The sequence below is a fragment of the Chryseobacterium sp. KLBC 52 genome (assembly GCF_003347605.1).
Taxonomy (GTDB): Bacteria; Bacteroidota; Bacteroidia; order Flavobacteriales; family Weeksellaceae; genus Chryseobacterium.
This window is the reverse complement of the sequence record NZ_QDFZ01000008.1, coordinates 1-57,671: the sequence shown is the minus strand read 5'-3', so window position 1 is coordinate 57,671 and position 57,671 is coordinate 1. Positions and strand designations below refer to the sequence as shown.

Here is a 57,671-nt window from a genome sequence, read left to right as displayed (position 1 = left end):
AATATTGAATAAAGAAGCATGATAAGGCTGTGTACATTGTTCTCCTCCAACCCATACTCTCGGAAGTTCTTCTGATGGCGATTTGGCATAAATGGAATGCTTGATTCCTTCATATTTTCTGTGATTCACTTCCAGCTGTGTACCAAAAGCTACGGTATCACTTAAATTTTTTGCACGTCTGTATACTGCAGAACGCTGGTTTCTTGGAAATGGTTTCCCGTCTGTTTCCCTTTCAATAAAGTATTGCTGCATTTCGGGTGAAATACTCTCGAAAAAATACCTGAAGTATCCCAATACGGGAAAGTTCCTCAAAATGGCATGTTTCGATTGGTAAGCATTGTAAACACCCAATGCATAAATTGCGGATAACAGCGTAGGTATCCAGTAATGCGCTCTGATCAGTATTGCTATAATCCACGTAGCAATTACTAATACAATTCCCCAAGATAAAAACTTATCTCTCATGAATGTAGTATTTAAAGTTTAAAAATAAATTTAGTAGAATTTTAGCAAAGAGCCTACGCTTTTGCTAAAAAATTTTGGTAAGAAGATTGCACAGAAACCGTGCCATCTGACAGGATTTTTTCTAAATTCAGAAATTCGATTTGATTTACGGATGCAGGATCAAAGTTTTTCTGGACTCTCACATAGTTTTCTGTGAAGCCAAACATTTTCCCGTCTTTATTTTCGTGCTCCCAAAGAACAGGAAGCGTTTTACCTAATTGTGTCTGATAAAATGCCATTTTCTTCTTTTCAGAAAGAATTCTCAGCATTTTATTACGTTTTTTTCTTTCTGCTACAGGAACTACTCCGTCCATAGCTGCAGCTTCCGTATTTTCTCTTTCAGAATAGGTAAATACGTGAAGGTAAGTGATAGGAAGTTCATTCAGGAAATTATAGGTTTCCATAAATCTTTCTTCTGTTTCTCCCGGGAATCCTACAATAACATCTACTCCGATAGCCGCATCAGGCATTACCTCGCGGATTTTGTTCACTCTGTCATTATAGAGCTTGGTCAGGTAACGACGTTTCATCTTTTTCAAGAGATCATCGCTTCCGGATTGTAACGGGATATGAAAATGCGGAACAAAGCTTTTGCTTTTAGAAACCAGCTCAATACTTTCATCTTTCAAAAGATTGGGTTCAATCGAAGAGATACGGATTCTTTCTATTCCTTCTACTTGATCCAGTTCTGAAATAAGATCAAGGAAGGTATGTTCGTGTCTTTTATTTCCAAATTCTCCTTTACCATAATCACCGATATTCACCCCTGTAAGAACAATTTCCTTGATGTCTTTTGCGGCAATTTCAGTAGCATTTCTGAGAACGTTTTCGATGGTATCGGAACGTGAAATTCCTCTGGCTAACGGAATGGTACAGTAAGTACATTTGTAGTCACAGCCATCCTGTACTTTCAGGAAAGCTCTGGTTCTGTCTCCTATAGAATAACTTCCGATAAAGAAATCGGTTTCTTCAATTTCACAGGAATGAACAACACCTTCATTTTCAGATTTTTCCAAATCGTCAAGGTAGCTCAGAATATTGAATTTTTCTTTTGCTCCTAAAACCAGGTCAACTCCTTCAATCTGTGAAATTTCTTCAGGTTTTAACTGTGCGTAGCATCCAACAATTACAACCAGTCCCTCAGGATTGGCTTTCATGGCTCTTTTCACGTGGAGTTTACATTCACGGTCAGCATTTTCTGTCACAGAACATGTATTGATAACATACACATTGGCTTTTTCATCAAAACTTACCTTATCATAACCTGCATCTGTTAATTGACGGGCAATAGTAGATGTTTCTGCAAAGTTTAATTTGCAGCCAAGTGTATGAAACGCGGCAGTTCTGTGAAAAGTAGACATTTGGTACTCCTGAATTTTATGGGTGCAAAGATAGTAATTTTAATAAGAATCCAAGATTGATTCAATCTATTGTTTATATTCATCTCTTACTTCGGGACTGTTTTGAAAGCAGACGGGCGATGAATTGGCTTCCGGATCCTGATTTGAAAATTTGGTTTTCATTTCTGTATTAAACTGTTGAGATCGGTTTCTGGCAATTGAAAGCGTATTCCAATTTTCATTCTTTATCATTTTAGCGATATAAACAATTTGCCCGATGTGGTAAGGATAATGAGCCAATTGACGAAGAACTGCATCAATAACCGCATGTGCTTCTCCTCTGATATACGTTGTGGAGTAGAGATTTTCCTCGTTTATTTTATCAAGAGCATCAAAGAAACATTTCCAACCTCGTTCCCAAAAATCAAGTACCTGCTCTTTAGTGGTAAAAGTATTGACAAATTCTCCATCTCGGTTACGCCAGGATTTCTCACCATCTTCGGTAAGGAAATTGGTCCATCGTGAAAGCATATTTCCTGCAAGATGTTTCACAATAATGGCAATAGAATTACTTTCTTCATTGTACTGCCAGAACATCTGTTCATCTGTTAACTGTTCAAAGGTTTTATCACCAAGAGATTTATAGTATTCAAAACGTTTTACAAGCAAGTCTTTCATTCTTTCTATTTTGATATCTAATTTAAAAACTTTTAAAAATAAAAACCATTTCGATTGAAATGGTTTTTTCTATTTATTTTATTTGTTTTTCACCAATACCCAACCGGTGAATTTAATGGCAGTGTTCTTTTTATCATTTTCATTCCATGTGATAGAATACCAGTATGTTCCTGTAGGCACTCTTCTTCCTCCCTGGGTACCATCCCATTTATAGCCATTGGATCTGTCTGCCTGGAATATTTTGTTTCCATAACGATCAAAGACATTCATGATCAGATTTTGTTTATTGGCCAGGGCTGAGTAATCAATCACATCATTGATTCCATCTGCATTAGGAGTTATCACGTTGATCAAATTAGGGACAACAATTCCGATTTCTATCGGATCACAGTCATAAGCATCTTTTACATAGACCTTATGATCTCCCCTTGAAAGATTATTGAAAACATTGGAATCCTGCCAGATGATATTATCTATTGAATATCTATAAGCCGGAGTTCCTCCTATTACAGATACTGTGATGGTATTATTCGAGATATCAATACCTGAAACAACCGGCTGTTCCGAAGGAAGTACTTTTACAGTTTGTGTGGTAACACATTCTCCCGTTTTAAGTTTTACCCAATATACTCCTATTCCTGCTTTGATCGTTTGTGTAGTAGCTCCTGTGCTCCACTCATAACTTTTAAATCCGGGCCCTGCATCCAGCGTGGTCTGGTCTTCTGCACAAATAGTCACATCTTTAAGTTTATCAGAATAGACAGGCGGAATAACGACTAAAGTAACCTTCGCCACATTATAACATCCCTGAGCATTAGAAACTCTTATATATACAAATCCATTAGGGGCAATATAATTATTGGCATTCAGAATTTCATTGGTCTGATTAAGGGCATCCGTTAGTGAAGGATAGTATTTTTTTGTAGGATTGGTTTGTCCGGTTACTGAAGCATTGACAAGATTGAAAGAAGCTATGGATGGGCTGGCTTCAATGAAGCATGATCTCAAAGTTGTTTCATTCACGACTACAACAGGATAAAATTTCAGCGTAATCTGTGCTACTGCAGTACAACCAAATTCTGAGATCACCTTTACATAGATAATTCCTTCTGCGGACACAAATGCCATTGGGGTCGTAATCTCATTGGTTCCGGCATTGAGATCTGCCATTGTAGGATAGTATTTTTTAGTAACATTTGGGGTTCCGATAACGTCCGCTGTGGTTAAATCAAATAAAGCAGTCCCTGCATTATTGTTGTTGCATTCGGTCAAAATTGCATTTTTGGCTGTAATAGAACCATTTTTAAATTTAAATGTTCCAACCTGTTTACATTTATTAAGCGGATTAGATGCATTGGCCGGATCGGTATAATTGATGCTGTAATAATAGACAGTTGTTGTATTGACTGTAATAGGAGCTGTAATAGGATTATTCCCTGTTAAGGCATCATTCTGACTCAGATGATAACTTACCCCAAAATTTTGATTTCCGTTGAGAATTCCGGAGGATAAGGTAGAAAAATCAAACAAAGCTGTAGCAGAGCATATTACAACCTCTCTTGGGTCTGCAGGATTTGCCGCCGGGATGCCCGGAGGAATAAATGGCTGAGTCTGAATATTTGGATCGGTAAATGGTGAAGCCAGTGTGGCAGTTCCTCCCCACGTTAAAGAAAACGGTGCTGTAGTAGAACTGGTGCTGCTCACCCAGTTATCGATAAACAAATAATAAGTCTGTCCCGGCAAAACATCAAGATATCTGCAATAAGGAGTTAAAGAACCTCCTGCAGCACTTAAAAGCGTACTTGTCATATTTAATCCTGTAGCGGGACCTGGGCCAATAACGGTTGCCGCGTTACAACGTATAGGTGATCCCAAACTTCCACAGTTTACATTGGGACCAAAAATTGCCCAGTCGTAATCAGCATCCGGATTATTAGGAACCAGATCGAAGGTAAGCGTTCCTCCTGTAGCGATGGTAATTTTATACCAGATCGAATTGTGCTCTCCGGTAAAGTCTATGCAGCTTCCTGAGTTGACCAGCTCTTTTATATTACCATATCCTGTAGGACTATACGTGATATTTGAATTTCCACAAACAGAAAGTGCAGTGGCACAATCAGCCTGAGCATAGAAAGTATGAGAGAGACATATAAGTATGAAAAGTAGAAGTTTTCTCATAGATTATTGTTTTTATGGTTACATCAGTTATACATCGTATTGATAATCAACACACATCAAATATAACTTAATTTTAATTAAAAACAATAAAATCCAAATAATTTTAAACTATTATAAATTAAAACTTGAAATAATTTAAAATTATACACCTTATATCATATTAAACAACAGAATACTCAAACATTACATTTATTTTATACTGGTAATATTTCCACAGAGATTTTCCAGATGAAATATTTTATGGAAAGGGCTTTTTACTTCTTTCAGATGTTCCTTATCCTGAATGAAGGTATATCTTGAGGCAATAGAATTCATATCGGAAACAATCACCAGCCAGCATTCATCTACTGAGGTGTCATAATAAGGGAATTTTTCGTTCTTCTTTTCAATAAGTTCCAGAATCTTTTCGGAGCACAGTTCATCAAACAGATTCATGCTGTACTCATGGGTGATAAATACATTTCTGCGATGGAAAGATTTCCTGAGGCTTTTTACGCAGCCTACAGGCTTATTTTTTTTAATGCTTTTATAAATACTGATAATGTTTTCCTGCTGTACTTCCAGGTTATCAAATTTGGTTGCCGGATGGAATTCTAAAAAATAAACACCACGATATTTCGTAGTGTCTTCCTGTTCTAATATTATTTCTGCCTGACGGAACATTTTATTCAAAGTGCTTTCCACTTTTTTCATTTCCAGATGATTGATCACTTCGGTCAGTTCTATTCCGATTTTTTTGTCGTTTAATTTGGCGATAAAGTCCGGACTCTCGCAGGTAAGGTTTTCAAATTTCACCTCGGGGAAATGATGCATAAAAGAGTTGAGAAGAAGAATCTCGGATTTCTTTCTGTACTTTTCACGGTCATGCAGCGGAGATTCATCTATGGTACGGTGATACTTTTCCATTGGCTTTTTTTTCAAATGCCGATTAAGGTAGTATAAGCTAAGATTCTTGATCAGATCTTCTTCAGAAAACGTCTTTTTCATGTGTGATTTTTTTATTTAATTAAAGAACACATGCAGCCAATGGCTTTCATCATTAAAAGTTTTTGATAATCAAAAATTTACACTCTTAAAGGTAAGTAAAAAAACAATTCAATACGTAGTTTTTTTATTAATTTATCGATTAATTAATGTAAAGTTTATTTTCATAATTAATACCTTTGTCTTTTTAAACACAAACCCACATTTATGGATTTTAGGAATTTCAAAATACCCTACACGATCAATCCTCAATATTCAAAAAAAGCCGTTTATTTCTCAATGGAATTTGCTCTTGAGCAGGTACTGAAAATATATTCAGGAGGACTTGGCTTTCTGGCAGGATCTCACATGAGAAGTGCTTATAATCTTAAGCAGGATCTTATTGGAATCGGTATCCTATGGAAATTTGGTTATTATGACCAGGCAAGAAACCACGATCAGACTTTACAACCTGTATGGACGAGAAAGATGTACAGTTTTCTTGAAGACACCGGAATAAAATTCCAAATTGAAATCCATAGTGCTCCGGTTTGGGTAAAAGTTTGGTACCTTGATCCTGAAATTTTCAATACGGCACCCATGTTTTTCCTTTCTACAGATGTTCCGGAAAATGATCATGTTTCCAAAACAATCTGTCACAAGCTGTATGATGCGAATGAATCTACAAAACTTGCTCAATATATTTTATTGGGGAAAGGAGGAGCCAAGCTACTGGATGAAATGAACATTGAGAGGGAGGTTTACCATCTTAATGAAGCCCATGGACTTCCTGCAGCCTTTTATCTTCTGAGAAAATATAACGGAGATCTTGATAAAGTTAAAGAAAAACTGGTTTTCACCACTCACACTCCTGAAGAAGCTGGTAATGAAAAGCACAGCTTCAGATTATGTTATGACATGTCCTATTTTTCGGGATACAGCATGGAAGAAGTGAAAAATATTGAAGGATCTGATGATGACCGTTTCAATCACTCTCTTTGTGCATTAAGAATGGCAAGAATGGCCAATGGAGTTTCCCAGCTTCATGGAGTAGTTTCCAGAGCAATGTGGAATAAATATCCAGGAATCTGTGAAATCACTTCTATTACCAATGCTCAGGAATTCAAATATTGGTCTGATAAACCTTTATACAATGCAAAAGATGAAAATGATGCTACTGTTTTCGATTTCCGAAAAAAATATCTGAAGAAAAAACTTTTCAGTATTGTTGCAGATCAGACAGGAAATTTATTTAATCCTAATATATTTACCATGGTCTGGGCCAGAAGATTTGCAGGTTACAAGAGAGCGGAACTTCTTTTACATGACAGGGAAAGATTCTACAGACTTCTGAACCATCCAAAATATCCGGTACAGATTATCTGGGCAGGAAAACCTTACCCAATGGACTACTCTGCTATTTCTACGTTCAACACGCTGGTAGAAGAAAGTAAAAACCATAAAAATATGGCTGTTCTTACGGGGTATGAACTTTCTTTAAGTAAGTCTTTAAAACAGGGTTCTGATGTATGGCTTAATAATCCAAGAGTTCCAAGGGAAGCTTCCGGAACTTCCGGTATGACGGCTGCCATGAACGGCTCTGTTAATTTATCAACAGATGACGGCTGGATTCCGGAATTTGCCAAACATGGAGAAAACTCTTTCGTTGTGCCTAAAGCAGATTATCAGAATATGAGCATTTATGAACAGGATAATTATGATTTAAATACATTGTATGAAATCCTTGAAAACGAAATTCTTCCCACCTATTATGACCGCCCTGATGAATGGAGAAAAATTCAGTATAATGCAATGAATGATGTGAAAGATCATTTCAACAGCGACAGGATGGCGGATGAATACTACAGAATCCTCTATAATAATCAAAAATAGAATTAATGAGCAATGTCTTGAACACACCTGAATCCGGTATGTTCAAGACTTGTATCAGGACTGCTTTTCATACGCCGTGCCACCCTGTATCCACTGCAGTAGCTATCATTGCATAAAAAGCTTCCTCCACGAAGGCTTCGTTTTACACTATAAGGTTCCTGAGGGTCATAAGACTCGTCAGCGCCCTGAGGATTTAAAACCAGTCTGCCTTCCAGTTTTTTATAGTAATCATAATTGTATAAATCGCTGCACCATTCCCAAACGTTTCCAGCCATATCATACAGACCATATCCATTGGCTTTAAATGATTGTACAGGGGCAAGTGTAAGATATCCGTCTTTCTTTTCATTAAGGTAGGGAAACTTTCCTTCCCAGCTGTTTGCTTTAGGAATCCCTTTATTGATGGGTTCATTGCCCCAAGGATAGATATTATTTTTTAATCCACCCCTTGCTGCAAATTCCCATTCTGCTTCTGTGGGCAAACGTTTACCGGACCATTTACAATATGCCTGCGCATCATCCCAGCTTATATTCACTACAGGATAGTTATCTTTTCCTTCAATACTGCTGGCCGGCCCTTGCGGATGTTTCCAGTTGGCCCCTTTTACCCATTTCCACCATTGGCTGAAATCATTCAGATTCACAGGCTTGCTTGTGGGTTTAAATACTAATGAAGCAGCTACCAACAGACTATCCGGAGGTTTCGGAGTACCCTTGGGCAGATTTTTTTTTAATTCGTTCCAATCTGGTTTACGTTCTGCCGTTGTGATATAGCCTGTAGCATTTACAAATTTACGGAACTGTGCGTTCGTCACTTCTGTTACATCCATATAAAACGGAGAAACCTTTACTCTATGTTTAGGGTATTCGTCTGGGTCGGCCTGACTGTTATCACCTCCCATATCAAATTCTCCTCCAGGGATTAATACCATTCCTTCCAGAGAAATTTTTCCATTAAAACTGACATGAGAGGAATCCGGGGTATTCAATCGCTGCGGTACATTCATGCAAGTGTGTCCCGGCTTATTTCCTGCAGGTTCTACGGTTTTATTTTTATTACAGGAAAAAGCCGTGCTTAATACACCTAAATAAATCATCACCTTTATAAAAGAAAACATCATCTTTATCTGAATATTTACAGTTTTTATGATTTCGGTTTACTGTATCTCCATCCTTTTTTCAACTGTAGTGAAAGCTGATTGACTATTTTTTTAGAAGGAACTTCTTCCGCAATATTTATATTTTCATCAGGATCATTTTTATGATCATAAAGTTCTCTGGCGAGATAAGCTCCGGGCTTTTCTGTCTCTTTATTCCATTCAAACCATTCCACGTAACGGTATCTGTCTGTCCTGATGGCATACCCCATTCTTTCTACATTTTGCGCTTCTTTGGATTTCACCCCATATCTTCCCAATAAAAACTGGCTGTAGGCTGCTGTCTTCCAGGTATGGGCAGGATCAGTAAGCAGAGGTTTCATACTGGTTCCCTGAAGATAATCTGGAATCTTTATTCCGCTCATATCACATAAAGTAGGATAAATATCTACGAACTCTGTCAGGGCATTGCTTGATTTTCCTTTTGCCTTCACTCCTGCTCCACTGATAATAAGCGGCACTCTGGTATCAATCTCATAGTTACTCTGCTTACACCAGCTGTTATGTTCACCCAGTTTCCAGCCATGGTCTCCCCACAATACAATAATGGTATTTTCACTCAGTCCTAATTCATCCAGGGCTTTTAACAGCCTGCCTATCTGAGCATCTGTATAAGAGACAGATGCATAGTATGCATGGAGAATTTCTCTTTGTTTTTCAACATCATAAGGTTTTTCCGATGGCAGAGGCAGGTCTGACCTGTCCGTATAGCCTCTTAGTTCAGCATCACCATGTACAGCAAATTCAGGAGCATTTTCAGGCATGAATTGATTTTTCGCAAGAGGTATATCATTTCTGTTATACAGATCCCAGTATTTTTTAGGAGCGTTAAATGGTAAATGCGGACGATAATAACCTACTGAAAAAAAGAAAGGCTGATCTTTTCCTTTTAATTCTTTCAGCTTTTGAATAGCCATGGTGGTTTGCGCTCCATCATAATAAGCATCATCATCTACATCTGCCATTTCCACAGAGTTGGCCTTTGTATAGATAAATCCATAAACATCCGGCTTGCCTTTTCCCATTTTCTGCAGGGCAAGCTCCTTTTGTTTCTGAATCGTCTTATTTTTCTCCAGCTGATATACGGCGTCCGGATCAAATGGATATCCGTTTACATGAAGTTCTTCATTCCAGGATTTATCATCAGGTAAAGTGTTATGAAAGGTTTTTCCAATTCCTACTGTATAATAGCCGTTATTTTTAAAGATCTGCGGAAGGGCTACTATATCCGGCAGATTTTTCCTGAAATCTGTCTGAAGATCCCATACACGAACAGAATCAGGTCTCAAACCAGTAAGAAGGCTGGCTCTTGAAGGATTACACACAGCCTGCTGACAATATGCCCTTTTAAAGACAACTCCTCTGGCCGCAAGTTTATCCATATTGGGGGTTTTTATAACTGTATTTCCATAAGAGCCCATTTCAGGTCTTAAATCATCAATCGGGATAAATAAAATATTGGGCCTGGTCTGCTTTATCCCGGATCTTATATTTTTTTTAGGTTTAGGATTTTCTTTATGAAAATTTTCACCTCTTACCGCTATGCAATTACAAATCGATATAATGAGTACTATTTTTAAAAAATTGAAATTCTTCATCAGATATAGATTTTCTTTTTATTGATAAGATTTAGCTGTGAACAGCTTATTTTTCACTTCTTTCCATCCTTTTTTACGCTGCTCAGAAAGCTTTTCAAGAATGTCTTTATTTTCAGGATACACGGCAATATTGAAATTTTCTTTCGGATCCGAAGTGGTATTATAAAGTTCCTGTGCCACAAGTTCTCCAGGCTTTTGGTTTGTCTTATCCCAATAGTACCATTCTATCAGGTGATAATTTTTAGTCACCATTGAATATCCCATATAATTTTTCTTATTAAGATCTATTCCTTCTCCGGCAGGACGTAAGAACTGACTGAATACTGCTCCTTTCCATTCTACACTATTTTCATTCAGAAGTTTTTTAAAGCTTACGCCTTGCAGATAAGCAGGCGTTTCTATTCCTGCGAGATCACAGAGGGTAGGATAAAGATCTACCATCTCTACCAGTTCATTGCTTTTACTTCCCGGATTTTTCATTCCAGGTGCATATACAATAAGAGGAACACGGGTATCATTTAAATAATTAGTCTGCTTTCCCCAGGCGTTATGCTCCCCCAGTTTCCAGCCATGGTCGCCCCATAATACAATAATGGTATTGTCCATTAGTTTTTGTTTTTCAAGCTCATCTACAAGTCTTCCGATACAGGCATCAACATAACTTACAGAAGCATAATACCCATGTTTGAGCATTCTGGCCTCCTTTTCAGGCATCCGGAAGTAGGCAGGATGTTTTACATATTCCAGGTCATAGCAAGCAGTCATCTCTCTTTGGTTATACATGGCCATACTTGGTGCATTGAACGGAATAAAATTGTTATCCGCCATCGGTATTTGCATAGGATCATAAAGATCCCAGTACTTTTTAGGAGCTACAAAGGGTAAATGCGGTCTGAAATACCCCAATGCCAGGAAGAAAGGTTTCTTTTTATTTTTAATACGGTTGATGGTCTGAATGGCAAGGGATGTCTGTGCTCCATCATATAGTGAATCATCAGGGCAGTTTGCCACTTCTACAGAACGTCCGTATGCCCAGCCGTTACCATATCTTTTAGGATCTTTGGCTAATCTTTCCAATCTTTTGGCAGCAAGCTCAGCTTTAAATTCACCACTGAAATAAAAAGATTCAGGATCTCTGTCTATCATATTCTTAACGGCATATCCTTCAGGACGGAGATCCGGTTCACGAAAAGAGATAGAATCAGGCATATGATTATGAAAAATCTTTCCGATGGATACTGTATGATAATTGAATTTTTCAAATTGCTGGGGAATTGTTACAATATCAGGATGTATTTTACGAAATTCTTCTCCCAACACCCACACTTTGGTGGAATCCGGTCTTAAACCTGTTAAGGCACTTGCTCTGGAAGGAGCACAAACAGCCACCTGGCAATAGGCATTTGTGAATGTAGTTCCTCTTCCGGCAAGCTTATCAATATTAGGGGTCTTAATAAATGGATTACCATACACTCCCAGTTCCGGTCTCAGGTCATCAACGACAATAAAAATTACATTGGGTTTGGATTTTTTTTGCGATTGTCCTGTAATGATAGTAAATGGTAAAATCAACAGAAGAATGACTATTGATTTTAAAGTACAATTTCCGAACATATCAATTAGTTTTTAATAATCAGCCTTGCGGGAACCGACATCCTATCATGGTAGAAAAGAAAAGGTTCCCCAAGGCTGTTTGTAGATCAATTAATACCGGATAAAGACCAACTTTACCCACCCATAAAACATTAGGGATTCTTTCTCATCATTTGTGTTTTATATTTGAAATAAGATTATAATGAATTATGAATGATGTGAAATTGCAACAAAAACGAATAAACTCATATAAAGTGAACTACATCATACATACATCAGTTACGCAACACGCATATTTACAACATGTTAAAATACATAACACTATCACAATACAGGAAAAATTGCATGTAATAAGAAACAAATCGCCCAGTTTTTTGAGCACTTTGGTCCCTTTTTTTCCTTTTTATTACCCGGAATAGATAGAATACAAAATATTATATAAAAAAATCCAGAAAGAAAACTTTCTGGATTTATAAGTTATTTACCTTTTTTTTTCGATGGTACTTTCATACCTTTTTCACGTGCTTCAGAAATACCGATGGCTACGGCCTGTTTTCTGCTTGTCACTTTCTTTCCGGAAGAAGACTTCAATTTTCCTTCCTTGAATTCGTGCATTACTTTTCCTACTTTGTCCTGAGCTTTTTCTGAATATTTTGTTTTGCTCATGATCAGATTTTTTAAGATTTTGGCAGGGATACCCCTAATTCATAGACACAGGCATGTTTCAAATATTTTGAACGCTCTCTCGATGTTACCGATTCAAAATGATCATTTTTGATCACAATAATCGGGTCTTCTGCATTTTCAATCTCAAAATTGGCTAAATATCTCTCATCTGGTGGAGATTGTTGCAGTTTTGCTTTTATTTTCTGCAGCTCATCTGCATATTTTCTAAATCCCGGATCTGAGGAATGGATAAATTTATACTCATCGCCTGCATACACATAGTAATGAATTTTTTTCTCTATCAACCCCGCCTCATCAGTAATTTCGGGATTATCATTCCCGTCTCTAAATACTACTTCTACCAATGTTCCTCCTTTTTTATGAGCACATTCTTCAGCGTCATTAAAACTGGAAAAACCTGTATAGACAATCTGGTCTTTTAATACATAACGGTTCAGTTTCTGGTTGTATGCATTCGTTTCCATAATTATTATTTGATTTGATTATAAGTATTGATATTCAATTTTTTTGCCAAAAAGCTTATTTGAAAAGCTTTTTTATACATTTAATAAAATTATTATCTTTGAAATCCATTAGTACTAGAAATGAAAAAATTACTCTTAACTCTTACTGTTGCGGCGGTATTCCAAAATTTGTCAGCACAGCAAATCACTTTAGATAAAATATATTCAGGATATTACCGCGGAAAAGGCATTGCGGGAATCTCTTCCATGAAAAACGGAGAGAACTATCTTGTGATTGAATCCTCAGGAATTGCAAAATATTCTTATAAAACTTCTCAGAAGGAAGGAAATGTTGTAGACGGAAAATTCGAAAGCTATATTTTTTCTGATGACGAATCTAAAATTCTTTTACAGACAGGAAGCCAGCCTATTTACAGACATTCTTTTCTAGGCAAATTTGATGTAAAAGATTTGAAATCCGGGAAAGTAATAAGTCTGAATGAAGGAAAACCTGTTCAGGAACCTACATTTTCACCAGATGCTACCAAAGTGGCTTTTATTTCCGACAATAATCTTTTCTATCAGGACCTTAGCTCAGGAAAAATCATACAGATTACTACCGATGGTAAAAAGAATTCTATCCTGAATGGTTTGGCAGACTGGGTATATGAGGAAGAATTCGGGCATGCAAGACAATACGAATGGACAAAAAATTCTGATGCCATCGTATTTGTGAAGTCTGACGAAAGCCAGGTTCCGGAGATCTACATTCCTATTTACGGGAAAAACCTTTATCCGGCTGAAATGCGCTATAAATATCCTAAAGCAGGCGAAAAAAACTCAGTTGTTTCAGCACAGCTATACCGTCTTGACAATGGAAAAACAACGCAGCTGAACTTAGGTTCTTTCAAAAACTACTATATTCCGAATGTATTCCAGACCGCAAAAGCAGATGAAATTGTTTTAATTACTTCTGAAAGGATTCAGAATGCATCAGATATCTTAAAAGTAAATACCAAAACAGGTGCAGTTCAGAAATTATTTACTGAAACAGATGAAAAATGGGTAGATACCGATGGCCCTACTCTTGAATTCCTTGAGGATGATTCATTCCTTTGGGCTTCTGAGAGAGATGGAAACCGCCATCTTTATTGGTATGACAAAGATGGAAAACTAAAAAAACAAATTACTAAAGGAAACTGGGAGGTAACCGATTATTATGGGTTTAATCCAAAGTCCAAAGAAATTTATGTTCAGACTACTGAAAAAGGAAGCATCAATAAGGTAATTTCCAAAGTAAATATTGAAAACGGAAAAACCCAGCTGATCTCCAATGCAGAAGGAAATAACTCTGCAAACTTCAGCAAAAACTATAATTATTTCATCGAAACGTCTTCTACAGCAGCAAAACCTTATACATACGTTTTAAAAGACGGTAACGGGAAAGCAGTAAAAGAGCTTCAGAACAACAATGATCAGTTACAGAAACTAAAGGCTGATAATTTTGTTGAAAAGGAATTCATCACGATTCCAAACGCTGTAGGCGATCAGATGAATGCCTGGATCATGAAGCCTAAAAACTTTGATCCGAACAAGAAATATCCTTTATTTATGTTCCAGTATTCCGGGCCTGGATCTCAGCAGGTAGCCAACTCATGGGATAACGGAAACGCCATGTGGTTCAATCACCTTGTACAAAAAGGATATATTGTCGCTTGTGTAGACGGACGTGGAACAGGTTACAAAGGAGCAAAATACAAAAAGGTTACCTATATGAATTTAGGAAAATATGAGATCGAAGATCAGATCACTGCAGCTAAGTGGTTCGGAAACCAATCTTATATTGACAAAAGCAGAATCGGAATGTTCGGATGGAGCTTCGGGGGTTATATGACCAGTTTAGCAATGACTAAAGGAGCTGATGTTTTCAAAGTGGGAATTGCTGTAGCACCGGTAACCAACTGGAGATATTATGACTCTGTGTACACAGAAAGATTTATGAGAACACCTCAGGAAAATCCTGATGGATATGATAAAAATTCTCCTACGGAATACGCTAACTTATTAAAAGGCAAATTCTTATTAATCCACGGAACGGCTGATGACAACGTTCACTTCCAGAATTCTATGGAGTTTTCAGAAGCTTTGATTCAAAACAAAAAACAGTTTGATTTCATGGCTTATCCTGATAAAAACCACGGAATCTATGGTGGACAGACAAGACCTCAGTTATACCAGAAAATGACGGATTTCATCCTGAATAATCTATAATATTCAATTTATAACTCATAAAAAATCCCTTTCAGAAATTCTGAAAGGGATTTTCATTACTTAGGGTATTTCACCGCTTTATCCAGTTCTATAGGATTATTAAAGGCTTTTAACTTTTTTCTTTCGTTGGCTTCTGCAGGTTTCAGCTGTTCTTTAGACAAGACTGTTCCGTCCTCCAACAACAATTTCTGCCCTTCGCGCATAGTTAAATTTCCATTAAATGCATATTTAAAAGGATTGGAATAGAGGTCCAACCTTAGTTTATTTAAATCTTTTTGGGTAACGGGAATTGCTCTGGATATAGAGGCATTCAATGAATTACGTTGATAAGCATCCGGAATCTTTTCACTCTTAATCACATTAAAATAATAATTCTTTTCTGTATCATACAATTCCATAATCAATCCCGGTAATCCGTTAAACTTATAAGGCCCGTAAGGCATCGGAATATCTTTAGTAAACCATGCGATCCAGTTCCTCCCTCCGAACTGTGTAGTAGCTTTTTGAAGCTGGAAATTACTGGAACCCTTTATACTGTCTGTAATATTCCATTGTTGTTTTGCTTCCTCAGATATTTTATAAAAATTTACATCTCCGATATATTCATAGTTTTGGTATATATTATCATCCTTCTTTTTTATTAAAAAAGAAGTCAGCCTGTTGCCTTTAAATGCATATTGCCCGGTAGCAATAAATAATGAATCACTAATATAATTCAGTCTGTTATAATAAGCAATATCATCTTTTGTGATATCCAGATAATAATTTTCCCTGGTGATATCTTTTGAGGTTGAATCTTTCTTGTATTTCACCTCATAGATGAACCTGTTGTTCTGAGCAAACATCATGCATGTTCCCAGCAATATAAATAATAAGTTTTTCATAATAATTTAATTTTCAGATAATAATTCCGGGATAAAGAACTCCAGATCTGCTCTTTCATACTGAACCGGATATTCAGACAAATTATTTTTGAAAAACTGATAGTTTCTTCTGAATTTCATTTTTTTTATTGAGCGCACATTCATTTTTTCAATAGATCAATCTCAATGATATTATTATCTTTTTTTAATCTTTCTTTTGTTAATCGATCAACGTCCCGTACTATTTCAGCACCTTTCCGGAAATTACCTAAATTATCTTTTTGATCTATGATCTTTCCTTGCATATAAAGTTGCCTGGTTTCTGCAGCAGGATCATTTCTATATTTTTGAAAGAGTTCTCTAAATTTATTCTCATTTAATATAATGTCTTTAGTTTTTGAATTTAGCTCAGGATATTTAATATCATCAGAAATGTTTTTAATTTCTACTAAATTATAAATATGACTTTTAGTACCATCCTCAATTTTTACAATTAAACCAGGAAGTCCATGAAATTTATACGGTCCATCTGGAATTGGGATATCTAAAGTAAACCAGGCGATCCATTTTCTTCCAACAAAATCTAAAGAAGCTTTTTGGGTATCATAACCAAAAAATTTTTGTCTCTCAGGAAGGATATTCCAATTCATTTTTCTATCATCTTTTACTCTAATTTTATCTAATCCGTAGTCACTTGTTAAAAAGAATATATCATTTTTCTTCTTTTCTATTTTGTACAGTATATCTGCATTAGGTATATAAAACTTACCCTTTTCAGCTTCAGCTACAGATATTGAATCTTCATTATACTTATGCTGACTGTAGAATAAGGATCTGCTATCAGAGATATCTAAAAACATAAATTCTTTTACAATATGAGTCCTATTCGTTGAGTCAGGAATAAAGAAGTATTCATAAATAAATCTTTTATTCTGACTAAAAATCAATTGTGAGTACAACAGGAATAGGATAATGATAATTTTCATAACAGTACATTTAAATAAAGAATACATCCTATAAGGTGCCGGATGTATTCTTTCCTATTTATATTAAAATTAAACAGCAACTAAATGTGATCCCTCAGAACAAGAAACAGATCCAGATTGCTCTACAGAAACAGTCACCGTTGCACTAAATACTTGTGGGTTTCTGTCTGAGCAACATTTATAGCTACATCCTGTATCTCCACTTGGTTGGAAAGGCCCACCTCCTATTAAACCTTTCAAATTTTCTCTCGAAATCTTTTTCAATTTTTTCATAATAAATGTTTTTTTTAATAACGTGTCATTATTGACATTTTGAAACTAGAAAACAAATATCACTTTATAGAGAAATCTTATTGTATATTTCGTGTACAATCCCTTATTACACTATTTATATTCTGTGTACAAGTTAAATCCAACAATATAAATCACTCTTTACACTTAAAATTTTATATTTATTTCATTAATCATTTAGGTAAGTATTATTTATTTTATCAATTGAAATTAAAAAGCTATTTTTGGGAAATTTGAAAATTGATTATATGAAGACTAAACATCCTAAAGGGCTTCCCTTTCTCTTTTTTACAGAAATGTGGGAGCGTTTCGGGTACTACCTGATTCTTGGAATCTTTGTTCTCTATGTTATTGAGCCTACGGGCATGAAGGGCGGACTTGGACTTCCGGATAAAACTGCTGATGACATTTTCGGAACTTATATTGCCTTAACTTATCTGACTCCATTTATTGGAGGATTCCTGGCAGACAGAGTGTTAGGATATATTAAATCTATTTATCTTGGAGGTTTTTTAATGGCTGCAGGATATATAGGTATGGGAGTTTTTAAAGACTTACCTCTTTTTTATGCCTCTCTGGCTTTAATTATTATCGGAAACGGTTTCTTTAAACCTACTATTTCAACATTATTAGGAAACCTTTATTCAGAAGAACCTTATAAAGCAAATAAAGACTCAGGATATAATATTTTCTATATGGGAATCAATATCGGAGCATTTATCTGTAATATTATTGCGGCTTTCATGCGTAATAAATTCGGCTGGGGTGAAGCTTTCATCACTGCTGGTGTAGGAATGCTGATCGGAATGGTTATTTTTACCATCGGAAGAAAGCATTATATCCATGCTGCACAGATGAAACCTGTACAGGAAGGAGATACCAAGCTCTCAGAAATTCTGATCAAAGTATTTGTTCCTGCTATCGTTGCCGGAGCAATAGGTTGGTTTATTCCTGGAAATATTTTTGGAAGTGACAGTACGGATGCCTTTATTTTCGCCTGTGTACCCGTTATTTATTTCTATGCATCCCTTTATTTTAAGGCTAAACCTGATGAAAAAGCCTCTATCGGAGCATTACTTTCTGTATTCCTGATCAGTATGTTCTTCTGGGCGGTCTTCAAACAAAATGGTACAGCTTTAACAAGATGGGCTAATTATTACACGGACAGAAGTGTTCCTACTTCTCTTGAAAAGCCATTGGAAGGAATTTATATGGTGGATGGGAAGAGCTATGAAGATAAAGAAACTCCTGTTTATGATAACCAGTTCCGTTCTCAGAAAGATGATAATGGGGAGACTAAAAAGGAAATGGGAAAAGATGTATACTTTAAAAACATATCCCCTGAGCAGCGTGCTGCTCTTGAGAAAAACCCTGAAAACAAAGTTTATCTATACAATACAGAATTATTCCAATCTATCAATCCATTCTGGGTTATTGCGTTAACTCCTGTTATTGTAGGATTCTGGGCATTGTTGAGAAGAAAAGGAAAAGAACCATTGACACCTACCAAGATTGTTTTAGGACTATTTATTTCGGGACTTTCTTGTTTGGTAATGGTTTTAGCGGTAATGGCCGGAGAGAATGGCGCTGTAAAAGTATCTCCTCTATGGCTGGTTGCCAGTTATGGAGTGATTACCATCGGGGAATTATGCTTATCTCCAATGGGACTTTCCTTTGTATCCAAACTTTCGCCTGCAAGGATTACAGCATTGATGATGGGAGGATTTTTCCTGGCCAACTCTGTTGGAAATAAGCTTTCAGGAATTCTGGCAAGTACATGGTACAATTACGAAAACAAAACGAATTATTTCCTTGTTAACTTCGCTTTGTTAATATTTGCTACACTTTTAGGTCTTTCTATGTTAAAAAGACTGAATAAGATTATGACAGAAAAAGGGCATTAAAATGCTTAATATTATAACGATAACTAAGCTGCGGATATACTCCGCAGCTTTTTTATTTAAAAATAAAATTAAAACCTTGCCAAAAACCCAAAATAAACTATATTTGTCAGTCTTAACAAAAATTAACAATAGAAATGGATAATATTGAAGCATTGAGTCCGAAACCGGATGAATTTGTAGAGAATAAGAATTCCAGGCATCCTAAAGGATTATGGGTTCTTTTCGGAACAGAAATGTGGGAGCGTTTCAACTTTTATGGAATGAGAGCTCTTTTGACGCTCTTCATGGTAAATTCCTTATTAATAAAAGAAGCTGATGCAGCAATCATCTATGGTGGATTTCTAGCTTTATGTTATTTAACACCTCTTTTGGGAGGATTTATTGCTGATAAATATATCGGAAACAGATATGCGATCATCATTGGTGGATCATTAATGGCTATTGGCCAGTTCTTATTATTCATCAGTGCCTCTACTTTCTCAGCGGATATTGGAAGTGCTAAACTTATCATGTGGCTGGCATTATTTGTGATCATTTTTGGTAACGGATTCTTCAAACCGAATATTTCTTCAATGGTGGGAAGCCTTTATCCAAAACAGGAAAAATCTAAACTGGATTCTGCCTTCACTATTTTCTACATGGGGATCAACATCGGGGCTTTCCTTGGTCAGTTTATCTGTCCATACGTAGGAGATGTAAAAGATGCTGCAACCGGAGTAAGAGATATCTTCGCATTCAAATGGGGATTCTTAGCCGCTTCTATTGCGATGGTAATCGGAACTGTTACCTTCTTTATCCTTAAAAATAAATATGTAGTAACTCCTGAAGGAAGACCTATCGGGGGATTACCGAAAAACAATACAAGTGCTGACTTTGAAGAAGGAGAAACACAAACTGCTAAATTCTCTGGCCAGGCTTTAGGAATCACTGGTGGAATATTTGTTGTTTTATTCTTCGTTTTCAGATACCTTCTTGTAGGTGAATTTGGATTCAACTCCGTAGAGATGGGACAGTTGATTAAAGGGATCATTTATCCATTCATCTATTCGGCTGGTATTGCTCTAGCATTTTTAATTATGTCTTCTGCAGAAAATAAAGTGGAAAGACAGAGAATCTGGGTAATCTACATCGTATCATTCTTTATTATCTTTTTCTGGGCAGCATTTGAGCAGGCTGGATCTTCATTAACGTTTATTGCAGATAACCAGACTGACAGAAACATTTTCGGATGGAATATGCCACCTTCAATGGTTCAGATCTTCAATGGTATTTTCGTAGTTCTTTTAGCGGTTCCTTTCAGTTTATGCTGGGACAAGTTAAGAGCTAAAGGAAAGGAGCCTGTATCTCCGTTCAAGCAAGCAATGGGATTAGCATTGATCGCTCTTTCTTATTTCATTATTGCACACAATGTAAAAGATCTTGGAAACTCAGGTCTGTTAGCCATCAAATGGTTAATGTTACTCTATTTCATCCAGACTTGTGGTGAGCTTTGTCTTTCTCCAATTGGTTTATCATTGGTTGGTAAACTGGCTCCGAAAAGATTTGCTTCATTACTATATGGTGTTTTCTTCATTTCTAACGCCGCCGGTTATGCATTGGCAGGTTCATTAGGAGCACTTATCCCTGCAACAGGTGATAAGTTCAAGAAAGCTCAAGAAATGGGTGTTAATCTACAGGATGTTTTGGATAAAAAAGTAACACTGACAGCTGATCAGGTTGCTGCTTTTGATAAAGCTCAGTTACCATTACACAACCCTACTTTTGTAGGATTTGAAATCCACAATCTATTCGAATTCTTCATGGTATTCGTAGTACTTTGTGGGATTGCTTCTGTAATCCTTGGTTTAATTTCACCTATCCTGAAGAAAATGATGCATGGTGTAAACTAATTGTATCAACAAAATATAATAAAACCTCTGCAAAGTCAGAGGTTTTTTTTATTTTCGTATGATGGAAATTTCCGAAGATTCTTTATTCCAATCCGTAAAGGAAATCATTAGACAATCGCGCGAAAAAGTGTTTCGTATTGCGAATTCTACTCTACTGCTCACTTACTGGCAGATTGGAAAATTGATTGTTGACGATGAACAACAGGGAAGAGAACGTGCAGAATACGGAAAATATACGCTGAAAAAACTTTCTCAGAAGCTTACCTTAGAATTTGGGAAGGGATTTGATGAAAGTAATTTAAGAAATATGCGCTCTTTTTATCATACATTTCCAATATGTGACGCGCTGCGTCACGAATTGAGCTGGACCCATTACAGATTATTGATAAGGCTTGACAATGCTGATAAAATGAATTATTATATCAATGAGTCCATTCAGAATAACTGGAACTATAGAGATCTCAAAAGACAAATCAATTCGCTTGCTTACGAAAGAGTTTTAGAGCATAAAAAATCTTCTCCGGAAACTATTCACAGTGTTTTAAAAGATCCTTATATTTTTGAATTCCTTGGTTTAAAAGCTGATGAACAATTCTCTGAAAAGGAAATTGAAACAGCCATTATTGATCATATTCAAAAGTTTTTACTCGAGTTTGGGAAAGGTTTTGCTTTCGTAGCCAGACAACAACATATTTCAACGGATACATCGGATTTTTATATTGACCTTGTCTTCTATAATTACATCTTAAAATGCTTTGTCATCATTGATTTGAAAACCGGAGAACTCTCTCATCAGGATATCGGACAGATTGATATGTATGTAAGAATGTATGATGATCTGAAACGCGGTGAAGGTGATAATCCGACCATCGGAATTTTATTATGTTCAGAAAAGGATGAGACCATTGTAAAATATTCCGTTTTGAATGATAAAAACAATTTATTTGCCAGCAAATACCTGCTGTATCTCCCAAAAGAAGAAGAATTAAAACAAATTATTGACCAGGACAGAATCCGTTTTGAACTGGATCAGAAAGATAAAAACCCTTAATTAGAACTTAATCATATATCATTATGAGCTTAACTTTAGATGAAATACAAAATTTCAAAGGAAAGTATCCCAGACAAATCTGGAGCCTGTTTTTCTCTGAAATGTGGGAACGCTTCTGTTTCTACGGAATGCGTGGAATGCTGGTTTTCTTTATGATCTCACAGCTTAATTTCCATGAAAAAGAAGCCAACCTTCAATATGGTGCCACCCAGGCATTCGTATATGCCTTTACCTTTGTTGGTGGACTTTTTGCTGATAAAATCTTAGGATTCCGAAAGTCTCTTTTCTGGGGCGGTCTTCTGATGATCGTAGGAAGTTTAATTCTTGCTACCGATCCCCATAAATTCTTTTTCTTAGGAATAGCATTCACCGTAGTTGGGACAGGTTTCTTCAAACCTAATATTTCATCAATGGTTGGACAGCTTTACAAACCTAATGACTCTAGAGCAGACGCAGGTTTTTCGCTTTTCTATGCCGGAATTAATCTTGGAGCTTTACTAGGTGGGTACTTATGTATTGCAATAGGTAAAGGAGAATTTTTAAGCAACATTATTGCAGAAGAAATGAGATGGCATATTGCTTTTGGATTAGCTTCAATAGTAATGGTCGTAAGCTTGATCAATTTTGTATTTACACAAAGAACATTAGGGACTATCGGTTTACAGCCGGGACATCCTTTAGCAGAGGTAAAAACAGCTCCGATACCGAAATGGAAAGAATACGGAGTATATGTCTTGTCTTTGGTTTTTGTACCCATCATCATGACCATGGTAGCCAAGACAGAATATACAGATTATTTTATGTGGACCATCGGGCCTTTAACTTTGATCTATTTATTCTATGAAATGTCTAAAGTAACGGCTTCAGAGCGCAAAAAACTTTGGGCAGCTTTGGTTTTCATTATATTTTCAATCATATTCTGGGGAATCTATGAGCAAAGTGGAGGTTCTTTAAGTATTTTCGCTGCCAAAAACCTGAATAAGGATCTTTTCGGATTAGACCCAAATGGGGTGAATAACTCAGGAGGCGCTTTCTTCATTATTTTCCTTGCTCCATTGATCGGACTTCTCTGGATCTGGCTGAACAAAAGAAAAATTGAACCCAACACGATTATCAAATTCGGATTAGGATTTATTTTCTTAGGATTAGGATATTACGTTTTATTTGCAACGCGCCTGTTCGCAGACCTTCAGGGAATCACTTCACTGAATTTCTTTACCCTGGCACTGCTTATTATTACCCTTGGGGAATTATGCCTCTCTCCTATCGGATTATCCATTATGACGAAGCTTTCAACCAAGAATCTTCAGGGAATGATGATGGGAATGTGGTTCCTTGCATCGGCCTATGGACAGTACGTTGCCGGGATTATCGGGGCAAGTCTTGCTACTTCAAAAGAAGGTTCCACCAACTATGATGCTTTGATCACTTATACCGATGGATATAAACAATTGGGATTATACGCGGTAATTGCCGGAGTGGTATTAATTTTGATATCTCCGTACGTGAAAAAATTAATGCAGGATGTAAAATAAAGAATAAGTAATTATGCTTATTTTTACCTAAATATCACAATATGAAGAAAATTTTAAGCATAATTCTCTTACTTTTAATAAATTTTAGTTTTGCCCAGGTAAAATGGATGACCATTGACGAAGCTTTAAAAGCCCAAAAGGAAAGTCCAAAAAAAATATTAATTGATTTCTATGCAGACTGGTGTGGTCCATGTAAAATAATGGATAAAAAAACATATGGCCATCCTGTACTGGCTCAGATTTTAAATGAAAATTATTATCCTGTAAAATTTAATGCAGAAGAAAAAAAGAGCATTGAAATCTTTGGAAGAACATTTTCAAATCCTAATGCTGAACATAAAAAGGGGAAAAATTCTCTGCATGAGTTTACACAGTATATGAATGTAGGGGCTGTTCCAAGCACAGTATTTCTGGATGAACATGGCAATCCCATCACCATTCTTCAGGGCGAACTGTCTGCCAAAGAACTGGAACCTTATCTGGAACTGATCTCAAAAGATTTGTTTAAAAAGATTAAAACCAGAGAACAATGGGAGGATTATCAGAAAAAATTCAAATCTAAAATTAAAGATTAATTGAGAACTTCGAAACAGGATTTTCTCTTTCAATTCTAAAAATTCACTATAGAGGCTTCCAATTTTTTGGAAGTCTTTTTTATTTTACCGAAATTCGAACCTTTATTTTTTATCATCTGAAATAAGGATCAAAAAATTCGAAAAACAGCATCCTGAAACCTGAAAATGAATCTCGAAACCTCCATAGAATATGTAAAAGGAATAGGTCCGGAAAGAGCCAAACTCATCAAAAGTGTGTTGGGTCTATCTACCGTAGAAGACATGTTGAATTTCTATCCTATCCGTTATCTGGACAAAAGTAAAATCTATACTGTTTCTCAACTCAGAGAAGAAACCAGTCAGGAAATACAATTGAAGGGAAAAATTACTCAGGTACAGGAAATTCAGACCGGTAAAACCAAACGATTATCAGCAAAGTTCAATGATGAAACCGGCAGTATGGATCTGGTTTGGTTTCAATATTCCAAGTGGCTGAAAGAACAGCTTCCCATCAACAGGGAAGTTTATATTTTCGGGAAGATCAATGTTTTCAACCGTCAGTTTTCTATGCCACATCCGGAAATTGAAGCAGAAGAAAAAAAAGAGGGAGACACTCGTCTTAAACCCATTTACCCGAGTTCTGAAAAACTAACCAAACGAGGATTGAATCAAAGATTTTTCCAGAATGCCTTAAGAAATATCTGCAAAGAAATTCCAAGTCTTATTGAAGAAAATTTCCCGGAATATCTGATGAAAACCTTTAAATTCATGTCCAGACAGCATGCTTTTCTGAATGTTCATTTTCCAAAAGATCAGGAACATTTTGATAAGGCAGATTACAGACTGAAATTTGAAGAATCGTTTTTCTTTCAGTTAGGATATGGCTTAAAGAAACTTCATCATAAAACACAATCGCACGGTAATCCTTTCCCGATTATTGGAGATCACTTCAATGATTTTTATGAAAAACATCTTCCTTTTGAGCTTACCAATGCACAGAAAAGGGTTTTAAAGGAAATAAGAATGGACATGAAAAGGCCGATTCAGATGAACAGGCTTTTGCAAGGTGATGTAGGATCAGGAAAAACGATGGTTGCCCTTCTTACCATGCTTATTGCCATGGACAATGGTTTTCAGAGCTGTCTCATGGCTCCCACAGAAATTTTGGCCCAACAGCATTACAATGGTATCAAAGAACTATTGGAAAAAACAGGAATCAATATCCGCCTACTTACAGGTTCTACCAAAGTAGCAGAAAGAAGAATCATCCATGAAGAACTGGAAAATGGTACACTTTCTATTTTAGTAGGTACTCATGCTGTGTTAGAAGACAAGGTTAAATTTAAAAATCTGGGATTAGCCATTATTGATGAACAGCATAGATTCGGGGTTGCTCAAAGGGCTAAACTGTGGGCTAAAAATAAGATTCCACCCCATATTCTGGTGATGACTGCCACTCCTATTCCAAGAACTCTGGCCATGAGTTTTTATTCCGATCTTGATGTTTCCGTGATTGACGAGATGCCAGTGGGGAGAAAGCCTATTATCACAGCTCACCGCCGGGAAAAAGACAGATTGTATGTATATAACTTCTGTAAAGATGAAATTAAAAAAGGCAGACAGGTTTATTTCGTATATCCTCTCATCGAGGAATCGGAAACCCTGGATTATAAAAACCTGATGGAAGGTTTGGAGCATGTGATGGATTATTTTTCAGAATACAATGTGACCATGCTTCACGGGAAAATGAAACCGGATGAAAAAGATGCTGCGATGGCTTATTTTGCATCGGGAAAAGCTGAGATAATGGTTGCAACAACGGTAATTGAAGTGGGAGTAAACGTTCCGAATGCTTCTGTGATGGTGATTGAAAGTTCTGAAAGATTCGGATTATCACAGCTTCACCAGCTCAGAGGGCGAGTAGGAAGAGGTGCTGAACAGAGTTACTGTATCCTGATGACCTCCGATAAATTATCAAAAGAAAGCAGAACACGCATTAAAACAATGACTGAAACCAATGATGGTTTTAAAATTTCTGAGGTGGATATGCAGCTTCGCGGCCCCGGAGATATATTGGGTACTCAGCAAAGTGGTGTGGTAGATTTTAAAAGACTGGATCTTATTAATGATTCTGCGATCATCAAAACAACAAAAAATACAGTAGAAAAAATACTTGAAGCAGATCCTATGCTTTCAAGACCTGATAATCTGATCATCAAAAATTATTATATCAGATACTACAAAGGAAAAAATAAGTGGAGTAAAATATCATAAAAAAACCGCAGAAAAAAACTTCCTGCGGCCCCCTTATAAAACTGTTATTTAGAAGAAATTACTTTTTGGTATGTCCAAAAAAAATTTATTTTAATAGTTCAGGCTTAATATTTTGTGATGTGGTGTGAAAATATTTATATAACAATATAATAATGAGCTAAAACCATAACTATTAAAATAAATTATAAAAAACAAAATGAATTATTTTTTCCAACTTGCTTATTATAAAAACTAACTGTTTTTCGGTGGAGATGAGGGAATGAAACGAATAAAAATATCTCCAACTACTTATTGAGTTTTCATGATTGTACCGTTTTGTTTAAAGATCTTCTGTGCTTTATAATTGGAAAATTAGTATAATCCATTTTGTTTAACTAACATCGTGATTTATATAATTTTGTTCTTTAGAAACAATTACTTTTCATTCACCTGTATCTTCTACTATATAATCAAATTTGTGTCTCAGTTTACTTTTACAAATGTCAGTATATTAATTCAGATGCCTTTTATATTATTTTAATTATTAGTTATAAAATTTTCACCTATTTGTGAATAGTATGCTATAAATACGATTTAGAATTTATTAATATTAAATTAATAAATCCCTTATTTATAGTACTTTCAAGATAAAATTATCTTTATTCAACCCTGAAGTATGATACTGCCAATTGATGGTAATAACTTCTGTAAGCACCTTTTTAAGCTTCTCAAAACACTCCGGTTTTTTCATAAAAATATGTGCTCCTTGTACAAAAATATCTTCTATTTCACTTTCAGGAATAGCATCTGAAAAAATAGCCGTTACCATATTGCTGAATTTTGAATTCGAAGTGATATCCTTTAGGCATTCCATGCTTTCTTTTCCGGGAATCCTGTAATTGATAAAAACAAGTTCAGGAACTACGGCATCATCATTATTTAGGTATTCCATTAGACTGTTCCCGTTACTGAAACATTGAACTTTTATAGAGATTTTCAACTCTTTCAGAATATTTTTAAAAAAAATCAAAGTGTTTTCATCGTTATCTGCTACAATTACGTTCAGAAATTCTTTATTCATACTGCATTTTAGGGTTTATTACCGTGCTTTGTGCTCTTCTTCGTTTGCCTATAATTTTTTGAAACTGGGATGGAGTGATCCCTGTTGTATTTTTGAACTGGGTACTCAAATGTGCCACACTGGAATAATTCAGCTTATGAGCTATTTCTGTAAGGCTTTGTTTGTTTCTTATGATCAAAGCCTTTGCATGCTCAATCTTTTGCAGAATAATAAAATTCTCAATAGAGGTATAAGCAACTTCTGAAAAAAGATTGGAAAGATATCCGTAGCTGTGATTCAGCTTTTCAGAAATATAGATGGAGGCTTTTACGGGTATAATTTCATCAGAAAAGACGAGTTCTACAATAGTATCTTTTATTTTCTGAACCAGCGCGCTTTTTTGGCTTTCTATGATCTCGATCCCATAATCTTCAAGATTTTTCTTGAAAAGATTGTGCTGTTCCTGTGTAAGGGGCTCATAGAATTCCACTTCACCGAAGTTCAGTAATCTGTACTTCAGCCCGTGTTCTTTAAGTTTTTCGTCCAATACCTTTTTACAAAGGGCATTGAAATCAAATTTAACATACATTTTCATCCTAGTATATATAAGCCAATATTATTTAGTAAATATAATAATTTATTTCAAGTAAATGTGAAATAGGTGTATATTTTTAATATTTTACGATATATACGAAAAAACTCCTGTATTTTAGAATACAGGAATTTAAACACTAAGGATGAAAAAAATATACTGATAAAAAGCTTTTCAGCTCAAAACCAAGCATATGAATGTATTGTATAAGTGATTTGGTTCTGAAGCAAAGATGAATCAAAAAAAGAAATCACTTGTTATAGAATTACAGGATAAAGTTACAAAATTTTAAGTCAATTATCTGTGAATTAGATACTCCATAAGATAATCATCCATCACAAAACCGTTACCAATATCAAAAACGCCTTCGTCATACACTTTGTATCCCTGGGATTCGTAGAAGTTTCTGGCAGCATTGTATTTATTAACATTCAGGATAATTCTGTTGTTTCCGTTTTCAGAAACTTTTTCATTCAGAAACTGAAGCGCTCCTTTCCCAAATCCTTTTCCTTTACTCTCAGGAACCAGATAAATCCTGTGTAACTTGGTGGTTTTCTCCTCATAGTTGTGCTCATATCCGATAAAGCCTTCATAGTTATTATTACTTTCATCCTGAATAAGATAATAATGATAATACGGATTTTGAAAATGATGTAAAATTTCCTTTTCAGAATACATTTCTGAGAGCATAAACTCCATTTGTTCTTTCGAAAGAATGTCTGCATAAGCATTTTCCCATGATCGTCTTGCAAGATCCTGAATCAAAGGGATATCTGCTGCTGTTGCCTGTTGTAATTTCATGACTGGTTATATTATGATGATTAAAAAAAGTGAAAAGCCTAAACTTTTCACTCCTTATATTGTTCAATGATGACTGATGAGTTTTAACATGATTAAAATTCATTTTGCCTGTTCATTATTAAATTGTAGCCATTTCAGCTTTAATTTTTGCATGAAGACCTTCTGAAGCTTTCACCAAAGGAAGTCTCAGGTAATTTTTGATGATTCCTTTTTCTGCCAGGATTACTTTGATACCACAAGGGTTACCTTCTGCAAAAATCAGACGGGTAATATCTACCAGTTTGTTGTGAATTTCATAGGCTTCTTTTACCTTACCCTCGAAAGCCAGCTGTACCATCGTGGAGAACTCTTTAGGATATGCCTGCCCGATTACGGAAATTACTCCATCTCCTCCTGCAAGAGTTACCGGCAATGTATATTCATCATCTCCTGAAACTAAAGAAAATCCTTCAGGTTTCTTTCTCAGGATATCAAAATACTGAAGAATATTAGGAGAAGCTTCCTTAATCAGGAATAAGTTAGGAAATTCCTTTGCAAGACGAAGCGTAGTATCTGCTTCAACATTTTGTCCTGTTCTTGACGGAACATTATAAATAATAATATTTTTTCCTGTGGAAGCTAAAGCTTTATAATGTTGATAAAGACCTTCCTGGTTAGGTTTATTATAATATGGAGATACTGAAAGTACGGCTTCAAATGCAGAAAGATCTGCTTCTTCAATCTGTTTCTTGACGTCAAGAGTATCGTTACCGCCAATTCCCAAAACTAAAGGAAGACGTTTATTATTCACCTTAATGATATGCTCAATTACCTGTTTCTTCTCCTCAGCAGAAAGCGTTGCGGCTTCTGCCGTTGTTCCCAATACAACTAAATAATTGGTTCCGTTTTCGATATTGTACTCCACCAGTTTTGTTAAACTGTCGAAGTCAACGGATAAATCTTCATTAAAGGGTGTTACCAATGCAACACCTACTCCTTTTAAAATGCTCATCTGTTAGAATTATTTTTGTCAAATTTAATAATTTACAGTAAGAATTTGTAATAAATAATAATGTTTTATTATACATATAGTTATATTTGCATATACTAAAAGAGATTATGAAAAATAAATTCTTGTTACTGGGAATTGCTCTGGTGTCGCTTACTGCATGCAAAACGGCTTCTGTGCCGCAGCTTGTGAATGTAAAGACCCAGAAAAATATTTCTATTAATAATGAGCTAAAGAATGATGAGGAGTTTGTAAAATTTATCGAACCTTATAAGCAGAAACTGGACAAAGAAATGAACCAGAAGATCTCACACACCAATGTGGATCTTACCAAACAGGGCGATAACAGCAATCTGGGTAATCTTTTAGCTGACTATACGTTTGAAGGAGGTAATGAATGGATCAAAACTCATCTTAAGCAAAACGTAGATGCTGCACTGATCAATATCGGAGGAATCCGAACCACTATTGGAAAAGGAGATATTTTACTTAAAAATGTATTTGAAGTAATGCCTTTTGAAAATGAAGTGGTAATTGTAAAAATGAAAGGAGCAGATTTACAGGGGCTTTTTGAGTATTATGCAAAAACGCAGGTCAACAATCCTGTTTCTCATTTATACATTGAAACAAAAAACGGACAGGTAATCAAAGCCTTAATCAACGGTAATACAGTAGATCCTGCTAAAGATTATTATATTGCGACTTCAGACTATCTTGCACTGGGAGGAGACAATATGAAATTCTTTGCTAAAGGAGAATCTATTGCTACAGGAATTAAAATGAGAGATTTATTTATCGATTATTTAAAAAAATCTCCTGACGTGGTAGTCAATCCGGATGTTCGTTTAAATTTTATCGGGAAGTAATAATGGATAGAAAAAGTTTTTTAAAAGCAATAGGCGGAGGATCTTTAGCAATGGCTTTAGCTCCCAATATGATGATGGCGGAGGAATTAAAAATCCTTAATTTACAATCTGCAAACAAACTGACTATTCTTCATACCAATGACCAACATAGCAGAATAGAACCTTTCGACGCGAGCTATACCAAAAATCCCAATCAGGGAGGTTTTGCAAGAAGGGCAAGCTTAATCCAACAGATCAGAAGCCAGGAAAGTAATGTTCTTCTTCTTGATTCCGGAGATATTTTCCAGGGAACTCCTTATTTTAATTTCTTTGGAGGAGAACTGGAGTTCAGATTAATGTCTATGATGAAATATGATGCCTCTACTATGGGAAATCATGATTTCGACAATGGACTTGATGGATTTTTAAAAGTGCTTCCTAATGCGAAGTTTCCATTTATCTGTTCCAATTATGATTTTAAAAATACGGTTCTTGACGGGAAAACTTCTCCCTACCAGATATTCAATAAGAATGGAATCAAAGTAGGAATTTTCGGAGTGGGAATCCAGCTGGATGGTCTTGTAGGTAAAAAACAGTATGGAGAAACCGTTTATTCCAATCCTGTTGATGTAGCCCAGCATTATTCAAATTTCCTGAAAAAAGAGAAAAAATGTGATCTGGTGATTTGTCTTTCACACATCGGCTACGACTACAAGGACGAACCAGGTAAAATAAGCGATAAAATTTTAGCGGCCAATACAGAAAATATTGATATTATCTTAGGAGGCCATACTCATACATTCTTACCGGAACCTCAGACCTTTACCAACAGACAGGGCAAAAATGTCCTTGTTAATCAGGTGGGATGGGCAGGTCTTCTTTTAGGTAGGATCGATTTTTATTTTGATACAAACAAAAACGTACAGCATATTTCCTGGAACAATCAGGTGATAGATAGCAGCATAACCGCATAATATGAAAAAACTCTCTATAATTTCTCTTGGTATTTTAGCATCCCTGCAGCTGACAAAAGCACAGGTTATTTCATCCAAAAAGTGGGCAGATCTTTTTTCCTACAATAATGTCTTAGCCATGAAAGAAGACAATGGAAAAATTATTGCAGCCACTCAAAACGGAATATTCTATTATACAATATCAACAGGAGAAATTACGAAGTTATCTAAAGCCAATGGCCTGCACAACATCGGAATTACCGCTTTCGATTATAATCCACAGACCAAAACAGGGCTTATCGGTTATGAAAACGGATCCATGGATGTTATTACACCTCAGGAAATCAAATATATTGTTGATATTCCTATTGCTACAGGATATAATGGAGATAAAAAGATTAACCACATTTCTATAACCGGAGATCAGGCTGTCATTTCTGTTGGGTATGGAGTTTCCATATTTAACCTTCAGAATAAAGAATTTGGTGATTCTGCATTTTTCCTTTCCGGTGGGGTTTATCAGGCAAGTAATGAAGCTACGATCTTCGGGAATAAAGTATATTCTGTAACGGATACAGGATTGAAGAGCCATCAAATGAATACTACTTTTCCCGTATATTCTACCTGGACAACGGAGGCTCCCGGAGCTTTCAAACATATAGATTCAGAATCAGAATTGGTTTTCTCAACGGCTACAGCAGCTTATATTTATAATAATGGTACTCCAACACCACTTCCTACTACTTTTGAAAAAATAAGGGATGTGGTGATTACTTCCAACAGTATTACCGTTACCGATAACAGAGTATATACATATGGTATTAATGGAGTATCACAAAATGCGGTAAGCCTTGGTGAAGAATGCAATACTGCATTAACAGCCGGGGGAAAGATTTTTGGCGGAACAGTATTATCAGGAGTCAAGGATGAAAGTAACAATACTTTTAAACCTTCCGGACCTTACTTCAATTTTGCTTATAATATCAATCTTTTTGATAATAACCAACTTCTGGTCTCTACCGGAGCAAGAGCTAATAATTATAACGAACCGGTTAGTAATCCTAAAAAACCTGGATTTTACTATTTTACCGGTACAGAATGGGTGTATCCTTCTTTTTTTGTTAATAACCCACAGTCTATTAATGTACTGGATGCTACATTAAGTCCTTTTAGTAATAATGAAGTATTTTTTACCAATTATACGATGTTTGATAATGGGGTCTACAAAATGAAGTACAATGCCACCAGTAAAGATTTTGAACTGGTAAAGTATTATAATCTTGGAGCACAGCCTTATTACAGACGCCCTGTAGGTTTTGCCACAGACTCTCAGAGTAATCTTTTTGTATCATTTGGTTTCAATGATGGTAACCCGTCTATGGGAATTTATGATAAAGCAGCTGATGATTTTGTTATCAAAAAAATAGTTCTTGCCAGTGATGGTACACAAAAACCTGTTTTCCACGAAAATATGTTGTGGACTCCGCTACCGAGATCTAATAACTTCTGGGTGTATGACTATAAAAATGCTCTCAACCTTTCCGATGATTCAGATTATATTCTGGGAGCATCAAATGGATTTAACAGTTCAGGAGGAATTTTATCTGTAGCATTTGATAAGGCTGGTGATGCATGGATCGGTACAGACGGAGGGCTGAGGATCATGTCAAACGCAGCATCAGAAATAAAAAGCGCACAGCCTAAAGTAGAACCTATAGTTATAGAGCAGAATGGTTTGGGTGAAGAGCTTTTCAGAGAATCAGCAATTCTTCAGATTGCAGTAGATGCAGGTGATTATAAGTGGGTATCTGTTGACGGTGGTGGTGTTTACTACCTCTCTTCAGACGGTCAGAGAACTATAAAACATTTTACAAAGGAAAATTCACCCCTTCCTACGAATAGTGTTACCGATATAAAAGTTGATAAGAAAACAGGTAAAGTCTATTTTGTAACGTATAACGGTATTGTAACCTATCAGGGAGATGTTGCGGATGTAACTTCCAATTTCGGTGATGTGGTAGTATATCCTAATCCTGTTGTATATTCTAATTTCAAAGGAAAAGTAACGATAAAAGGTCTTGCAGAAAAAACCAATATAAGAATTGTGGACGCTGCAGGTAATGTAGTTCACTCAGCTGTAGCACGAGGAGGATATTATGAATGGGATCTGAATAATCAGAAAGGAACAAGAGTAGCTTCAGGGATTTATTTTGTCCTGATGACGAATGAAGACGGATCTGATAAAGCTACCGCCAAAATAGGAGTAGTCAACTAATTAATGAATTCACAAAACGGTTTTTTACTTTCATTTATCAAATACGGAGAAAATGATGCTGTATTGCATTGTTTTACAGAAGAAGAAGGTTTTCAGAGCTATTTTCTGAAGGGAATTTATTCCAAAAAGAACAAAAAGAAGGCCTTGCTTCAGCCGCTGAGCCAGCTCAATTTTTCTGTAAATCCATCACGTGGCAACGGTATTCCGTCTGTTTCAAAGTTTGAACTGGTAAAAAACAATGATATTTATACAGACATCAAGGTCAATACCGTCATTTTCTTTATCTCAGATTTTCTGAGTCATATTCTTAAGCATGAGAATAAAAATATTCCAATCTATTCCGGTATTGATCATCTTATCAGCGAGTTGACCCATAAAAATTATCAGGCCCATCTTCTGTTTTTGCTGGCTTTTTTAAAAATTCAGGGTGTTGCGCCCCTATTGAGTGAAGGCAGGTTCTTAGATCCGGAAACAGGAACTTTTTCTCCGGGAATAAGTCACCAGCTCTTCAATGAAGAGATCTCCATGCTGTGGAAAGAAGCACTTTGTGCAGAAGATTTTTATGCCACAAAAATCCATTCTTCTTTGAGAAAAGATTTCCTTGACAGCCTTTTAGTATACTATCATTATCATATTACAGATTTCAAAACTCCGGCCTCACTGGAAATTATACAGCAGATATTTGAATAGATAATATTATTCCTTTGACTTCCCTGTTGTTTTTCCAATATCCTCCGGCATTTCTGTTTCAGATTCTGCCATTTCTTTTTTGGAAAATCTAGGTTGAAGGATCTTAGCAATAAGTCCTGTCCAGCCCGTCTGATGAGAAGCTCCTACTCCACGGCCGTTGTCTCCATGAAAATATTCATAGAACAAAATATAATCTTTAAAATCCGGATCGGTCTGAAATCTTTCATACTGTCCATGAACTGGGCGTTTACCATTTTCATCCTTTAAAAAAATCTTGGCAAGTCTCTTGTTTAAAGCATCTGCAATCTGGTCCAGGCTGGAATAATTACCACTTCCCGTAGGATATTCCACTAAAAAATCCGGGCTGTAATAAAAGAAAAAACGCTGAAGACTGTCAATAATAAGGAAGTTGATCGGAAACCACACCGGACCGCGCCAGTTGCTGTTTCCACCAAAAAGTCCGCTATCACTTTCCGCAGGGGTATATTTTACGCTGTAATTCGTATCATTCAATGTTAATGTGTAAGGATTGTTCTCATATTCTTTGGATAAAGCTCTTACTCCGTAATCACTTAGAAATTCATCAGGATTCAACATCCGGTTTAACAGTCTTTTCAGACGATGTCCCCGAAGCAGAGACAAAAGGTGCTTGGAATCCTGCCCTTTCACTTCCCATCTTGAAACAAGAGAAGCCAGTTCAGGTTTATTATCCAGTACCCATTTCATTCTTTTCTTGAAATTGGGAAGATTTTCAATCATTTCATCATCGATGACCTCAACGGCAAACATCGGAATTAATCCAACAATTGTTCTCAACTTCAGATACATATGTGTTCCGTCGCTGGAAGTTATGGCATCATAGAAAAATTCATCCTGTTCATCCCAAAGACTGAAGTTCTCATCACCCATATTGTCCAAAGAATGAGCAATAGACAGAAAATGTTCAAAGAACTTCATGGCCATTTCTTCATACACCTTATTGTAAAGGGCCAGTTCCAGGGCAATTCTCATCATATTCAGGGCAAACATAGCCATCCAGCTTGTTCCATCGGACTGCTCCAGTTGTTCCCCGTTGGGCAAAACAGAATTCCGGTCAAAAACCCCAATATTATCAAGTCCCAGGAATCCTCCTTCAAAGATATTATTGCCATTAAGGTCTTTCTTATTAACCCACCAGGTAAAATTCATCAATAACTTCTGGAAAGCACTTTCCAGAAATTCCAGATCGGGCTTATCTTTTAAATATTCATCAATTTTAAATACCCTGAAAACCGCCCAGGCATGTACGGGTGGATTCACGTCGCTTAAGTTCCATTCGTAGGCAGGCAGCTGACCGTTGGGATGCATATACCATTCAAACAGGAAAAGTTTTAGCTGATGCTTTGCAAAATCCGGATCTATCAGGGAGAAACTGATGGTATGAAATGCCAGATCCCATGTTGCATACCATGGATATTCCCATTTATCGGGCATTGAAATGATGTGTTCATTGTTAAGATGCTTCCAGTCATAGTTTCTTATGGTTTCACGGGACTTTGGCGGAGGCATTTCGGCAGGATCACCTTTCAGCCATTTTTCAACATTGTAGTGGTAAAACATTTTATTCCAAAGCATTCCGGCAAAAGCCTGTCTCTGAACCAGTTTTTCATCTTCCGAAGCAATTCCTTTCTGGATTTCTGCATAAAACTCATCTGCCTCTTTTTGTCTTTGTTCAAAAAGAATATCGAAATCTTTAAAAGGCTCTCTGACCTCCTTATCTGAAAGCCTGAATTCAAAGACTTTTGATTCTCCAGCTTTAAAATCCTCATCAATAAAGAAAGATGCTTTGGTTCCTGTATTTTGAGGATTCACAGACTGAGAATTTCCCGTCATCACAAAATTATTGATCCCGTCTTTACAGTATTTTGACTCATTGGAAGACTGGTAAAGCCTTTCATTATTGGTTTCGTTGTTACAAAATAATGTTTTTAAAGATTGTTTTGCATAGACATTTTTAATCTCGATATCTTCATGATTGATTTTAATATGATCCGCATCTTCAGCAGACAATTGTGGTCTATAATCATCATATCCCCAGTTCCAGGTATTCCTGAACCAGACAGTCGGAAGAATTACCAGAGACGCTTCTTTTTCAGATTTATTGACTATTGTTAGTCTTACAAGGATATCATTCTGACTTTCTTTTGCATATTCAATAAAAATGTCAAAGTATTCATTGTGATCAAAAATCCCGGTATCCATCAACTCATATTCCGGCTCCTCTTTCCCTCTTGCTGCATTTGTTTTTATGAGATCTTCATATGGAAAAGCATTTTGAGGGTACTTATAGAGCATCTTCATATAAGAGTGCGTAGGGGTGGAATCCAGATAGTAAAAATATTCTTTCACATCTTCACCGTGATTTCCCTGTCCGTTGGTGAGTCCAAAGAACCGCTCTTTCACCATTTTGTCCTTTTTATTCCAGAATCCTACAGAAAATACAAGCTTCTGGAGATCATCACAGATGCCGCATATTCCTTCTTCTCCCCAACGGTAAGTTTTGGCTTCTGCGGTGTCATGATTGGTGTAATTCCATGCATCTCCGTTTTCACTGTAGTCCTCACGAACAAGTCCCCATTCACGGTTACTGACATAAGGTCCCCATTTTTTCCATGAAACATCTGAAATTCTCTGTTTTTCCGACATAAGCGATAATTATGAGTAATGAGTAATAAGCAATGAGTAATATTTAATTCCGTTTCAAACTCTAAGAACAACCTCAAAAACTTTAAACTTGAAACTTTAAACTTGAAACCTCGAACTTGAAACGTTGAATTCCCCTATCCTCCCGTAGAAAAACTCTCAAACGTAGTCATTCCACCATCCACAAAAATGCTGGTTCCGGTGATGTAATCTGCAAGGTCACTCGCAAGAAATGCGGCTAAATTTCCGATATCCTGCGGTTGCCCGATTCTGTTATAGGGAATAAGAGTAAGAAGAGAATTGAGGGCTTCCGGAGTGTTCCATGCATTCTGGTTAATTGGTGTCTGGATCGCACCCGGGCAAATAGAATTGACACGAATTTTGTCTGCCCCATACTCCTGAGCCAATGTCTGCATCAGCATTCTGATTGCCCCTTTACTGGAAGCGTAATTAGCGTGACCCGCCCACGGAATAATTTCATGTACTGAACTGATATGAATAATTTTTCCACAGGCAACAGACCTTGAAGGATCTATTCCCCTTCTCAGAAATTCTTTAATGGCTTCTCTGGCACAAAGAAATTGCCCGGTCAGATTGACTCCTATGACTGCATTCCATTGATCCAAAGTCATTTCAGTGAATTTTGCATCCTTTTGAATACCTGCATTATTGACCAGAATATCTACCGTTTGGAATTCAGAAACAACATCCTGAAACATCCTGACTACCTGATCTTCTTTGGAAACATCACACTGGTAGGTTATTCCTTTACCTCCTGCATCCGTTATTTCTTTTAAAACAGCTTTAGCTTCTTCTGTAGATCTTTCTGAAGAATGATTAACAATGACTGTTGCTCCAGCTGCTGCCAATGATTTTGCAATTCCTGAACCGATTCCACTGGAAGCTCCTGTGACAACTGCCACCTGGTTATGAAGTGATATTTCCATATTTTGTAATTTGATCTTACTCAAAGTTATGGAAAGATATCAGCAGATAAAAAATTAAGCTTTTAAAATTTTATTAAAGTTTTTTATACATCAGATATTGAGGTCCGCTTCTTCCAATCCTCGTTTTACCATCATAAATATATCCTGCCTGAAGATAAATATGGTAAGCAGATTCATTTTTCTGGTTGACAGCCAGTACAATTTCATCGCAGGTATTGAAATGATTCCGGACAAAAGTACCTACTTCATGCATTGCCGCTTTTCCAATTCCTTTTCCCTGCAGCTGTGGATTCACGGATAGCGAACGAACTAAAACAGAATTCTCATTATCCGTAAGATCTAATTTATCTTTTCCAAAATCAAGGACAAAAAAACCTACAGGCAGATCATTTTGAAATATCGTCACTGGAAATGCGTCATCATCATCCCGTTCGCTGATGCTTTGTAAGGCCTGCTGAGCAGTTGCTGTAAACCTCATCTGATTTTCATCCAAAGCATAACTGACTCCGGAAAGGTCTTCTGGTTTAAAGAATTCTAAATGTATCATAATATTAGTGATGGTAAATATCTTCATACATTACCCCAGCACGGATTTCCACAGGAAGTTTATTCTCCTCAGGAACAATAGGGCAATTGTAATCATAAGCGTTGTAAGCACAAAAAGGATGATAGGATTGATTAAAATCAAGCACAATGGTATTTCCTTTCGGGATTTTAAGATCCATATATTTTCCTCCTCCGTAGGTTTCTTTTTCATTGGTAGCATCACGGAACGGAAGGAAGAGATAGTCTTTGTATTTTTCCTGTTTAATCAAATCCAGACTCTGGTATAAAGTAACGGTATAAGGTTTTCCATCCAGTGTAAAGGTTGCTTTTCCATATTCCTGATAAGACTTTGTTTTTCCTGAAGACGTAGGAAGATCAAAGGGTTTTGTATCTTCTGATTTCACAAATTGCGCAGTAACTCTGTATTTAGCATCGAATGGAAAGAAAGGATGCTCTTTAAAATTTTTAAAATTATCACCCCGTAACGGCGTTTCTTTTGGATTGAGGTATTCGGCATTAAGTTCTTTCTGAAATTTCTGCACTTCTTTCTCTTCTTTTGACATCTTTTTTTGAGAAAAAAACCATAGTGGAAGCAGTAGAAAGAGTATGATATATTTTTTCATGAATTTAAAATTATAAGTAAAGCTATGAATTTTCATTCCAACAAAAGTTAAAATTGTAATAAAAAATATAATCTGTTTTAAATAAAATTAACCTCTGATAATCTAGCATACTTTTTGAAAAACAAAGCTCATGGACAGAAAAAGCTTCATAAAGACCAGTGTTCTGGCAATATCAGGATTTTATTTTCTTCAATCTGAGTTATTTCATGCTGCAGAAAGAAGAAACAATCAGATAAAGGAATATCATGATGTTCCGATTGTTATTATTGGCAGTGGATACGGAGGTGCTGTATCTGCCCTTCGTCTGTGTGAAGCCGGAAAAAAAGTAGTACTGCTGGAAATGGGTCTCAACTGGGAAAAAGCAGGAATTCCGTTTTCCAATCTGCTGAAACCTGGAAAAAGTTCTGCATGGCTGAAAAGCAAAAGCATTGCTCCTTTTATGAATATTTTTTCGCTAACTCCTTTCACCGGAACATTGGACCGTCTGGATTTTGATCATATTAAAATCTGGGTAGGAAGAGGGGTTGGCGGAGGTTCTCTGGTGAATGGCGGAATGGCTGTCACTCCCAAAGAAAGCTATTTCAAAGAGGTTTTCCCTGATCTTGATGCTGAAAAGTTTTATAATCATTATTTTCCTCTGGTACGGGAAGAACTTAAAGTCAATGTGATTGACGAGCAGTTTCTGAAAGACTGTCCTTATTATAAATTCACCCGGGTAGGTGAAGAAGAAGCACATAGAGCCGGATTTAAAACCATTCGGGTTCCCAACGTGTATGATTTTAAATACATGGAAAAAGAATTCCGGAATGAAGTGCCCCGCTCAGCTCTTAATACTGAGGTGATCTACGGAAACAATCACGGGAAAAACAGTTTAGATAAAACCTATCTCAGAAAAGCGATGGAAACCGGAAATTTAGAAATTCTTGATCTTCATCGTGTCCAGACTATCCAACTGAATGATGACAAAAGTTATACATTGAATGTCCAGCAAATTGATACTTCCGGTGCTTTGCTTACTGACAAAGTCTTTACCTGTAAAAAACTGATTCTTTCTGCAGGAACGATGGGCACTTTACAACTTCTGTTACAATCTCATGCAGAGAACGGATTTCCCATCCATGAAAAGATTGGTAAAAACTGGGGAAATAACGGAAATTTTATGACGGGAAGAAACTGGGTGAAGCCTTTGTCTGGTGGCACCGGAGCAAAGCAATCCACTATTCCGGTAGGAGGAATTGATAACTGGGATGATCCTGAACATCCATTTTTCACAGAAATAGCTCCTCTGCCTATGGGAATGGATGTGGCCACCGCTTTGTATCTGCTCATCAACAGGGTGGATAAAAAAGGAGAAGTTGCTTACCACAAAGCCAGCAAGTCACTGACATTAAACTGGAATGAAAGCAATACTATCAAAATGAAAGAAAATGCCCAGTATTTTATCCGGAAAATGAATAAAGCCAATGGCGGCACCAGAAGCCATCTTCTTTTCGATAATGGTTTTGGGGCAGATATTTGTTATCACCCGCTTGGCGGGTGTGTTTTAGGAGAGGCTACCAACGAATATGGAAAACTCAAAGATCATGAAAATCTGTATGTACTGGATGGATCTTTAATTCCGGGAACCATTGGCGTGAACCCGTTTGTAACTATTACGGCCATTGCTGAATATTGTATTGAAAATCTTATCAGGCAGAATGAATTTGCCTGAAATTAAGACATTGTCTTCACTTCCATAAGGTAATTTCTGATATCTTCCTCCAGCTTTACCGGATAGATAAAATGAAGCTTTTCCGCCAATGAAATCCCAAGCTCATGTACTAGATCTGCATAAGCAAAGAGTGCATTCCAGTTTTCTTCAATATTGCTTCCTGAGAAAGTTTTTTCCACTTTATTCCATAGATCAACGGACAGGTATTTTTTGAAAAGCCTTCCGTGTTTATTGGTTGTGATATTATTCCAGTCCTGATTTCCGGCAATATACCATTCAATCAAAGGGACAAGATAATCTGTACGAAGAATATTTTCAGACATAAATTTGGCGTAAAAAATATCTCCACGCTTCAGGCACTTTGCCACATAGGTCGTATCCCACCAGAAGTCATTCATCAGCTGCTGAAATTCTTTTTCTGAAGGTTTCTGAATCATGATAGACTGATACGTTGGTGGCTTCAGGTTTTCAGTCAGCTTATCTTTATCTATTAAAACTTTGTATCCTACGTCCCAGTCTTCAGGAAGGTTTTCTTCTTTAATCTCTTCAATAAATTCCGCTACCTGATAGAGTTTAAAGTCAACCTTCACATGATCTTTGTACAATACCATTTTCATGGCATGCTTTCCGTCAAAAACGCTGTCATCTTCCTCAATCATGGAAATAGGCTCACCAAAGAGTCGGATCCATTCATTTCCGGATTCATAAGAGGTTCTGTTTTCAAAAACAAGTTCTACATCAAGATCACTGAAATCGTCTACGGGTGCATAAGGATTTACCAATGAGCTGGTCAGGAGAACAGCACGGATATCAGGATTGTTTTCAGCCCAGTGAATAATCTGCTCCAGCTTTTCTTCCCTTCCTTTCATATTAATAAGATTCTGATATTTTCACGCGATATACGTCGGAAGAATTTCTCTTGATTGATTCTACAAAGAATCCTCCTTCCTCAGGAATCACTTCTTTCAAATCAAAACTTTTGCAGTCTTTCGGGAGGCCTGAAAATATCAGGGTAAACCAAAAGTCTTTCATAAAGGGAACCGGTGTCCAGTATGGGGAAATTGAAATATTTTCCGCATGAATCATTTTGCTCCTGTGCTCAGACTGATTGTCAAAAAGATAGGTCGAATGCCAGATTCTGATCAGGTTTCCTAAGAATGGAGATGCCGGAAAGCAACAGTGTACAATAACCTGCCTCTCCTCTTCTGTTTTCGCCTGAAGAGATTCAAGGAGTTCCTTGGCAATGACTGGTTTTACAATGACTTCTTCCACCTTTTTATGAGTAATAAGTAATGAGCAATGAGTAATAGTGTTTATTACTCATTGTTCATTATTGATGTTAATATTCTAATTCTAATTTTTCTTTGGTATAATTTCTTACTTCATGGGTCAACTCTGGATTCTCAGCCAGTTTTTGTCCGTAAGAAGGAACCATTTCAAGCAGCTTTCCTTTCCATTCTCCATGTAGTTTTTCCGGGAAGCACTTTTCCAGCACATTCAGCATGGCATATACTGCTGTGGATGAAGCTCCTAATAGAGAAGCAATTGTTCCGCTCTTGTTTACGACCACCTCAGTTCCGAATTCCAGCTTACCCCCTTCTTTTTCATCTTTTTTGATGATCTGAACTCTCTGTCCTGCTACTTTCAGTTCCCAGTCTTCTTCTTTAGCATCTTTGATAAATTCTCTCAAATGCTGCATTCTCTGAGACTTCGTCATGGCAACCTGCTGGATCAGATATTTCGTTAGTGGAATATTATGCCACCATGCTCCGAAAAGTGATTTCAGGTTTTTGGTATTGACACTTTCAGGAAGATCGAGATAGCTTCCTTCTCTTAAGAATTTGGTTGAGAATCCTGCAAAAGGTCCGAAAAGAAGGGCTTTTTTACCATCAATGATTCTAAGATCCAGGTGTGGAACAGACATTGGCGGAGCATCTACCGTAGCCTGTGTATATACTTTAGCATGGTGTTTTTCTACCAACTCCTGATTGTGGCTTACCAGCCACTGGCCGGAAACCGGGAATCCTCCGTATCCTTCACTTTCCTTAATATCTGAGCTGTCCAGTAGCGGAAGCGCATAGCCTCCTGCCCCGATGAATACAAAATCTGCCACCACTTCCTGTTTGTGGCTGTGGATTCTGTCTTTCACTTTCATTTCCCATTTACCGCTTTCTCTCGGGCTGATGTCTTTTACTTCATGGTATAAGAAAACCTCTACATTGGAATCTTCCAGAAGATGTCTTCCCATTTTTCTTGTCAGTGTTCCGAAGTTCACATCCGTTCCCATATCCATCTTCGTGGCAGCCATTACTTCAGACTGATTTCTTTTGCTCATCACCAAAGGAATCCATTCTTTCAGTTTTTCATGATCGGTAGAAAACTCCATTCCTGAAAAAAGGACAGATTCTGCCATCTTATCATGACGTTTTTTAAGATATTCAGCATCTTTTTCTCCGAATACCAGACTCATGTGTGCACAGGAATTGATAAATTCTTTGGGCTCATGAATATATCCTTTGGTAATCAGATAAGACCAGAATTGTTTTGAAATTTCAAACTGCTCTGCAATGCTTTCTGCCTTGGAAATATCAATAGATCCATCTGGTTTTTCAGGGGTATAATTTAGCTCACAAAAAGCGGAATGTCCTGTTCCGGCGTTGTTCCATGCAGCTGTACTTTCTTTGGCAAACCTTCCGAGTCTTTCGAAGATAGCGATTTCAAGATTTGGATCAAATTCATGAAGCAGCGTTGCTAAAGTGGCGCTCATGATTCCGCCGCCTATCAGTACAACGTCGTATTTAGGTTTCGGTGTTCTGCTTGTAAGCGATTGTGACATAATTTTAAAATTTTACTTCAAATTTCGGGAAAAGTTTTAAAAACCGGAACGATTTTAACACGTTATTTTTTCGCTTAAAACACTTATTGAGTACACAACAAAAAACCATGGAAAATTTCAATAAAGTACCATTGAAATGATTGATAATGTAAAATATTTTTTGATGAAAATGTTAATTTTTTATTTTTTTAATTCACTGAATGGTAATTAATTGACCCATTTTTCAGGAAGAAAATTTAATAAAATTTTAAGTTTATTTAAGTTCATCATATTAAATACTGTAACCATAACTATTTACGCCCTTAAACTTTTTCAACAATAAGTGATAAATAATTACATTAAATACATAAAATATCACATTTTATTGAAAAATATTCAGTTTTATAAACGAAATCACACACATACCACATTGCATAACTGTTTTTTTTATGTACCTTTCAATTGATTTAATACCTATTCCAACAAGTATTTAATTAAAATTATTTCATAAACATACTAAAGATGAGAATTATTAATTTCGTGAGTACACTGTTCGCGACAATGGGATTTGCCCAAAGCGGAAGTGTAGGAATCAACACGTCCACCCCGGACCCCAGTGCTATTCTGCACATTGAGAACTTCAGTGGAACCCCAGCCACAGCTACCGCCACCATTTCGGGAGGTGCTGTTACCGGGATTACCATCAATAACGGCGGAAGCGGTTATACTTCAGCACCAACAATTAATTTTTACGGAGGTGGATCTGTCGTCAACGGAGGTTCAAAAGCCCGTGCTACAGCAGTTGTTTCCAATGGTCAGCTAACTGGTATAACGATAAACAACGGAGGTAGCGGCTATACTACCGCTCCTACGATAACTGTTTCCGGAGGCAATAAAGGAGTATTGTTTCCTAACCTGAATATTACCAACCTTACTAGCACAACGAGCCCTGTTGCCTCTCCTGCCAACGGACTTATTGGATTCAATGGAGGAACTAACAGCAACAACAAGGCTCTTCATTTTTTTAACAGCAGTACCAATTCATGGCAAAGCACAATTGATGCACAAAACACACCCAAGGTTGCCTATCTTGATTTTACCGGATCATTATCTGCTCTTGACAATGCGATAGCCGGTGCCAGCACTCAGCTTATGGTTAATAATCCTGCAGTTTCCGGGGTATCCAATATCAGCGGATTTAAAGTACTTCCGAACACTTTCGGAGGATATTCCCTGATTCTTCCCCAGGGAAATTATCTGGTAGAGGTTAACCTGAATTTAAACTCACCGCAGGAAAGCCCATCGGGACAGGGAGGAACGGCCCCACTTTCCGGGAGTACTTATTACCTGATGGGGTATTTTATAGATTTTATCAACGATACCTATAATAATACGACGAACAGTTTTACTGCAGGAAGCGCTACAAGGAAAGAAGTTCCTATTGTTTCTAAAGTCAGTACCAACCATCTTGCCACCTGGTCCTATTATTACACCGTTCCTGCTAATGTGAACGCCAATATTATAGGAGGATTAAGATTAAATCTCGGAAGAATGCAGAACAGTACATTCTATGATCTTGTGAATGTAATTCCTACCGGCTCCTATATTAAAATATCTCAGTTATAAAAAAACAATCAACATATGAAAAAAAGTTATATCCTGCTATTATTGATCATAGCTCACATCCTATATGCACAGGTTGCTATTGGGAAAACCTCGGTAAACAGCTCAGCCGTTCTGGATGTTTCGCAGACCGCCGGTAAAGGAGTACTTCTTCCAAGAGTGGATATTATCGACGTTTTGAACAATACCTCTCCGGTAAATAATCCTGCAGAAGGACTGGTTGTTTACAATAAAGGAAACTCCATCAGTCCCGGGCTTTATATCTGGAAAAACAATAGGTGGACTCAGTTGTCTGACACCTATAATCTGGTGGATTATATGATGCTTCAGCGCACGTCTGACTATGCAATACTTGGAGGTTTTGCGAACGGTACTTACAAAAATTTCAGCGATGCCGCATTTACTGTTGTATCCAATGATATCGGAGCTTTATACAATACTTCTACAGGAATTATCACACTTCCCGGGAACAGCGGTTATCTGGTGAATGTATGCCTGAACATCAGAACAGCTCTTGAAAGTACTGCTGCCGGAATCGGGGGAACTTCTGTTCATCTGCATCAATATCTTGTAAAGCTTATTGATCCGTCCAGCGGAAATCAGTATGGTAAAACAATCAGTATCAATGCCCAATCGATTGCCAGTAATAAGACCCATACCCTGAATATGAGTTTCTCTTTTGTGACTACTTCAGCAGCTCCTATTCTTTTAGTTCCTGCCATTGCTCATGATGCGGGAGGAACTTACCAGAACGGATCCGGAGGAACAACGCCTAATAACGGAGAAATCATCATCACGAATGCTAAAGTTGATATTCAAAGATCAGCCCTTAATCAATAATCAATTGCACAATGAAAACATCTATTTACATAATCTGTATGATACTGTTAAGCATTTTCTCAAATGCACAAGTTGGTATTAATACAAACGCTCCCAATGCGAGCAGTGTTCTGGACATTAGTTCTTCCAATAAAGGCGTTCTTTTTCCACAATATGATCTGCTTGTTCTGAACAGTACCTCCACTCCCATTGCGAATCCTGCAGACGGGCTTATTATCTACAATAGCGGAGGAGCATCTACTTTTCCGAAAGGATATTATGTTTGGGTAAGAAATCAATGGCAGCGTATTGTGGTTTCCGGTTCTGAACCTCAGATCATGTCTCTGTTGATCAGTCCGGGGGTACTTATTCCTACCGGAAGCACGAATAATACATTGGGAAGTTTTACGGTAACTTCAAATAAAATTACAGGAGCTTCACTAGGAGCGGATAATTCAACGATTACCCTGCCTGCCGGAACTTATATTGTACGGTATTCTGTGGATTCCAGCAATGCGAATAATAATAACGGTACAGCTAACACACAGTATCTTTCCCAGAATTTCACCTGTACCCGTTCTTATCTGATTAATTCTGCTACCAGCGCAACCATTACAGAAACCAACAGAATGTGCCAGCTGTCAAGCTCTTTTACATTTTTCCAGGGAAGTTACTTTTTAACATTGGCAGCTCCAACAACGATCCGTCAGAAGTTTGAATTTGATACAGGAAACGGTTTTACTGCCAGTAATCTTAATGTAAGATCATCATTATCACTTGTCATTACCAAGATGAGTCTATAAAAAAAACTTAAGCATGAAAAATGCTTAAGTTTCATTATTTATGTTTAACAGGACTTAATTTTTAAGGTCCTGTTTTTTTAATTCAATTTTGCGGTCAGTTTTTTAAACTGCTTTTCAGCATTTTTACCTTCATACAAAATAGCATATACGGTATCAATAATCGGGAGTTTAAGGTTTTTCTGTTTCGCAGTCTTATAAATGGAATCTGCTGCGTAATATCCTTCTGCTACCATGTTCATAGACTGAATGGCAGACTTCACGGTATATCCTTTTCCGATCAGGTTTCCAAGGTTTCTGTTTCTAGAGAAAAGTGAATACGCCGTTACCAAAAGGTCACCCAGATAAGCACTTTCATTCACGTCTCTTGGTGCCTCATAAATCGCCTCCAGGAATGTTTCCATTTCACGGATCGCATTGGAAACAAATACGGCTGTAAAGTTGTCTCCATATCCTAATCCACTTGCTATTCCCGCTCCGATGGCAAAAATATTTTTAAGAATGGCGCTGTATTCATTTCCTAAAATATCTTTGCTTGTATGAACTTTGATAAAATCTGAACTGAAGATTCCTTCAAGTTTTTCAGCAGTCTCATCTTCTACGGCCGCAATAGTGAGATAAGAAAGTCTTTCCATAGCCACCTCTTCTGCATGACAAGGACCTGCAATAACGGCCTGATTTCTGAAACCAATTTTAAATTCATCACGCAGATAGTGCGCTACCACGTCATTTACTTTAGGAATAATTCCTTTAATTGCTGAAATAAAGATTTTATCTGAATAATCACAGGTCATTTTATCCAACATATCAGACAGATAGATAGACGGTGTTGCCAGAACAATAACATCACAGGCAGTAACCAGTTCGTTAATATCTGTTGTCAGTTTTAAACTTTTAAGATTAAAATGGGCAGCCGTAAGATAAGTCGGGTTATGTCCACGAAGCTCAATAGCTCCTTTTACAAATTCATTTCTTACACACCAGTGTACTACTTTGCAGTTTTCAACAAGCATTTTTACAATAGCGGTTGCAAAACTTCCGCTTCCTACAACTCCTACAGAAATATCCTTTTTATTCTTTTTTGGATTCGAAGATTCTGAAATAATTTTCTTTTTAGCCATAATTGGAATGTGAACTGCAAAGATATTAAAACAAAGACGTAACGCGGGCTTTGAAACTATGATAAAAGCCATTTTCTGAAAAAATTAACACTACAATACAATTAAATAGCTAATTAGCCGTTAAATACAGAAAAAACTGAATTTTAATTAAAAATAACTCACAAAGCTTATTTTTAATTAAATTTGCAGCTTCAAAACCGTTTTAACTTACTAAGAGAAGAAATATGAAAAAATTTCTAAACAGCAAGAAGAACGTAAACATTCTCCTGGGAGGACTTTTACTAGTAGTTTTTGCACAAGGTGTATTCATTGCGAAGCTCTTTTCTGAAAGAGATGACAAAACCTACGAAGTAAACCTTGTAAAAATAAACACTGAAAAAGACAGTGTAGATTATTTAAAAATGAAAACTGATCTTACTCTTGTAGATCAAACCGTTGCTCAACTCAACTCCTTCCTGAAGTCCAAAGACATCACTAATGAAAAACTAATGATGCTCAACCAGGACAGTATCTCCAATTCTATTTATCTTTCCAAACAGGCTAACCGATACAGCCAATATCTGATGGATCTTCAGAAAAAACTAATGCAGGTTCCATTAGGAATGCCTACTGACGGATATATTTCCTCTAATTTCGGGATAAGAAAAAATCCTATTCCTTTCAAAACTGTTTTTGCTTCGGTAAGATCAAGTGCAGCAACAGAGGCAAAACCAACAGTAGTGGCAGCTGCCAAGCCTGAAGTAAAAGCTGAACCTGTGGAAAAAGTCATTGAACTTACGGACAGCTATGGAAATAAAAGAGAAGTAAAAGTTATGGTTACCCCAAAAGCGGCTCCTGTAGCTGCAACTTCTGCTCCTGCAACGACAACAAAAGCTGCTTCGGGAACACCTGCAACTAAAACTGCTGTGGCTGAAAAAAACAATCCACCTGCTGAAGCTGATCAGATGCAGTTCCATAAAGGGCTGGACATTGCTGTTGCCTATGGCTCTGATGTAAGAGCTGCTGCTGCCGGAACAATCATTTTTTCCGGACAAAAAGGAGGCTATGGAAACTGTGTGATTGTTTCTCACGGAAACGGACTGGCTACTTTATATGGACATTTATCTCAGCTTGTTGCTAAAGTAAACGAAAAAGTAAAAGTAGGTCAGGTCATTGCAAAATCCGGAAATTCCGGGCGCTCCACCGGGCCTCATCTTCATTATGAAGTACACAAAAACAATACTCCGATTAACCCGAAATTGTTTATGAATCTATAAAAAGAAAACTGTCTCTTATGAGGCAGTTTTTTGGTTTTAAAAAATAGAGTATTCATTTAAAGGCCTTTTTTAAACACGAAGAACACGAATAGTTTCACTAATATCACGAATCACGAATATAATTTTCATGATCATAGATCTGCATAATCTGAAAATCTGTGAGAGGTAATTTTAACGCAAAGTTTTTAATTTGCTTTCTTTTGAGTCTAAGGAGGCAAAGTTGGAATCAGCAAGCTGATTTAACGAAGCGTTGAGGATATTTCATTTTAATTGATATAAAAAACAGCTGCATTGGCAGCTGTTTTTTACTTTAAGATTTTAAGCGTTCCTTTCGGGTGGGTAAATGTACCGTCCGGACCAGCAATATTCGAATAGATGATATTTTTATTATAATCCTGAATATGGGTTACATTGAAACCAAGATGCGGCTCATGCCAATAGACCATAAAAACATTTTTTGCTACCTCTACAGCAGTATATTCTACGGTATCTGTACTGTTTTTTGAACTTCCGGCTGTTCCTGTGAATGTCATGGTTTTATTATCTTTAAAGTCGAGAACGAATTTTACTTCTCCAAAGTCCACTTCCACTTTATGTCCGATGGCCGGATAGGGTGATTTAAGATCCCAGTCCATTTCTTTAAGATAAACCTTTACTCCCATTTCCAGTTCTTCTTTTCCTGGCAGATCAGGGTATTTTTTTACCATAAAATCTACAATTGCAGATGTAGTTTTGTTTTCAGTAACTGCCTGTTTATAATTTTCCAGATAGTTTTTCACAAAATCAAGAGATTGTGGTGATGTGGAAAGTTCTCCAAAATGAGAAGGAATAACTTTCTCCGGTTTCAAACCTTTCATAGCATCAATCTGTGCTATCCATTGATCGATTGCTTTTACATTCTGAGTATCTGCCATCCAGAGATGTGAACCAACAGAAACTGAAATCCCGCCTGCAATGGTTTTGATGGACGGAATCCAAAGAAAGCTATGGGCAGGATCTTCAGGATTTTGTCTGATTTCAATTTTGTTTCCTTCAAGATCAGGAATCGAAGTAACTGCTTCAGGAACTATAATTTCTGATGGGGCATCTGCCTTCAGCTGTGGTTTCCACACTCCCATTTTATCATCTTTTGAAGCTGATATCAGGTAAGCAGTCTGCGCTGTTGAAATAATTTTAGCATTAGGAAAAGCTTTTTTAATCACATCCAATCCAAAATAGAAATCCGGATCGCTGTGAGAAATAAAAACGGTTTTCAGGTTCTTTCCTGTTGCTTTTATTTCTTTTACCAGCTGTTCTGCATATTGTTTCTGAAACTGAGCATCTACAAGTACAGCATCTTTATCTCCATAAATAATGGTAGAGGTAATGGGAAAAATAGCTTTTGTTCCCGGATTATACACTTTCACTTTAAGATTCCCGGCAAATATGCTGATGAATCCCAACAGTGCCACTAACGACCATAATTTTTTTTGTATCATTTCTGTTCTTTTATCGATTAGTAAGCTGCTGTGAAACGTTCACGGATATGGTTATTCTGTTCCAATTCATCTACCAAAACTACGGCTACGTCTTCCACAGACAGACGACTTCTTCCGTTTTCATCAAATACAGGAGTTTCCAATGAAGTTCTGTACTTCCCTGTTCTTTCTCCTACATTGGCCTGGTTCATTTCGATGGCAGGGCTGAAGAATGTCCAATCCAGCGTATTATTTTCTTTGATTTTGTTTAAATAATCTCTTGCTGCCGTAGCACCAGGTTTGTAAGCTTCAGGGAAATCAGGAGTATCCACGATTTGTACATTATCCGGCGTGTAAAGGCTTCCTGCCCCACCTACCACGATCAGTCTTTTTACGCCAGACTGTTCTACAGCTTTTTCAATATTCTCGGAACCGTTTAAAAAATCATTGTAAAGATTAGGGTTGGTCCATCCTGCATTGAATGTACTGATTACGGCATCGCTTCCTTTCAATGCCTCAGCCAGTTCATTGACATTATTTACATCAACACTTTTTGCAGTTACATTTTCCTGTGTTTTCACTTTTGATGCATCTCTTACCAATGCTTCCACCGCATATCCTCTTTCTGCTAATTCTGATACTACGTGTGCTCCTACAAATCCTGTTGCACCGATTACTGCTACTTTTTTCATAATGTTTTATTTTTAATTAAATTGTAATAAAATTTGTTACATTTAAGATGAAATTTTTTTATTCGAACTGGTCCGTAAATTCCTGTAATGACTTGTCTCCTAAAAAGTTTACCACCAATTGATCTGTTTCTTCAAATAATGTATTTAAATGATTGTTGATCTCCTTTCCAACACTGCATGCAGGATTGGGATTCTGATTTTTTTTGCCTAATACTTCTGTATTTTTTACTGCTTTATAGATCTCGGAAATAGTGATCATTTCAGCATTCTTTGCAAGCTGGCTTCCTCCCTCTTTTCCCTGTCTGCTGATAATCAGACCTGCTTCTCTCAATACGCTGATTTCCTTTCGGATAATCACCGGATTCACATTGATACTACCGGCCATCCAGTCAGAAGTAAGCCACTCCTGAGGGCTTTTCGCCAATAATGTCATTATATGTACTGCCGTAGCAAATCTTGTATTGTTCATTGTAATTACTATGCAAAGATATACATTTTTTAAATGTAACAAAATTTATTACAGTTAAATTTTTCTTAAAGGATTAATTTATCCAGATCAAGGAGCAAATAATTGATGTTTTGATTGATGGTACGGGTTGCCGACTGCATCTGATTCAGCATGGCTGCACGGTTGTGGAGATCATCTGCCCTGTAAAAACCTCCATCGCTGAAGATTACAGACTTATCTGCTGTTTCTTTATTGTCATCAAACTGGTAATGCAGCCACCTCTGTTTCATATTTCCGATAATGGAGTGTTCTTCTTTATTGGAAAACTTTTTCTCTGTATACATATACCAGATAAAGGGTGGAAAATTGGGTGATTCCAGTTTTTCTCTCCAGATATCTCTTAAAAGGTTTCTCTGGTGAATAAACTCTACCTTTTTTCCTTTTGGATTAAGGGTTGCCAGTCCAAACCCTGCTCCCAGAACCCCTCCGCCTATATCGATGGCATTACTCCAGCCTTGATCATGTACAATTCCGCCTGCTATGGAAGCTGCTGCTCCTGCAACGATTGAATATAAAATAAGCTTGTTATTTCTTGATGAATTGAGATTATCTACATAATTTCCAATCTGGGCTACTCTTTCCCCTTCACAGTCAAATTCTGCAGCTACAGCATCCAGTTCCGTAAGAGCAATCGTTATTTTGCTGTTTATTTTTGTCTTTAACTGTAAAACTTTAACCTGAGAAGCAAGGGATGAATCCTTTTTAAGATCAATAATATCATGAACCTCATCTAAATTATCCAGTGCATTTAAGATGAGGATACTCTGATCAGAAAAGACCTCTTTTAATTCTTTATTGGCTGCTAAGATAGAGTCCGAGTTATATGACGGAAGTTTATTGCTGTAGTTATATTTGAACGGCGCTTTACAATAGCTGTCTTTCAGCGTGAGAATATTCTGCTGAATAGCCTGATTCTTCCTGGAAACACAGGAAGTAAGAAGCCCGAAAACAATTAAAAGGTAAAAAAGTTTTTTCATACAGTCCTATTTTGTGTTGCGCGGACATATTGTAAAATCATCTCTTTTTTCTGCTTCATTCTACAATTCATCAATACGAATATAGTACAAATAAAAAAATTTACCTGAAATCAGGTAAATTTTTAATCTATTTTTAAGAAGGATTATTTAATATCCAGCAATTCAACCTCAAAAACAAGTGTACTGTTTGGTCCGATTTCTTTACTGATCTCCTGATCGCCATACGCTAAGTGTGGAGGAATAATTAATCTCCACTTGCTTCCGACAGGCATCAGCTGAAGCGCTTCCGTCCATCCTGAAATCACTCTGTTCAAAGGAAAAGATGCAGGTGTACCTCTTTTTACAGAGCTGTCGAATACTTTCCCGGAAATAGTAGTTCCGTGGTAGTGGCACTTTACAGTAGATTTAGGTCCTGGTTTTGCACCGTCACCTTCTGTAATGATTTCATATTGCAAGCCGCTTGGTAACTGCACAACGCTTTCTCTTTTACCATACTCTTCCATATATTCTTTACCATCTTTCAGGTTCTTTTCTGCTAATTCTTTTTTACGTTTAAATAACATATCTGCTACTCCCATATTATAATTTTTTACAAAGATAAGGCTTTTTGGGTTTGGAAGATGAGAGCACGATGCGGGAGGTTTAAAAGCCAGAAGTATTTTCCTTTCAAACAAAATGACTTTAATTCATTCTCATTAAAAATAAATAAACACTAATAATCAACAAGTTAAATAGATTATTTTTCACTATTCATTAATCATATTATCTTACATTTCCTTATTTTCAAACATCTTTTCCACAAAATTCAAACAATTGTAATACTTATTTAACACAGATTTCGAAACTTGGCGTTATAATTGGATTTTAAAAACTAAATGCCAAATCCATTAAAATATAATAAGAAGTTTGATGAACTGAATGAAGAGGAAAAAAAACTTCTGGAACTCAATAAAAAAACAATTGCGGATTTTGTTGAACAATCCTCTTCCATCAGTGATGTCAATTATGCTACCAGGAATGCCCATGCTAAAACGTATGCGGCAGCAAAGGGTGCATTCTGGATAGAACCCGATATCCCGGAATCATTGCAGCCCTATTTTGACAAGGAAAAGTTTGATCTTACCATACGTTTCTCTAATGCTCAGCTGAAAATTAAAAATTCAAAAAAAGATATTCCGGCTTATGGCTTTGCTGTGCAGATCAAAGATGAAAACGGTGGTCTTCTTGCCAATTATCCATTGGTGAATTTTCCTTTATTTCCTATCAATTCGGTTTCAACTTTTTTGAAATTGTTTACTGCGGTCAACAGATTTTACATTAAAAAATGGAACAGTGCTTTTACTGTATTGCTTCAGATCATTAAAATAATTCCTTCACTGTTAACAGGTGATATGATTCGTAATATGATCAAACTCCTTCGTAAAAGAAATGATTTTATTCTTTCCTTCGACTATCATTCTATAGGAGCGTACCGGCTTGGAGATCATATCATCAAAATAAAGCTATCTCCTCAATCTGTGGATAAGAACATTGGAAAAAAACAAAAGGTGAAGGATTCTTTAAAAAATTATCTGCAAACCCATGACTTTACTGCAGATGTCCTGATACAGATATGTTATGACCTGAAAGACCAGCCTGTCAATAAACTGAATGTGGAATGGAAAAATGCGCCTTTTATTAAAATCGGAGAAGTAAAAATCGAAAAAGATTCTTTGCTGGATTCCCGTAACTGCAACACTGAACTTCTTTCATTCAATCCTTTTGAGAGTAAAATCTTTTTTCAGCCTGTAGGAAAAATACAAAAGCTGCGTGATGAAGCCTATAAAGTTTCTGTGCAGACCAGAAGGAAGATTAACAAACTGCTGCATGGAAAAAACAGTTAAAATAATGATGAATTATAAGTTATAAATGATGAATTTTGAGGGAAGCTATAAAGATTTTATCTAAAAAAGTATTTCTTGGAGTGTCATTCTGAACACAGGCTGAAAGTCTGCGAACGCAGTTCAGAAATGTAGTGAAGAATCTCATATCATTGGTTATTAATAAGATTTTTCCTTCGTCAGAATGACATAGGTCCAATTATATAACTTCCGGTATAACCTCTACTATTTTATCTGAACTTTCGGTCTTCTTCCTGGATAGCCAGATCATTGATGCTTGCGTATCTTTTCGCCATCAGTCCGTTCTCATCAAACTCCCAGTTTTCGTTTCCGTATGCTCTGAACCAATTTCCTTCTTTGGTCTGATATTCATATTCAAAGCGGACAGCAATACGATTTTCTGTGTGTGCCCAATATTCTTTCTTAAGCTTATAATGAAGCTCTTTTTCCCATTTTTTCTGAAGAAATGCTACAATCTCTTCTCTTCCATTCACAAAGGTATCTCTGTTTCTCCATTCGCTATCGATGGTATATGCTTTGGAAACCTTTTCAGGGTCCTGACTGTTCCAGGCATCTTCTGCCAGTTGAATTTTTTCCAGTGCCGTTTCAAGAGTGAAAGGCGGAAGCGGATGTTTCTGTTCCATAACTTAATGTATTAAATTGGTGGCTATTTTTTTTGATTTTTCAATGAGTTCATTGGATTTGAAAAGCTGGCTTTCTATGATACTGCTTTCAAAAAGCATGTAGATATGATCGGAAAGTTCATCATCATTCAGTAATTCTGAAAAGAAGTTTCTGAGATCGGCTTTATGAGATTGAATAACAGTCAGAATTTTGGTATTATCCATTGGGATCTCAGATAAAATATTCAAAAAACTGCATCCTCTGAAGTTCTCTTTTCCGTTCATATAGACTAAGAAATCGAAAGCATTGATGATCTTAGATTTTGAATCTTTTTCTTTGGCTAAAAAGGTATTGAGTTCACCAAACCAATATTCATGTCTCACCTTCAGAAATTCTACACATAGATCTTCTTTGGATTTAAAATATTGATAGAAACTGGCTCTGGCTACTTCTGCTTCAGAAATAATCTGGTTAATTCCGGTTGAGTTATAACCCTGTCTGGCAAACAATTGAAATGTAGTTTCTATGATTCTTTCTTTTGGAGATTTCATTGCTTTTCTTTTCTGGAACAAAGGTAGGAAAAAAAACAAAGAACAGACCAGTCTGTCTGTTTTATTTTGAAAATATTTTTGAACCTATTCTTATGAGAATTTTGGAAAACGCAAAGTCGCTAGATTTATATAAAAATGTTGTATTAAGACGCAAAGATTTTATCTCTGATAAAATTGAGTATCGCTAATAATATGATTCTGAATGATGTTGATAATCTGATTCGCTTTATCTTAAACCTTATAGGTTTTTGAAACCTATAAGGTTTACATCTTAAAAATTCAACGTTGCTGAAAATCTTACATTGAGCGAAGTCGAAATGTTCTCACGCCTTAAAAAAGCACAATATTTACCCTCTTTGCGCCTTTGCATTTTTCCAAAAAAAGATAAACAAAAAAGCCTCCAGAAATAAATTGGACTGCCCCCAAAAAGTTAGACACTTTTTAGGGGCATTTTTTTATGTATAGAAAAGAAAAATTTAGCGTTGCTTTTAAATTAGAATGTATTAATCTTCACAAAAATTCTCATCGTTCAATTAAATCTATAGCAACAGAGAAAGGATTTAATGAAAGCAATCTGCGCAAGTGGATTGGTTTTTATAGCAAGTACGGAATCTCGGGACTATACCCGCGAAAAAACATGAGCTATTCCCTGAATTTCAAGGTTAAAGTTCTAAAAACCATCGAAACAGAACATATCTCACAAAGGGAAGCATGTATCCGATTTAATATTGCAGCTCAGTCTACCGTGTTGAATTGGCAAAGGAATTACGAAAAAAGTGGTATTTTAGGGTTAAAGAACAACCCCAAAGGAAGACCCGGCATTATGAGTGATTACAAACGTAAAAAAAGAAAGTCTGATAAGCCATTGACCAGAGAAGAAGAACTTTTATTGGAAAACGAAAGGCTTCGAGCTGAAATTGATTTTCTAAAAAAGTTAGACGCCTTAACTCTCAAAAAGAACAAGCAGAGGCCATCGAAGGATTAAGGCGAAAATATGATCTGTCACTCCTGTTGGATTGTACAGGCATGGCCAGAAGCAGTTTTTATTACCATCAGAAAGCTCTTGACAAAAAGGATAAATATGGAGAAATAAAAACTTTGATAAAACAAATTTATCATAGACATAAAGGTCGGTTTGGATACCGTCGTATTACTCTGATTATGAAACAACAAGAAATTGTAATTAATCATAAAACGGTATTAA

Annotated in this window: 52 protein-coding genes and 1 pseudogene (1 of these 53 running past the window's edge); 21 read left to right on the top strand and 32 right to left on the bottom strand. The window is 36.6% G+C overall.

Translation table 11 applies throughout. The features are described from left to right. The 5 genes from DDF69_RS10235 to DDF69_RS10215 all read right to left on the bottom strand — a co-directional run. On the bottom strand, positions 1-465 hold the 5' end (the start) of the coding sequence (locus DDF69_RS10235) for an FMN-binding glutamate synthase family protein (protein WP_114820715.1). 1,053 nt of this gene lie to the left of the window's left edge; the window shows 465 of its 1,518 coding nt (coding positions 1-465); it begins with the start codon at positions 463-465; its stop codon lies beyond the left edge, outside the window. 53 nt (positions 466-518) lie between these two features. Then, the gene (gene mtaB / locus DDF69_RS10230) at positions 519-1,865 is read right to left on the bottom strand and encodes a tRNA (N(6)-L-threonylcarbamoyladenosine(37)-C(2))-methylthiotransferase MtaB (RefSeq protein WP_114820714.1); all 1,347 of its coding nucleotides are present in this window, start codon (positions 1,863-1,865) and stop codon (positions 519-521) included. Positions 1,866-1,931: 66 nt separating this feature from the next. Next, entirely contained in the window at positions 1,932-2,522 is a 591-nt protein-coding gene (locus DDF69_RS10225) for a DUF1572 family protein (RefSeq protein ID WP_114820713.1), read from the bottom strand. A gap of 78 nt (positions 2,523-2,600) precedes the next feature. Continuing rightward, entirely contained in the window at positions 2,601-4,700 is a 2,100-nt protein-coding gene (locus tag DDF69_RS10220) for a T9SS type B sorting domain-containing protein (RefSeq protein ID WP_114820712.1), read from the bottom strand. A 189-nt stretch (positions 4,701-4,889) separates the two neighbouring features. Beyond that, positions 4,890-5,687: a hypothetical protein gene (locus tag DDF69_RS10215; protein WP_114820711.1), complete on the bottom strand. Its 798-nt coding sequence runs from the start codon at positions 5,685-5,687 to the stop codon at positions 4,890-4,892. A gap of 204 nt (positions 5,688-5,891) precedes the next feature. Between DDF69_RS10215 and glgP the strand changes: the two genes are divergently transcribed. Then, a complete protein-coding gene (gene glgP / locus DDF69_RS10210; RefSeq protein WP_114820710.1) occupies positions 5,892-7,556 on the top strand; it encodes an alpha-glucan family phosphorylase in 1,665 nt (554 codons plus the stop codon). Positions 7,557-7,558: 2 nt separating this feature from the next. On the opposite strand, the gene DDF69_RS10205 is transcribed toward glgP, so the two are convergent. The 5 genes from DDF69_RS10205 to DDF69_RS10185 form a co-directional block, all read right to left on the bottom strand. Continuing rightward, positions 7,559-8,677, bottom strand: a complete 1,119-nt coding sequence (locus DDF69_RS10205; RefSeq protein ID WP_114820709.1) for a formylglycine-generating enzyme family protein — start codon at positions 8,675-8,677, stop codon at positions 7,559-7,561. Positions 8,678-8,700: 23 nt separating this feature from the next. Beyond that, positions 8,701-10,311, bottom strand: a complete 1,611-nt coding sequence (locus DDF69_RS10200; protein WP_114820708.1) for a sulfatase — start codon at positions 10,309-10,311, stop codon at positions 8,701-8,703. Positions 10,312-10,329: 18 nt separating this feature from the next. Further along, positions 10,330-11,925 carry a sulfatase gene (locus tag DDF69_RS10195; protein ID WP_114820707.1) on the bottom strand — a complete coding sequence of 532 codons (1,596 nt, stop codon included), beginning with the start codon at positions 11,923-11,925 and terminating at the stop codon, positions 10,330-10,332. A 456-nt stretch (positions 11,926-12,381) separates the two neighbouring features. Then, positions 12,382-12,570, bottom strand: coding sequence for a DUF6496 domain-containing protein (locus DDF69_RS10190; protein WP_110009528.1), 189 nt, complete (start codon positions 12,568-12,570; stop codon positions 12,382-12,384). Between the two features lie 11 nt (positions 12,571-12,581). Further along, positions 12,582-13,055 carry a hypothetical protein gene (locus DDF69_RS10185; protein ID WP_114820706.1) on the bottom strand — a complete coding sequence of 158 codons (474 nt, stop codon included), beginning with the start codon at positions 13,053-13,055 and terminating at the stop codon, positions 12,582-12,584. A gap of 120 nt (positions 13,056-13,175) precedes the next feature. Between DDF69_RS10185 and DDF69_RS10180 the strand changes: the two genes are divergently transcribed. Then, positions 13,176-15,305 (top strand): S9 family peptidase, encoded by a 2,130-nt coding sequence (locus tag DDF69_RS10180; RefSeq protein ID WP_114820705.1) that lies wholly within the window; start codon positions 13,176-13,178, stop codon positions 15,303-15,305. 56 nt (positions 15,306-15,361) lie between these two features. On the opposite strand, the gene DDF69_RS10175 is transcribed toward DDF69_RS10180, so the two are convergent. The 3 genes from DDF69_RS10175 to DDF69_RS22030 all read right to left on the bottom strand — a co-directional run bounded on the left by DDF69_RS10175 (position 15,362) and on the right by DDF69_RS22030 (position 17,427). Next, entirely contained in the window at positions 15,362-16,189 is an 828-nt protein-coding gene (locus DDF69_RS10175) for a GLPGLI family protein (RefSeq protein ID WP_114820704.1), read from the bottom strand. 140 nt (positions 16,190-16,329) lie between these two features. Next, positions 16,330-17,154, bottom strand: a complete 825-nt coding sequence (locus DDF69_RS10170; RefSeq protein ID WP_162800901.1) for a GLPGLI family protein — start codon at positions 17,152-17,154, stop codon at positions 16,330-16,332. Between the two features lie 69 nt (positions 17,155-17,223). Beyond that, a complete protein-coding gene (locus tag DDF69_RS22030) occupies positions 17,224-17,427 on the bottom strand; it encodes a hypothetical protein (protein ID WP_162800900.1) in 204 nt (67 codons plus the stop codon). Positions 17,428-17,693: 266 nt separating this feature from the next. Here DDF69_RS22030 and DDF69_RS10165 point away from each other — a divergent pair, with 266 nt between their 5' ends. The 6 genes from DDF69_RS10165 to recG all read left to right on the top strand — a co-directional run bounded on the left by DDF69_RS10165 (position 17,694) and on the right by recG (position 26,652). Further along, complete coding sequence (locus DDF69_RS10165) at positions 17,694-19,349, top strand: peptide MFS transporter (RefSeq protein WP_114820702.1); 1,656 nt, start codon at positions 17,694-17,696, stop codon at positions 19,347-19,349. A 134-nt stretch (positions 19,350-19,483) separates the two neighbouring features. Continuing rightward, a complete protein-coding gene (locus tag DDF69_RS10160; protein ID WP_114820701.1) occupies positions 19,484-21,238 on the top strand; it encodes a peptide MFS transporter in 1,755 nt (584 codons plus the stop codon). Between the two features lie 58 nt (positions 21,239-21,296). After that, positions 21,297-22,289: a YhcG family protein gene (locus tag DDF69_RS10155; RefSeq protein ID WP_114820700.1), complete on the top strand. Its 993-nt coding sequence runs from the start codon at positions 21,297-21,299 to the stop codon at positions 22,287-22,289. A gap of 23 nt (positions 22,290-22,312) precedes the next feature. Next, a complete protein-coding gene (locus DDF69_RS10150; RefSeq protein WP_114820699.1) occupies positions 22,313-23,824 on the top strand; it encodes a peptide MFS transporter in 1,512 nt (503 codons plus the stop codon). Between the two features lie 41 nt (positions 23,825-23,865). Beyond that, positions 23,866-24,399, top strand: a complete 534-nt coding sequence (locus tag DDF69_RS10145) for a thioredoxin family protein (RefSeq protein ID WP_114820698.1) — start codon at positions 23,866-23,868, stop codon at positions 24,397-24,399. Between the two features lie 165 nt (positions 24,400-24,564). Then, positions 24,565-26,652, top strand: coding sequence for an ATP-dependent DNA helicase RecG (recG, locus tag DDF69_RS10140; protein ID WP_114820697.1), 2,088 nt, complete (start codon positions 24,565-24,567; stop codon positions 26,650-26,652). A gap of 610 nt (positions 26,653-27,262) precedes the next feature. Here the strand turns inward: recG and DDF69_RS10135 are convergent. From DDF69_RS10135 to dapA, 4 genes are all read right to left on the bottom strand, one after another. Beyond that, a complete protein-coding gene (locus tag DDF69_RS10135) occupies positions 27,263-27,712 on the bottom strand; it encodes a response regulator (protein ID WP_114820696.1) in 450 nt (149 codons plus the stop codon). Next, complete coding sequence (locus DDF69_RS10130) at positions 27,705-28,286, bottom strand: helix-turn-helix domain-containing protein (protein ID WP_114820695.1); 582 nt, start codon at positions 28,284-28,286, stop codon at positions 27,705-27,707. The genes DDF69_RS10135 and DDF69_RS10130 overlap by 8 nt, the downstream gene beginning before the upstream one ends. Positions 28,287-28,580: 294 nt before the next feature. Continuing rightward, positions 28,581-29,084 carry a GNAT family N-acetyltransferase gene (locus DDF69_RS10125; protein ID WP_114820694.1) on the bottom strand — a complete coding sequence of 168 codons (504 nt, stop codon included), beginning with the start codon at positions 29,082-29,084 and terminating at the stop codon, positions 28,581-28,583. Positions 29,085-29,202: 118 nt separating this feature from the next. Further along, positions 29,203-30,075 (bottom strand): 4-hydroxy-tetrahydrodipicolinate synthase, encoded by an 873-nt coding sequence (dapA, locus tag DDF69_RS10120; protein WP_114820693.1) that lies wholly within the window; start codon positions 30,073-30,075, stop codon positions 29,203-29,205. A gap of 107 nt (positions 30,076-30,182) precedes the next feature. Between dapA and DDF69_RS10115 the strand changes: the two genes are divergently transcribed. Genes DDF69_RS10115 through recO form a run of 4 tightly spaced genes read left to right on the top strand, consistent with a single transcriptional unit; the run spans position 30,183 to position 34,835 of the window. Then, positions 30,183-30,938, top strand: coding sequence for a 5'-nucleotidase C-terminal domain-containing protein (locus tag DDF69_RS10115; protein ID WP_114820692.1), 756 nt, complete (start codon positions 30,183-30,185; stop codon positions 30,936-30,938). A gap of 2 nt (positions 30,939-30,940) precedes the next feature. Next, positions 30,941-31,891 carry a bifunctional metallophosphatase/5'-nucleotidase gene (locus DDF69_RS10110; protein WP_114820691.1) on the top strand — a complete coding sequence of 317 codons (951 nt, stop codon included), beginning with the start codon at positions 30,941-30,943 and terminating at the stop codon, positions 31,889-31,891. A gap of 1 nt (position 31,892) precedes the next feature. After that, on the top strand, positions 31,893-34,145 hold the full coding sequence (locus tag DDF69_RS10105) for a T9SS type A sorting domain-containing protein (protein WP_114820690.1): 2,253 nt from the start codon (positions 31,893-31,895) through the stop codon (positions 34,143-34,145). Between the two features lie 3 nt (positions 34,146-34,148). Then, the gene (gene recO / locus DDF69_RS10100; protein WP_114820689.1) at positions 34,149-34,835 is read left to right on the top strand and encodes a DNA repair protein RecO; all 687 of its coding nucleotides are present in this window, start codon (positions 34,149-34,151) and stop codon (positions 34,833-34,835) included. A gap of 6 nt (positions 34,836-34,841) precedes the next feature. Here recO and DDF69_RS10095 read toward each other — a convergent pair whose 3' ends face one another. The 4 genes from DDF69_RS10095 to DDF69_RS10080 all read right to left on the bottom strand — a co-directional run bounded on the left by DDF69_RS10095 (position 34,842) and on the right by DDF69_RS10080 (position 39,633). Further along, a complete protein-coding gene (locus DDF69_RS10095; RefSeq protein ID WP_114820688.1) occupies positions 34,842-37,520 on the bottom strand; it encodes an MGH1-like glycoside hydrolase domain-containing protein in 2,679 nt (892 codons plus the stop codon). Positions 37,521-37,654: 134 nt separating this feature from the next. After that, positions 37,655-38,464 carry a glucose 1-dehydrogenase gene (locus DDF69_RS10090; protein ID WP_114820687.1) on the bottom strand — a complete coding sequence of 270 codons (810 nt, stop codon included), beginning with the start codon at positions 38,462-38,464 and terminating at the stop codon, positions 37,655-37,657. 73 nt (positions 38,465-38,537) lie between these two features. Continuing rightward, complete coding sequence (locus DDF69_RS10085) at positions 38,538-39,011, bottom strand: GNAT family N-acetyltransferase (protein ID WP_228411960.1); 474 nt, start codon at positions 39,009-39,011, stop codon at positions 38,538-38,540. A gap of 4 nt (positions 39,012-39,015) precedes the next feature. Then, a complete protein-coding gene (locus DDF69_RS10080; RefSeq protein WP_114820838.1) occupies positions 39,016-39,633 on the bottom strand; it encodes a DUF1684 domain-containing protein in 618 nt (205 codons plus the stop codon). A gap of 130 nt (positions 39,634-39,763) precedes the next feature. On the opposite strand from DDF69_RS10080, the gene DDF69_RS10075 reads away from it, so the two are divergent. After that, complete coding sequence (locus DDF69_RS10075) at positions 39,764-41,344, top strand: GMC family oxidoreductase N-terminal domain-containing protein (protein ID WP_114820685.1); 1,581 nt, start codon at positions 39,764-39,766, stop codon at positions 41,342-41,344. A gap of 2 nt (positions 41,345-41,346) precedes the next feature. Here DDF69_RS10075 and DDF69_RS10070 read toward each other — a convergent pair whose 3' ends face one another. The 3 genes from DDF69_RS10070 to mqo form a co-directional block, all read right to left on the bottom strand. Beyond that, positions 41,347-42,213: an AadS family aminoglycoside 6-adenylyltransferase gene (locus DDF69_RS10070; RefSeq protein ID WP_114820684.1), complete on the bottom strand. Its 867-nt coding sequence runs from the start codon at positions 42,211-42,213 to the stop codon at positions 41,347-41,349. A gap of 1 nt (position 42,214) precedes the next feature. After that, a complete protein-coding gene (locus tag DDF69_RS10065) occupies positions 42,215-42,616 on the bottom strand; it encodes a hypothetical protein (RefSeq protein ID WP_114820683.1) in 402 nt (133 codons plus the stop codon). Between the two features lie 67 nt (positions 42,617-42,683). After that, positions 42,684-44,180 carry a malate dehydrogenase (quinone) gene (gene mqo / locus DDF69_RS10060; protein WP_114820682.1) on the bottom strand — a complete coding sequence of 499 codons (1,497 nt, stop codon included), beginning with the start codon at positions 44,178-44,180 and terminating at the stop codon, positions 42,684-42,686. Between the two features lie 501 nt (positions 44,181-44,681). Here mqo and DDF69_RS10055 point away from each other — a divergent pair. Genes DDF69_RS10055 through DDF69_RS10045 form a run of 3 tightly spaced genes read left to right on the top strand, consistent with a single transcriptional unit; the run spans position 44,682 to position 47,404 of the window. Beyond that, entirely contained in the window at positions 44,682-45,785 is a 1,104-nt protein-coding gene (locus DDF69_RS10055; RefSeq protein WP_162800899.1) for a hypothetical protein, read from the top strand. Between the two features lie 15 nt (positions 45,786-45,800). Next, positions 45,801-46,622 carry a hypothetical protein gene (locus tag DDF69_RS10050; RefSeq protein WP_114820680.1) on the top strand — a complete coding sequence of 274 codons (822 nt, stop codon included), beginning with the start codon at positions 45,801-45,803 and terminating at the stop codon, positions 46,620-46,622. A 38-nt stretch (positions 46,623-46,660) separates the two neighbouring features. Continuing rightward, on the top strand, positions 46,661-47,404 hold the full coding sequence (locus DDF69_RS10045) for a hypothetical protein (protein WP_114820679.1): 744 nt from the start codon (positions 46,661-46,663) through the stop codon (positions 47,402-47,404). A gap of 77 nt (positions 47,405-47,481) precedes the next feature. On the opposite strand, the gene DDF69_RS10040 is transcribed toward DDF69_RS10045, so the two are convergent. Further along, positions 47,482-48,522 carry an NAD(P)H-dependent glycerol-3-phosphate dehydrogenase gene (locus DDF69_RS10040; protein ID WP_114820678.1) on the bottom strand — a complete coding sequence of 347 codons (1,041 nt, stop codon included), beginning with the start codon at positions 48,520-48,522 and terminating at the stop codon, positions 47,482-47,484. Between the two features lie 224 nt (positions 48,523-48,746). Between DDF69_RS10040 and DDF69_RS10035 the strand changes: the two genes are divergently transcribed. After that, entirely contained in the window at positions 48,747-49,778 is a 1,032-nt protein-coding gene (locus DDF69_RS10035; protein ID WP_114820677.1) for a M23 family metallopeptidase, read from the top strand. 305 nt (positions 49,779-50,083) lie between these two features. Here the strand turns inward: DDF69_RS10035 and DDF69_RS10030 are convergent, their stop codons facing one another. From DDF69_RS10030 to DDF69_RS10010, 5 genes are all read right to left on the bottom strand, one after another. After that, positions 50,084-51,256, bottom strand: coding sequence for an MBL fold metallo-hydrolase (locus DDF69_RS10030; RefSeq protein WP_114820676.1), 1,173 nt, complete (start codon positions 51,254-51,256; stop codon positions 50,084-50,086). Between the two features lie 17 nt (positions 51,257-51,273). Continuing rightward, positions 51,274-51,927, bottom strand: coding sequence for an NAD(P)-dependent oxidoreductase (locus DDF69_RS10025; RefSeq protein WP_114820675.1), 654 nt, complete (start codon positions 51,925-51,927; stop codon positions 51,274-51,276). Positions 51,928-51,985: 58 nt separating this feature from the next. Beyond that, positions 51,986-52,396: an Rrf2 family transcriptional regulator gene (locus DDF69_RS10020; RefSeq protein ID WP_076596660.1), complete on the bottom strand. Its 411-nt coding sequence runs from the start codon at positions 52,394-52,396 to the stop codon at positions 51,986-51,988. A gap of 65 nt (positions 52,397-52,461) precedes the next feature. Further along, complete coding sequence (locus tag DDF69_RS10015; RefSeq protein WP_114820674.1) at positions 52,462-53,412, bottom strand: hypothetical protein; 951 nt, start codon at positions 53,410-53,412, stop codon at positions 52,462-52,464. Positions 53,413-53,555: 143 nt separating this feature from the next. Continuing rightward, on the bottom strand, positions 53,556-53,990 hold the full coding sequence (locus tag DDF69_RS10010; RefSeq protein ID WP_051934256.1) for an FKBP-type peptidyl-prolyl cis-trans isomerase: 435 nt from the start codon (positions 53,988-53,990) through the stop codon (positions 53,556-53,558). A 297-nt stretch (positions 53,991-54,287) separates the two neighbouring features. On the opposite strand from DDF69_RS10010, the gene DDF69_RS10005 reads away from it, so the two are divergent. Next, on the top strand, positions 54,288-55,295 hold the full coding sequence (locus tag DDF69_RS10005) for a catalase (RefSeq protein WP_114820673.1): 1,008 nt from the start codon (positions 54,288-54,290) through the stop codon (positions 55,293-55,295). Positions 55,296-55,522: 227 nt separating this feature from the next. Here DDF69_RS10005 and DDF69_RS10000 read toward each other — a convergent pair whose 3' ends face one another. Both DDF69_RS10000 and DDF69_RS09995 read right to left on the bottom strand, forming a co-directional pair. Beyond that, complete coding sequence (locus DDF69_RS10000; RefSeq protein WP_114820672.1) at positions 55,523-55,936, bottom strand: DUF1348 family protein; 414 nt, start codon at positions 55,934-55,936, stop codon at positions 55,523-55,525. 3 nt (positions 55,937-55,939) lie between these two features. Continuing rightward, positions 55,940-56,467 (bottom strand): TetR/AcrR family transcriptional regulator, encoded by a 528-nt coding sequence (locus tag DDF69_RS09995; RefSeq protein WP_114820671.1) that lies wholly within the window; start codon positions 56,465-56,467, stop codon positions 55,940-55,942. A 457-nt stretch (positions 56,468-56,924) separates the two neighbouring features. On the opposite strand from DDF69_RS09995, the pseudogene DDF69_RS22515 reads away from it, so the two are divergent. From DDF69_RS22515 to DDF69_RS22510, 3 genes and pseudogenes are all read left to right on the top strand, one after another. After that, a pseudogene (locus tag DDF69_RS22515) lies at positions 56,925-57,089 on the top strand (transposase); the annotation flags it as partial. Between the two features lie 15 nt (positions 57,090-57,104). Next, positions 57,105-57,452: a helix-turn-helix domain-containing protein gene (locus DDF69_RS09985; protein ID WP_228411923.1), complete on the top strand. Its 348-nt coding sequence runs from the start codon at positions 57,105-57,107 to the stop codon at positions 57,450-57,452. 41 nt (positions 57,453-57,493) lie between these two features. Next, the coding region (locus DDF69_RS22510; RefSeq protein WP_162800873.1) for an IS3 family transposase at positions 57,494-57,671 on the top strand (178 nt) is incomplete at its 3' end.

Bases quoted from the DNA above. Each gene is read 5' to 3' on its own strand.
- mtaB (WP_114820714.1), bottom strand. From the start codon at position 1,865: ATGTCTACTTTTCACAGAACTGCCGCGTTTCATACACTTGGCTGCAAA.
- DDF69_RS10225 (WP_114820713.1), bottom strand. From the start codon at position 2,522: ATGAAAGACTTGCTTGTAAAACGTTTTGAATACTATAAATCTCTTGGT.
- DDF69_RS10220 (WP_114820712.1), bottom strand. From the start codon at position 4,700: ATGAGAAAACTTCTACTTTTCATACTTATATGTCTCTCTCATACTTTC.
- DDF69_RS10215 (WP_114820711.1), bottom strand. From the start codon at position 5,687: ATGAAAAAGACGTTTTCTGAAGAAGATCTGATCAAGAATCTTAGCTTA.
- glgP (WP_114820710.1), top strand. From the start codon at position 5,892: ATGGATTTTAGGAATTTCAAAATACCCTACACGATCAATCCTCAATAT.
- DDF69_RS10205 (WP_114820709.1), bottom strand. From the start codon at position 8,677: ATGATGTTTTCTTTTATAAAGGTGATGATTTATTTAGGTGTATTAAGC.
- DDF69_RS10200 (WP_114820708.1), bottom strand. From the start codon at position 10,311: ATGAAGAATTTCAATTTTTTAAAAATAGTACTCATTATATCGATTTGT.
- DDF69_RS10195 (WP_114820707.1), bottom strand. From the start codon at position 11,925: ATGTTCGGAAATTGTACTTTAAAATCAATAGTCATTCTTCTGTTGATT.
- DDF69_RS10190 (WP_110009528.1), bottom strand. From the start codon at position 12,570: ATGAGCAAAACAAAATATTCAGAAAAAGCTCAGGACAAAGTAGGAAAA.
- DDF69_RS10185 (WP_114820706.1), bottom strand. From the start codon at position 13,055: ATGGAAACGAATGCATACAACCAGAAACTGAACCGTTATGTATTAAAA.
- DDF69_RS10180 (WP_114820705.1), top strand. From the start codon at position 13,176: ATGAAAAAATTACTCTTAACTCTTACTGTTGCGGCGGTATTCCAAAAT.
- DDF69_RS10175 (WP_114820704.1), bottom strand. From the start codon at position 16,189: ATGAAAAACTTATTATTTATATTGCTGGGAACATGCATGATGTTTGCT.
- DDF69_RS10170 (WP_162800901.1), bottom strand. From the start codon at position 17,154: ATGAAAATTATCATTATCCTATTCCTGTTGTACTCACAATTGATTTTT.
- DDF69_RS22030 (WP_162800900.1), bottom strand. From the start codon at position 17,427: ATGAAAAAATTGAAAAAGATTTCGAGAGAAAATTTGAAAGGTTTAATA.
- DDF69_RS10165 (WP_114820702.1), top strand. From the start codon at position 17,694: ATGAAGACTAAACATCCTAAAGGGCTTCCCTTTCTCTTTTTTACAGAA.
- DDF69_RS10160 (WP_114820701.1), top strand. From the start codon at position 19,484: ATGGATAATATTGAAGCATTGAGTCCGAAACCGGATGAATTTGTAGAG.
- DDF69_RS10155 (WP_114820700.1), top strand. From the start codon at position 21,297: ATGATGGAAATTTCCGAAGATTCTTTATTCCAATCCGTAAAGGAAATC.
- DDF69_RS10150 (WP_114820699.1), top strand. From the start codon at position 22,313: ATGAGCTTAACTTTAGATGAAATACAAAATTTCAAAGGAAAGTATCCC.
- DDF69_RS10145 (WP_114820698.1), top strand. From the start codon at position 23,866: ATGAAGAAAATTTTAAGCATAATTCTCTTACTTTTAATAAATTTTAGT.
- recG (WP_114820697.1), top strand. From the start codon at position 24,565: ATGAATCTCGAAACCTCCATAGAATATGTAAAAGGAATAGGTCCGGAA.
- DDF69_RS10135 (WP_114820696.1), bottom strand. From the start codon at position 27,712: ATGAATAAAGAATTTCTGAACGTAATTGTAGCAGATAACGATGAAAAC.
- DDF69_RS10130 (WP_114820695.1), bottom strand. From the start codon at position 28,286: ATGAAAATGTATGTTAAATTTGATTTCAATGCCCTTTGTAAAAAGGTA.
- DDF69_RS10125 (WP_114820694.1), bottom strand. From the start codon at position 29,084: ATGAAATTACAACAGGCAACAGCAGCAGATATCCCTTTGATTCAGGAT.
- dapA (WP_114820693.1), bottom strand. From the start codon at position 30,075: ATGAGCATTTTAAAAGGAGTAGGTGTTGCATTGGTAACACCCTTTAAT.
- DDF69_RS10115 (WP_114820692.1), top strand. From the start codon at position 30,183: ATGAAAAATAAATTCTTGTTACTGGGAATTGCTCTGGTGTCGCTTACT.
- DDF69_RS10110 (WP_114820691.1), top strand. From the start codon at position 30,941: ATGGATAGAAAAAGTTTTTTAAAAGCAATAGGCGGAGGATCTTTAGCA.
- DDF69_RS10105 (WP_114820690.1), top strand. From the start codon at position 31,893: ATGAAAAAACTCTCTATAATTTCTCTTGGTATTTTAGCATCCCTGCAG.
- recO (WP_114820689.1), top strand. From the start codon at position 34,149: ATGAATTCACAAAACGGTTTTTTACTTTCATTTATCAAATACGGAGAA.
- DDF69_RS10095 (WP_114820688.1), bottom strand. From the start codon at position 37,520: ATGTCGGAAAAACAGAGAATTTCAGATGTTTCATGGAAAAAATGGGGA.
- DDF69_RS10090 (WP_114820687.1), bottom strand. From the start codon at position 38,464: ATGGAAATATCACTTCATAACCAGGTGGCAGTTGTCACAGGAGCTTCC.
- DDF69_RS10085 (WP_228411960.1), bottom strand. From the start codon at position 39,011: ATGATACATTTAGAATTCTTTAAACCAGAAGACCTTTCCGGAGTCAGT.
- DDF69_RS10080 (WP_114820838.1), bottom strand. From the start codon at position 39,633: ATGAAAAAATATATCATACTCTTTCTACTGCTTCCACTATGGTTTTTT.
- DDF69_RS10075 (WP_114820685.1), top strand. From the start codon at position 39,764: ATGGACAGAAAAAGCTTCATAAAGACCAGTGTTCTGGCAATATCAGGA.
- DDF69_RS10070 (WP_114820684.1), bottom strand. From the start codon at position 42,213: ATGAAAGGAAGGGAAGAAAAGCTGGAGCAGATTATTCACTGGGCTGAA.
- mqo (WP_114820682.1), bottom strand. From the start codon at position 44,180: ATGTCACAATCGCTTACAAGCAGAACACCGAAACCTAAATACGACGTT.
- DDF69_RS10055 (WP_162800899.1), top strand. From the start codon at position 44,682: ATGAGAATTATTAATTTCGTGAGTACACTGTTCGCGACAATGGGATTT.
- DDF69_RS10050 (WP_114820680.1), top strand. From the start codon at position 45,801: ATGAAAAAAAGTTATATCCTGCTATTATTGATCATAGCTCACATCCTA.
- DDF69_RS10045 (WP_114820679.1), top strand. From the start codon at position 46,661: ATGATACTGTTAAGCATTTTCTCAAATGCACAAGTTGGTATTAATACA.
- DDF69_RS10040 (WP_114820678.1), bottom strand. From the start codon at position 48,522: ATGGCTAAAAAGAAAATTATTTCAGAATCTTCGAATCCAAAAAAGAAT.
- DDF69_RS10035 (WP_114820677.1), top strand. From the start codon at position 48,747: ATGAAAAAATTTCTAAACAGCAAGAAGAACGTAAACATTCTCCTGGGA.
- DDF69_RS10030 (WP_114820676.1), bottom strand. From the start codon at position 51,256: ATGATACAAAAAAAATTATGGTCGTTAGTGGCACTGTTGGGATTCATC.
- DDF69_RS10025 (WP_114820675.1), bottom strand. From the start codon at position 51,927: ATGAAAAAAGTAGCAGTAATCGGTGCAACAGGATTTGTAGGAGCACAC.
- DDF69_RS10020 (WP_076596660.1), bottom strand. From the start codon at position 52,396: ATGAACAATACAAGATTTGCTACGGCAGTACATATAATGACATTATTG.
- DDF69_RS10015 (WP_114820674.1), bottom strand. From the start codon at position 53,412: ATGAAAAAACTTTTTTACCTTTTAATTGTTTTCGGGCTTCTTACTTCC.
- DDF69_RS10010 (WP_051934256.1), bottom strand. From the start codon at position 53,990: ATGGGAGTAGCAGATATGTTATTTAAACGTAAAAAAGAATTAGCAGAA.
- DDF69_RS10005 (WP_114820673.1), top strand. From the start codon at position 54,288: ATGCCAAATCCATTAAAATATAATAAGAAGTTTGATGAACTGAATGAA.
- DDF69_RS10000 (WP_114820672.1), bottom strand. From the start codon at position 55,936: ATGGAACAGAAACATCCGCTTCCGCCTTTCACTCTTGAAACGGCACTG.
- DDF69_RS09995 (WP_114820671.1), bottom strand. From the start codon at position 56,467: ATGAAATCTCCAAAAGAAAGAATCATAGAAACTACATTTCAATTGTTT.
- DDF69_RS09985 (WP_228411923.1), top strand. From the start codon at position 57,105: ATGAGCTATTCCCTGAATTTCAAGGTTAAAGTTCTAAAAACCATCGAA.